The following is a 55922-nucleotide window of genomic DNA, read 5'->3' on the forward strand; positions in this document are numbered from 1 at the left end:
GGGCATCGATCTGGCTCAGCCCCTTGGGGCCGTTGGTGATGTTCAGCGGCCGGTCCATGTTGAGCAGGAAGATGCGGATGATCTCGCCGAAGCCCAGCGTGATGATGGCCAGGTAGTCGCCGCGCAGCTTGAGCGTGGGCGCACCCAGGATCATGCCGACGATGCCAGCGACCCCGGCCGCGGCGATCATCACCAGCCAGATGTTGACGTGCACACCGTCGGGGAATGTGGCGCGGATGGCGGCGAAGGTGTCCGCCAGGTGCGGCGAGGCGAGCAGGCCATAGAGATAGGCGCCCACCGCATAGAAGGCGATGTAGCCCAGATCCAGCAGGCCGGCATAGCCCACCACGATATTCAAGCCCAGCGCAAGCAGCACGTACAGCAGCGCCAGATCAATGATGCGGACCCAGGAGTTGCTGCCTGTGGCCTGCAGCAACAGGGGCAGCACCATCAGGGCGACGGCGGCCAGAAGGAAGACAATGAGTTTCCCGGTTTTGGTGTTCATCATGTCGGTTCTCCTCATCGCTCAGGCGCGGTCCGCCACGCGTTCGCCGAGCAGGCCCGAGGGGCGCAGCGTCAGCACCAGGGCGAGCACGATGAAGGCAAAGATGTCCACGTACTGGCTGCCCAGCACACCGCCGGTGAGCTGGCCAAGGTAGCCGGCGCCAAGGGACTCGATCAAGCCGAGCGCAACGCCTCCGACGACCGCGCCGGCGAGGTTGCCGATGCCGCCCATGACCGCCGCCACGAAGGCCTTGAGCCCGGGCATGAAACCCATGGCGTGTTGCACCGTGCCGTAGTTGGACGCCCACATCACGCCCGCGATGGCCGCGAGCATGGCGCCGATGATGAAGGTGGCCGAGATGACCACGTCGGGCTTGATGCCCATGAGCGCGGCCACGCGCGGGTTCTCCGCCGTGGCGCGCATGGCGCGGCCCAGGTTGGTGCGGTTGACCAGCCACATGAGGAAGCTCAGCGTGATGGCCGTGGTGGCCAGGATCACCACCTGCGTCACCGAGATGACGGCGCCTCCGACGGCAATCGGCTCGCGCGACAGCATGGAGGGGTAGGACTTGGGATTGGGCTCCCAGATGATCATGGCGAAGGTCTGCAGCAGCAGCGACATGCCGATGGCGGTGATCAGGGGGGCGAGCCGGTTCGAGTTGCGCAGGGGCCGGTAGGCCAGCTTCTCGATGGCGAAGTTCAGTACCGCACACACCAGCATGGCGATCATGGTGGCCATAAAAAGCACCAGCCAGGTCGGCAGGCCGGTGGACGCCTCCATCATCCAGCCGATGACGGTCCAGCTGGTCAGGGCACCTACCATCAGCACGTCACCGTGCGCAAAGTTGATCAGACCAATAATGCCGTACACCATGGTGTACCCAAGGGCCACCAGCGCGTACATGCTGCCCAGCACCAGACCATTGATGATCTGCTGAAGCAAAACTTCCATGAAGATTCTCCGTGTGTATGACAGGCCGGGGAACGCTTGTGGCGCTGGCCCACCTCAACCTAGCAAAAAACCCGCCAGACCTGACCTTGAAACAGGACAGACTGCGGGTTGGTGGACGGATTGTAATGAGGCACTTTTGGGGCCAGCATGCGTGTAAGCCCTTAGCGGGCGCGGGTTAACCCTTGTTTGGATGCATCTCCCCAGATCGCATCAGCGCGATTGGTGATGCATTAGTTATTTTGATTGTTGAGTTTTTTGAGCTCGCGCAGCTTATCGGCGATGCGCAACTCCAGCCCACGCTCCACCGGCCGGTAGAAGCCGGGGTCGGGCATGCCATCGGGCAGGTACCGCTCGCCCGCGGCGAAGCCGTCCGCTTCATCGTGGGCATAGCGGTAGCCCTTGCCGTAGTCCAGTTCCTTCATGAGTTGGGTCGGCGCGTTGCGCAGATGCATGGGCACCGGGCGGGTCCCGTCTTTCTTCACGAATGCCTTCGCTGCGTTGAAAGCCTTGTAGACCGCGTTGCTCTTGGGCGCCACCGCCAGATAGACCACGCATTCGGCCAGGGCCAGTTCGCCTTCGGGGCTGCCGAGGCGCTCGTAAACCTCGGCGGCGTCCAGCGCCAGGCGCAGGGCGCGCGGGTCGGCCAGGCCAATGTCCTCGCTGGCCATGCGGATCAGCCGGCGCGCCATGTAGCGCGGATCTGCACCGCCGTCGAGCATGCGCACGAACCAGTACAACGAGGCATCCGGATCGGAGCCGCGCACGCTTTTGTGCAGGGCGCTGATGGTGTCGTAGAACTGCTCGCCCCCCTTGTCATAGCGGCGCATGCGCTCACCCAGCACCTTGAGCAGCCAGGCATCGGTGACTTCGGGGAGCTGTTCACGGCTGGCCGCCACGGCCAGGGTTTCCAGCGTGTTGAGCAGGCGCCGCGCGTCGCCATCGGCATAGGCAATCAGGCGATCGATGGCGGCTGCCTCAATCGCCGGGACGGCGTCAATGGCCTGCGCCTTGGTCACGATCTGGCGCAGATCGTCCTGCGACAGCGGCTGCAACACGTAGACTGCTGCACGCGAAAGCAGGGCCGAGTTGACCTCGAATGAGGGATTTTCGGTGGTGGCTCCGATGAAGGTGAACAGGCCGCTCTCCACATGGGGCAGGAAAGCGTCCTGCTGGCTCTTGTTGAAGCGGTGCACCTCGTCGACGAACAGGATGGTGCGTTGGGCGGTGAGGCCATCGCGCGCAGCCTGAGCGCGCTCGACTGCGTCCCGGATGTCCTTCACGCCGCCCAGCACCGCGCTGATGGTCAGGAACTGCGCGTCGAAGGCATCGGCCATGAGGCGCGCGATCGTGGTCTTGCCCACACCCGGCGGACCCCAGAGGATGCAGCTGTGGGGCTGGCCGGACTCAAACGCCAGACGCAGCGCCATGCCCTCGCCCAGCATGTGCTGCTGGCCGATCACCTCGGCCAGGGTGCGCGGGCGCAACCGCTCGGCCAGGGGGACGTGTGAACTCGCGGCAGGCACGGCGGTGTTCAGTCCAGCGCAGGCGACAGCGCCGTTCAGGGCCGGATGACCGAGGCGCCGGCCGGCGGCTGGAACGTGAAGTCCGCCGGCTTCAGAGGTGCGTTGGCCTGCCAATCGCGGAAGGTGAGCACGGAGCGCTGGCCCAGGCTGTCCTCGATGTCCAGCACGGCGAGTTGCCCTTGGCGAAAACCCACGCGCACCATCTGGAGCTGGCCATCGCGGTCCTTGGGGCGCGCCTCCAGCCATTCCATGCCGTCTCGAGCGGCTCCGGACTTGAGTTCGAACGCTTCCGAGAGCCCCTTGAGATCGGTGCCCGCCGCGATCAGCGCCGCAGGCGTGCTGCCCAGGGCGTCCTTCTGCGAGCGTGATGTCACTTGGTTCAGGTCCACGTCATGCAGCCACAGGGTCTGGCCGTCGGCCACGATGGTCTGTTCGAACGGTTTGGCGTACTCGAAACGGAAACGGCCTGGGCGAAGAAACTCAAAGCGACCGCTGGACGTCTTGCTGCGCGCCATGGTTTCGTTCGCGCGCTTGGGCGAAGTCACCACCTGCGTGAACGTGGCCTTGCCGCTATCGACCTCGCGCAGGAATCGCTCCAGGTCTTGCAGGCCATCGGCCCGGGCGGTAAGCGCGGCCAGGGCGAGTGCGCAGGAGGTTAGGACTTGTCTGATGATCATGGAAGGTCTGATCCGGTCGCGCCCGGTTGGTTGCAGCACTGTGCCACTCATTCCCCGCGCGAGGGCACCAGGATGTCGCGCTGGCCGCTGGAGGTGAGCGCGCTCACCAGGCCGGCGTTTTCCATGTCTTCCAGCAGACGCGCGGCGCGGTTGTAGCCGATCTTGAGCTTGCGCTGCACATAGGAGATGCTGGCCTTGCGGTCCTTGAGCACGATCTCGACCGCCTGGTCATAAAGTGCGTCCTTCTCGCCGTTGCCGCCCTCGCCGCCGCCCTCGCCAAAGAGGTCGCCACCCTCGCCATCGCCCGTGCCACCTTCGAGCACGCCATCGATGTAGTTCGGCTCGCCCCCCTGCTCTTTCAGGTAGGCCACCACGCGGTGCACTTCGTCGTCGCTCACGAACGCGCCGTGCACGCGAACCGGAAAACCCGTGCCCGAGGGCATGTACAGCATGTCGCCCATGCCGAGCAGGCTCTCGGCGCCCATCTGGTCGAGGATGGTGCGGCTGTCGATCTTGCTGCTGACCTGGAAGGACAGGCGCGTCGGGATATTGGCCTTGATCAGGCCGGTGATTACGTCCACGCTGGGGCGTTGCGTGGCAAGAATGAGGTGAATGCCCGCGGCGCGTGCCTTCTGGGCCAGACGCGCGATGAGTTCCTCGATCTTCTTGCCCACCACCATCATCAGGTCGGCCAGTTCGTCGATCACCACCACGATGTAGGGCAAGCGCTCCAGCGGCTCGGGCTGCTCGGGCGTAAGGCTGAATGGGTTGCCAATGATCTCGCCGCGCGCGGCGGCCTCGTCGATCTTGGTGTTGAAGCCGGCGAGGTTGCGCACGCCCATCTTGCTCATGAGCTTGTAGCGCTTCTCCATCTCCGCGACGCACCAGTTCAAGCCGTTGGCCGCGTGCTTCATGTCGGTAACCACCGGCGCGAGCAGATGGGGGATGCCCTCGTACACGCTCATCTCGAGCATCTTCGGGTCGATCAGCAGCAGGCGCACGTCGCGCGCATCGGCCTTGTACAGCAGCGACAGGATCATCGCGTTGATGCCCACCGACTTGCCCGAACCCGTCGTGCCGGCCACGAGGCAGTGCGGCATCTTCGCCAGATCGGCCACCACGGGTTGACCGCCGATGTCCTTGCCCAGGCCCATGGTCAGCATGGACTTCGCGTCGTTGTAGACCTGCGAGCCGAGAATCTCGCTCAGCTTGATGGTCTGGCGCTTGGCGTTGGGCAGCTCCAGCGCCATCAGATTCTTGCCCGGGATGGTCTCGATCACGCGGATCGACACCAGCGACAGCGAGCGCGCCAGATCGCGCCCGAGGTTGACAATCTGCGACCCCTTCACTCCAGTGGCGGGCTCGATTTCGTAGCGCGTGATGACCGGGCCAGGTGCCGCCGCCACCACACGCACCTCGACACCGAAGTCCTTGAGCTTCTTCTCGATCAACCGGCTGGTCATCTCCAGCGTCTGGCTGTCCACACCCGCCTGGTGCGACGGCGCACTGTCGAGCAGGTCCACCTGAGGCAATTTGCTGTCGGGCAACTCGGTGAACAGCGGCTTCTGGCGCTCCTTGGCCACGCGCTCGCTCTTGGGAACATCCACCAGCGTGGGTTCGATCACCACGGGTGTGGGATGGTGCTCCTCGATTTCCACCCGCTCGACCTTCACCACCTCTTCGCGTTCGCGCGCAGCCTTCTCGCCAATGCGCTGGTCCTCCACCGCTTCGCGCTTCTCGCGCCGGGCCTCAAACCAGCCATCAAGCGTATGCCCGACTTCCTCGGCCCAGTGCCCCCAGGAAAAGCGGAATACCGTCGGCAGACACACGAGCAACAACGCCAGCATGGCCAGCGCCGAACCCGTGAACCCCAACCACCACGTGGCAAGGGGGCCCAGCGCATGTCCGAGCACGCCACCCGCATGACCCGGCAGCAGCGATTCGAGGCGGTACAGGCGGCTCCATTCCAGTACCGCGCTGGCCACCACCAGGGTCGCGAGTGCCAGCCAGAACAGGCTGCGGCGGGCCCAGGGGCGGCGCCAGAAGCGGGCTGCGGTGACCTGCTCGGGCGGTGCGCCGCGAATCCAGCGCGCGAGCGCCGACAGCCAAGCCCGCAAGCCCACCAGAAAAAGCCACCACACCGAGAAACCGAGCAGGTAATAGCTCCAGTCCGCCAGCAGGGCGCCGAGGTGCCCGCCCCAGTTGCCCGGCTCGGCCAACGAGCCGGTGGTGCTCCAGGCTGGGTCGGCCAGCGAATGGCTCAATAGCGCGAGCAGCCAGAAAGCCAGGGCGGCGGCGCCCAGCACCAATCCGATCTCCTGGGCAAACCGGGACACACCCGCCGGACTCGCGCTGTTGCGCTCGGCGTTGAGGGTGTTGAGAGAGTAAGTCATAGGCCTCGCTGAATTCCAGCGGCTAGCTTACCCCATGAGCCCGCCCTTTCGGGCGATGCCGGCCGCCTTGGCCAGCGCGCTCAACCGAGCGAATTGAGGCGTTCCTTGATGACGGTGCTGCCGTCTTCCGTCACCTCGATGAAGCCCCGGTCCTCAAGGTCTTTCATGACACGGCTGACCATCTCGCGCGACGCGCCGATCATCTTGGCCACGTCCTGCCGGGAGACCCTTTCCTTGATGGTGAGCACCCCGTCCTTGTCGGGGTGGGCAAACTCGAGGAGCGCGCGCGCCACCCGGCCGTACACATCCATCAGGGCCAGCGACTCGATCTTTCGGTCGGCGTGGCGCAGGCGCTGTACCAGGCCCTTCATGACCGCGTACGCCATCGACGTGTTCTCGGGCAGGCAACGCGCGAATTCGGTGCGCCCCAGGATCAGCACATCGGTCTGCACCTCCGCGCGCACCGTGGCCGAATGCGGCTGGTTGTCGATCAGGCTCATCTCGCCCACATAGTCGCCGGGATTCATCGTGGCCAGGATCACCTCGCGGCCCCGCGTGTCCGTTGTCACCACGCGCGCGCGCCCGGTCAGCACGATGGCCAGGCAATTGGATTTCTTGCCCTGCTCGACGATGCACTCCCCGCGCTTGAAACGCCGCTTGATCACCGAGTCGGCCACCGATTCGGCCTGCGCCTGGGTGAGCGTGGAAAACAACGGCACCCGGCGGATCAGATCGAGATTGGACAGGAGGGACATGCGTGTATTCCTTTGTTGGGACGGCGCGGACCGCGCTCTTTCATACAATGATTCGCACTCATTGGGCGCTCTGTCGCACTGGATTCGAGCCCGGGCGCCCCCAAATAACCACCTACTCTAAACCACTTGGCCTCAAATTCGATGAGGCGATGAACATGAAACACGCGAAAGTCCTCATCCTGGGTTCAGGCCCTGCCGGCTACACGGCCGCCGTCTACGCGGCGCGCGCCAACCTCAACCCCGTGCTCATCACCGGCATCGCCCAAGGTGGCCAGCTCATGACCACGACCGATGTGGACAACTGGCCCGCCGACGCAGAAGGCGTGCAGGGCCCCGACCTGATGCAACGCTTCCTCGCGCACGCCGAGCGCTTCAACACCGAAGTGATCTTCGACCACATCAACACGGTCGACTTCAGCCAACGCCCGTTTGTGCTCAAGGGCGACAGCGGCGAGTACAGCTGTGACGCCCTCATCATCGCCACCGGAGCGTCGGCCAAGTACCTGGGCCTGCCATCGGAAGAGCTCTTCATGGGCAAGGGCGTGTCAGGCTGCGCCACCTGCGACGGTTTCTTCTACCGCGGGCAGGAAGTCAGCGTGGTCGGCGGTGGCAACACCGCTGTGGAGGAAGCCCTGTACCTGTCCAACATTGCCAGCAAGGTCACGCTGGTGCATCGGCGCGACACCTTCAAGGCCGAGGCCATCCTGGTCGACAAGCTGATGGACAAGGTGGCTGCCGGCAAGATCGAACTCAAGCTGCACAGCACCCTGGAAGAGGTGCTGGGCGACCAGACCGGCGTGACCGGCGTGCGGCTGAAGAGCGTGAAAACCGGTGCCACCGAAGACCTGGCGGTCAAGGGCTGCTTCATTGCGATCGGCCACCAGCCCAATACCGACATCTTCAAAGGCCAACTGGACATGAAGGATGGCTACATCACCACCCGCTCGGGTCTGCAGGGCATGGCCACCATGACCAGCGTGCCCGGGGTGTTTGCCGCTGGCGACGTGCAGGACCACGTCTACCGCCAGGCCATCACCAGCGCCGGCACCGGCTGCATGGCTGCCCTGGATGCCCAGCGATTCCTGGAGCAGAACGCGGCCTGAGCCCTTCGGAACGGCCCGTGCTCGCCGGCGGGTTGCTCTTTGGCTATAATTGCGGGCTTTGCTGAGATTTACCGGCTTGCCCGGGCACGAAGCAGATCCACGGGTTACCGCCACCCTTTCCTGGCGAGGTGAGGCTGATGCGCCCAGCACGGAGACCACTCCGGTTCGCGGCCAGCAGCTGTTTGAAATGATCGGAGTGTCCTCATGGCACGCGTCTGCGACGTTACGGGCAAGAAGCCCATGGTCGGGAACAACGTTTCCCACGCCAACAACAAAACCAAGCGCCGGTTCCTGCCGAACCTGCAATACCGCCGCTTCTGGGTCGAGAGCGAGAACCGCTGGGTGCGCCTGCGCGTTTCCGGCGCTGCCCTGCGCCTGATCGACAAAAACGGCATTGACGCTGTGCTCGCCGACCTGCGCGCACGCGGTCAGGCTTAAGGAGAACCGAACATGGCAACCAAAGGCACACGCGAGAAGATCAAGCTGGAGTCCACCGCTGGAACCGGCCACTTCTACACCACCACCAAGAACAAGAAGACCACGCCGGACAAGATGCTGATCAAGAAATTTGATCCCAAGGCCCGCAAGCACGTGGACTACAAGGAAATCAAGCTCAAGTAATCGAGCCCTTTCCCCGACAAAAAAAGCCCGCTGTGAAAACAGCGGGCTTTTTTCATTCAGCCGCGCCGCAGGCGCGGCGCGGGCCAGGCATTGTTCAGGCGTGGGCCGAGCGCAGCTTGATGGAGAATTCCTGCAACGCGGCAATGCCACTTTCTTCGGCGCGGCGGCACCACGCCTGCAAGTCCGCGGCAAGCTGCTCGCGGGTGGCGTTGGTGCTGGACCAAAGTGCGCGCAGCTCTTCGCGCATGGTGACCATCTTGTCGAGCACCGGATGCTCGGCGCGCACCTGGGCCAGTTGCGGTTTGACGCTGGCAGGCACCTTGTCGTCGTCGCGGTGCAGCCAGCGGCGCGCGGCCTGGAGCACGGTGGCATCGCCACGGCGTTCGCGCAGCGTCTGGATCTCGCGCTTGCATGCGGCGCGCATTTCACGCGCATACCCTGCCATCACCTCGTAGCGGTTCGCAATGATGGCTTCCAGCGTCTTTTCGTCGGCCACGGGTCGCACGACGCCGTAGGCCATCTTGGGCGGCACCTTCTTCACGGAAGCCAGCCCGACGGACTTCAACAGGGTGATGTACATCCAGCCGATGTCGAATTCGTAGGGCTTGACCGACAGCTTGGCCGAGGTCGGGTAGGTGTGGTGGTTGTTGTGCAGCTCTTCGCCACCGATCAGGATGCCCCAGGGCGAAACGTTGGTGCTGGCATCAGCGGCCTCGAAGTTGCGGTAGCCCCACCAGTGGCCGATGCCGTTGATGATGCCGGCGGCGGTAAGGGGAATCCAGATCATCTGGATCGCCCAGACCGTCAGACCCAGCGCGCCGAACAGCGCCACATCGATGATGAGCATCAGGCTCACGCCCAGGCGCGAGCGGCCGGTGTATAGGTGCTTTTCAATCCAGTCGTTCGGGGTGTTGTGGCCATAGCGCTCCAGGGTTTCCTGGTTCTTCGCCTCGGCGCGGTACAGCTCGCTGCCCTCATAGAACACCTTCTTGATACCGAACACCACCGGGCTGTGCGGATCACCTTCATGTTCACACTTGGCGTGGTGCTTGCGGTGGATGGCGGTCCACTCCTTGGTGACCATGCCGGTGGTCAGCCAGAGCCAGAAGCGGAAGAAATGCGACGCGATGGGGTGCAGGTCCAGCGAACGGTGCGCCTGGTGGCGGTGCAGGAAGATGGTGACGCTGGCGATCGTGACATGGGCCAGCAGCAGGGCAACCAGAATGGCCTGCCACCAGGTGGCGCCCGTCAGGCCCTGGTCCAGGAACTGGATCAGGCCGTCCCATACTTGGGAAAAGGTTCCGGAATCGGAAGAAATCATGGATGTCCTATAAGACCGCCCGAGGGTCGCAGGAATGTGTCAAGGCCAGACCCATGGGCGGTGTGGGCCAGCGAAGTCGGGATTTTAAGGGAGGGGGGGGCAAATCACCAACCCATGGCCCACACCGGATGAAAACTTACTGGCTCAGATCAAGAGAATTGACGGATTTTCAAGGCCTTTTCCGCCAGACGGCAGCAAAAAAGCCGTCCGTTGCATGCCGATGAGGCCAAAGCCGCAGCCAGCGGCCTTGTTCGCCCGAACACAGCGCGGCGGCCTCCCCCACCTGCATGGCGGCCAGCAGGTCCGCAACCGCCAGGGGTTCGAAATCGGAATGGGCCTGCTCAAACGCCTGCGCGACGGCTTCGTTTTCCTGGGGCAACAGGCTGCAGGTGGCATACACCAGCCGCCCGCCCGGCTTGAGCAGGCGCGCCGCGCTGTGCAGGATCGCCTTCTGCAGTTCGGCCTGGGCGGCAACCGTGGCGGGCGTCTGGCGCCATTTCAGGTCAGGGCTGCGGCGCAGCGTGCCCAGGCCTGAGCAGGGCGCATCCACCAGAACGCGGTCGATCTTCCCGGCCAGGCGCTTGATGCGGTCGTCGCGCTCGTGGGCAATGGCGACCGGATGCACGTTGGACAGGCCGCTGCGCGCCAGCCGCGGCTTGAGCGCATCCAGCCGGTGGCCCGAGGTGTCGAAGGCATAGAGCCGGCCGCTGTTGCGCATGGCCGCACCGATGGCCAGCGTTTTGCCGCCCGCGCCGGCGCAGAAATCCACCACCATCTCGCCCCGTTTGACGTCCACCAGCAGGGCCAGCAGCTGGGATCCCTCGTCCTGGACTTCCACCTCGCCCTGAACAAAAGCAGGCACCTTGGCCAGCGAGGGTTTGCCCTGCAGGCGGATCCCCATTGGCGAATAGGGCGTGGGTGCCCCAACCAATCCCGCCGACTTCAAAGATGTGAGCGCCCCCTCTCGTTTCGACTTCAGCGGGTTCACACGCAGGTCCAGCGGCGCGGGTTGGTTCAGGCTGGCCACCAGCGCATCGAACTCGCCACCCACCTGTTCACGCAGCGCCTCGGCCAGCCAGTCGGGCAGGTTGTGACGGTGCGGCGCCATCAATTCGGCGTCGGTCACGGCATCACAGTGGTCGAGCCAGGTCTTCTCCGGCTCGCTCAATGCACTCTTGATGAAGTCGCGGTCGCCGGGAAAGGCCAGGATGGCCAGTCGGCGCCATTTGGAGCCGCTGCCCGAACGCGCGAGCCACTCCAGTTTCAGGCGCTCGCGCAAGATGGCGTACACGGTGTCGGACAAGGTGGCGCGTTCACGAGGGCCCAGTGACCGATTTTCGCGAAAGTGGCGGGCGACAACCGCGTCGGCAGGTTGCTCGAACCTGAACACCTGTTCGATCAGGCGGGCGCTTTCGTCCAGAAGGGCTTTGGGATGCATGGCCGGTATTGTCCCATCGGGCATGGCGCGTCCCCGATAATGCGCGGTTATGTCCGAGATCTCCGAACAGGTGCGCCGCCGGCGCACCTTCGCCATCATTTCCCACCCCGACGCGGGCAAGACCACCCTCACCGAGAAACTGTTGCTGTTCTCGGGCGCGATCAACATCGCGGGCAGCGTGAAGGCACGCAAGGCCGCGCGCCATGCCACCAGCGACTGGATGGAGATCGAGAAGCAGCGGGGCATTTCTGTCGCCTCGTCGGTCATGCAGATGGAATACCGCGACTGCGTGATCAATCTGCTGGACACGCCCGGTCACCAGGACTTCAGCGAAGACACCTACCGCGTGCTCACCGCCGTGGACGCGGCATTGATGGTGATCGACGCCGGCAATGGCGTGGAACCCCAGACCCGGCGCCTGCTGCAGGTCTGCCGCGCGCGCAACACGCCCATCCTCACCTTCGTGAACAAGATGGACCGCGAGGTGCAGGCCCCGCTGGACCTGATGGACGAAATCGAGCGCGAGCTCGGCATGACAGTGGTGCCCTTCACCTGGCCGGTGGGCATGGGCAAGACCTTCCGCGGCGTGTTCGACCGGCGCACCGACCAGATGCGCGTGTTTGCCGCCGGCGAAGACCGCCGCGGTGGCGACGAGGACGTGCTGGCCGGGCTGGACAACCCCGAGAGCATGAAGCGCTTCGGCGCCGAGTTCCAGCAGGCCAGGGACGAGCTGGAGCTGGTCGAAGGTGCTTCGCCCGCATTCGACGAAGCACTGTTCCTCGCCGGCAAACAGACGCCGATGCTGTTCGGTTCGGCGGTGAACAACTTCGGCGTGCGCGAGGTGCTCGACACACTGGTGGACCTGGCACCGCCGCCCGGCGAGCGGCCCGCGCTGCAACGCGTCGTCAAACCAGAGGAACCCAAATTCAGCGGCGTGGTGTTCAAGATCCAGGCCAACATGGACCCGGCGCACCGCGACCGGATCGCCTTCGTGCGCATGGCCAGCGGCCATTTCGAGCGCGGCATGAAGCTCAGGGTGGTGCGCTCGGGCAAGGACCTCAGGCCCAACACGGTGGTCAGCTTCCTATCGCAGCGCCGCGAGCTGCTCGACGAAGCCTTTGCCGGCGACATCATCGGCATTCCAAACCACGGTGTGCTGCAACTCGGCGACACGCTGACCGAGGGCGAGAACCTTCAGTTCACCGGCCTGCCCTTCTTCGCCCCCGAGATCATCCGCAGCGTGGAAGTGGCCGACCCGCTGCGCAGCAAGCAGTTGCGCGCCGGCCTGACCCAGCTCGGTGAGGAGGGCGCGATCCAGGTGTTCCGCCCGGTGGCGGGCTCGGTGCTGCTGCTTGGCGCCGTCGGCCAGTTGCAGTTCGAGGTGGTCGCGCATCGGCTGGAGCACGAGTACGGCGTGAAGGCACGCATCATGAACAGCCCCTACCAGGTGGCGCGCTGGGTGACCTGCGCGCCCGAAGACGGCGGCGAGATCGAACTCAAGAAATTCATCGACGCCAACAGCCACCGCGTGGCGCTCGACGCGGTGGACGCGCCCACGCTGCTGGTGGACCATGCGGCCACACTGCGCGCGGTCGAGGCCAACTGGCCGAAGATCAAGTTCCACGCGATGCGCGAGCACGCGGGCCTGGTTTTTCACAAGTCGATGTAGTCCGCGCGCAACTTGCGGACCCCTCAACCTTTCTGCAGCAGCGCCTCGATCGCCCGCGGGTAAATCAGGTGCTCCTGCGTCAGCACCCGCGCGGCCAGCGTCTCGGCGGTGTCGCCCGGCATCACCGGCACCACCGCCTGGTCCAGGATCTCGCCGTGATCGAGCTCACTGGTCACACGGTGCACCGTCGCACCGGCAAAGCGGCAGCCCATGTCGATCGCGCGCTGGTGTGTCTTCAGTCCGGTGAAGGCGGGCAGCAGGCTGGGATGGATGTTGACCAGGCGGCCTTCGTAGTGCCGCACGAAACCTGGGGTGAGGATGCGCATGAAGCCGGCCAGCACCACCAGCCCGGGTTCGTGCCGATCGATCCCGGACATCAGGGCGGCATCAAAATCTTCGCGGCTGGCGTAGGCGGTATGGTCCAGCGCGGCGGTGGCGATGCCTTGCGCTTTCGCCCACACCAGCCCCTGGGCGGCGGCCTTGTTGCTGATCACGGCCGCCACGCGCGCGCCAAAGCGCGTCTGCCAGCGCTGCGTCCGGGCGGTCTCCACGATGGCAGCCATGTTGGATCCGCTGCCGGAGATCAGAATCACGATGTTTTTGTTCACGCCAGACATGGCCGGGAAGTGTAATGACCTCAGACCTGCAGACCTCCTCAGCCGGCCGCCCGCGCGGCCATGATTTTCAACAGCGCCCGCTCTCACCGGCCGAGGCACGCGTGCTCGGCACCCTGATGGAAAAGGCGCGCACCGTGCCCGACAGCTACCCGCTGACGCTCAACGCGCTGGTGACGGGCTGCAACCAGAAGTCCAGCCGCGAGCCGGTGATGAACCTGGCCGATGCCGCTGTGCTGGAGGCGCTCGACACGCTGCGCAGCCTGCACATGGTGCTTGAGGGCAGCGGCAGCCGCGTCACGCGCTACGAACACAACTTCCCCCGCGCGGCGGGCGTGCCCGACCAGTCGGCCGTGCTGCTGGGCATGCTGATGCTGCGCGGCCCGCAGACCGCCGGTGAACTGCGCCTGAACACCGAGCGCTGGTACAAGTTCCTCGACATCGCCTCGGTCGATGGCTTTCTGGAAGAACTGCAGGAGCGCAGCGCAGACAAGGGCGGCCCGCTGGTGGTGAAGCTGCCGCGCGCACCGGGCGCGCGCGAACAGCGCTGGGCCCACCTGCTGTGCGGTCCCGTGGATGTGGCTGCCCTGACGACGAACCCGTCCACCCAGGGCAGTGCTGCCACCGAAGACGAACTGATTGCCCTCACCCGGCGCCTGGCCACGCTGGAAAACACCGTGGCCGCCCTGCAGGACCAGCTGCAGAATCTGAACGAGCAGCTCGGCTTGTCGCAGCCCGGACAGCCATAAAACGAACGGTCGTGCGAAACTGGCCGGCGTTGTTCAATTTGCCGGCACCTCCGCGGTGCCGGCCACCAGGAGACATCCCATGGATTTGGCATTCACGCCCGAGGAACAGGCGTTTCGCGAGGAGATCCGCGGTTGGGTCAAGGCCAACCTGCCCGCCGAGATTTCCCACAAGGTCCACAACGCCCTGCGCCTCACACGCGACGACATGCAGCGCTGGGCCAAGATTCTGGGCAAGAAGGGCTGGCTCGGCTGGGGCTGGCCCAAGGAATTCGGCGGCCCGGGCTGGAACGCCGTGCAGAAGCACCTGTTCGAGGAAGAGTGTGCCCTGGCGGGAGCGCCCCGCGTGGTGCCGTTCGGCCCCGTGATGGTCGCGCCCGTGATCATGGCGTTCGGCAACAAGGCGCAACAGGAACGCTTTCTGCCCGGCATCGCCAGCGGCGAGGTCTGGTGGAGCCAGGGCTACAGCGAACCCGGTTCGGGCTCGGATCTCGCATCGGTGAAATGCCGCGCCGAGCGCAAGGGCGACAAGTACATCGTCAACGGCCAGAAAACCTGGACCACGCTGGGCCAGTATGGCGAGTGGATCTTCTGCCTCGTGCGCACCAGCAACGAAGGCAAGCCGCAGACCGGCATCTCCTTCCTGCTGATCGACATGAAGTCGCCCGGCGTCTCGGTGCGCCCCATCAAGCTGCTGGACGGCGAGTGCGAGGTCAACGAAGTCTGGTTCGACAACGTCGAAGTGCCAGCCGAGAACCTGATCGGCGAAGAGAACAAGGGCTGGACCTACGCGAAGCACCTGCTCAGCCACGAGCGCACCAACATCGCCGACGTGAACCGCGCCAAGCGCGAGCTCGAACGCCTCAAGCGCATCGCCAAGGCCGAAGGCGTCTGGGACGACCTTCGCTTTCGCGACCAGATCGCGCTGCTCGAAGTCGATGTGGTCGCGCTGGAAATGCTGGTGCTGCGCGTGCTCTCGGCCGAGAAGTCGGGCAAGAACTCGCTCGACATCGCCGGCCTGCTCAAGATCAAGGGCAGCGAGATCCAGCAGCGCTACAGCGAACTCATGATGCTCGCGGCCGGCCCCTACAGCCTGCCCTTCATCGAGGAAGCCATGGAGGCCGGCTGGCAGGGCGATTTCCCCGGCGGTGTCAACGCCAACGCGCCACTGGCATCCACCTACTTCAACCTGCGCAAGACCACCATCTACGGTGGCTCGAACGAGGTTCAACGCAACATCGTCGCGCAGACGGTTCTGGGCTGAGGAGACACACATGGATTTCGATTTTTCCGACGACCAGGCCGCCCTGCGCGACGCCGTTCAGAAGTGGGTGGAGAAGGCCTACACCTTCGAGCGGCGCAATGCCATCGTGGCCGCGGGCGGCTTTGACCGGGCCGCGTATGGCGAACTCGCCGAGCTCGGCCTGGCCGGCCTGTACGTGAGCGAGGGCGACGGCGGTCTGGGCATGGGGCCGGTCGAAGGCATGGTGGTGATGGAGGAGCTGGGCCGCGGCATCGTGCTCGAACCGCTCGCCCAGACCCTGATCGCCTCGGGCCTGCTCGGCGGCTACGCACCCGCGAATCTCAAGGCCAGCTGGCTGCCACGCGTGGCCTCGGGCGAGGCGCTGGTGGTGCTCGCACAGCAGGAACGCAAGGCGCGCTACCGGCTCGACATCTGCGCCACCACCGCCACCCAGGCGGGCAAGGGCTGGACGCTGTCGGGCACCAAGAACCTCGTCCCGGTGGCCGACCAGGCCGACGCCTTCATCGTGCCCGCCATGGCCGGCGGCCAGCTTGCCCTGTTCCTGGTGGAGCGCACCGCCACGGGCGTGGCCACACGCGGCCACCGCACGCAGGATGGTGGCCGCGCCGGTGACCTGACGCTGAAGGACGCACCCGCACAGCTCATCACCACCGACGGCCAGACCGCGCTGGAACACGGCGTGGACATCGGCATCGCGGCCACCTGCGCCGAAGCCGTGGGCGTGATGGACAAGACGCTGGCCATCACCGTCGAATACATGAACACGCGCAAGCAGTTCGGCGTGACCATCGCCAGCTTCCAGGCGCTGCGCCACCGGGTGGCCGACATGAAGATGCAGCTGGAGCTGGCCCGCTCCATGAGCTACTACGCCAGCCTCAAGCTCAACGCGCCCACGGCGGAACGCCGCGCCGCCATGGCGCGCGCCAAGGTGCAGCTGGGCACGGCCATGCGCTTCGTGGGCCAGCAGGCGGTGCAGTTGCACGGTGGCATCGGCGTGACCGACGAGTACATCGTGAGCCACTACTTCAAGAAGCTGACCCAGCTGGAGATGAGCCACGGCGACACCCTGCACCACCTCGGGGAGGTGTCCAGCCGGATGCAGGACACGGCCGGCGTGTTCGCCTGATCCCCCAGAACGGCCCGCACCACGCGGGCCGTTCTGTTTCTGCCGCCGACAACAACACCCGGAGACCACCATGACCACCCGCCGCCACGTTCTGGCCCTCGCCGCCAGCAGCCTCTTGCTCGCCGCGTGTGCCAGCGCCCCGCCAGCCACCGGGCAGCCACCCGTCGTCTTCGTCCACGGCAACGGTGATTCGGCCTCGATCTGGCAGACCACGGTGTGGCGCTTCGAGGCAAACGGCTGGCCACGTGAACGCCTGCACGCCATCGACCTGCCCTACCCGCTGGCGCGCGACGACGACGGCAAGCCCCAACCCGGACGCACCTCGACCACCGAGCACATGGCCTTCCTCAAGGCCGAGGTGGACAAGGTGCTGCAGCGCACCGGCGCAAAGCAGGTGGTGCTGGTAGGCAACTCCCGTGGCGGCAACGCGATCCGCAACTACATCCAGAACGGGGGTGGTGACAAGACCGTGAGCCACGCGATACTGGGCGGCACGCCCAACCACGGCGTCTGGGCCGCCAAGGGCTTTCGCGAAGGCAACGAGTTCTCGGGCACAGGGCCGTTCCTGACCGCACTCAACGCACCCAAGAACGCCGCGGGCGACGAGGTCGCCGGGCCGGTGCAATGGATGACCATCCGCTCGGACAACAACGACAAGTTCGCCCAGCCCGACGGCCTGTGGATCGGCGCCAAGGGCACACCGACCAACGTCACCTTTGAAGGGCCCGCGCTCAAGGGCGCGCACAACGTGGTGCTGCCGCGGGTCGATCACCGCGAAACCTCGTTCTCGCCGGCCGCCTTCGATGCCACCTGGCGCTTCATCACAGGGCGCTCGCCGGTGACGGTGAACGTCCCGGCCCTCGCGCCGGTGGTGCTCAACGGCAAGCTCACCGGCCTGGGTCTGAATCCGTCCGATCCGGCCTCGGGCAACTACGCCAACAACCTGCCCCTGCCCGGCGCGCAGCTCGCGGTGTACGCCACCGACCCGGCCACCGGCGAACGCAAGGGCGCGCCAGTGCACAGCAAGACCGTCGGCGCCGACGGCCTCTGGGGACCCTTCACGGCACAGGCCGGCGTCCCCTACGAGTTCGTCATCAGCGCACCCGGCTACGCCACCACCCACATCTACCGCAGCCCGTTTCCGCGTTCCAGCGAACTGATCCACCTGCGCGCCGAACGCATCGCCGCAGCCGACAAGGAGGCCAAGTCCATCGTGACCTTCACGCGACCACGTGGCTACTTTGACGCGCAGCGAGACAGGATGAGCTTCGACGGCAAGGCACTGCCTGGCGTGCCGCCTGCCGGTGCCGGCCTGTCCAGCGCCAGGATCAAATTGATGGAAAACGGCGTGCGCGCCATCACGGCAGAGTTCAACGGCGAGAAGATCGCGGGCCGCACCTGGCCTGCGGCGGACAACCGGGTGGTCGTCCTTGAACTGACCTATTGACGGCTCTCCCGGACTCAGGCGTGCAGGCGCGAGGTCTTGGGCAGGTGCGACATCAGGAACTCCATCTGGTCGGCCAGGATGCGCCGGTTGCGCAGGATGAAGTCCTCCCACAGGCTGGGCACGTAGGGCGCGTACAGCAGCCCCATGTGCGCCTGCTCCGGCGTGCGGTTGCCCTTGCGGTGATTGCACGACTTGCAGGCCGTCACCACGTTCATCCACGTGTCGCGCCCGTTCTGCCCCAGGGGCACGATGTGCTCGCGCGTCAGCACCTCTTCATGGAAATGCTCGCCGCAGTAGGCGCACACATTGCGATCGCGCGCGAACAGCTTGCTGTTGGTCAGCGTGGGGCGCAGGTCGAACGGGTTGATGCGCGGCACCCCCTGGGTGCCGATGATGGAATTGACGTTGATGATCGACTGGCGCCCGGTGATCGCGTTGTGCCCGCCATGGAACACCGCCACCTCGGCCCCCATCTCCCAGCGCACCTCGTCCGCGGCGTAATGCAGCACGGCTTCTTCGAGGCTGATCCACGACTGTGGCAGCCCCTGGGCGGAGAGCTTCAAGACCTTCAAGACGGGCTCCTTCAAGTGAACACGCAACTGGAAGGGACGGCCCTGCGAAGCCGTCCAGCGGCCGCCGGCCTGGCCTGCGGGCGCATATCATCGTGTGCCAATATAGCAAGACTTTAAGACGGCCGACTTATGAAGGCCAAAGCACAATAACCTACGGCTATCGAAGGTCATGTGTTTTGCTCGCGCAACACATCAAACACCACCCGCTGCGCCCGCGATGTCGCAAGGCTGCAAGACTGGTTGCGGTGCCTAGCTACGGTGACTGACTACAGCCAATAGCAGTCCATCGCGATGATGGGACAAGGGACTGTCTTGGATTGATCTGCAACGGTCCAACTTGGCCTGGAAGCAAAATGGCCAGCAGTCAACGGCGGGACCGCCCAAGCAGCAATTGCACCGCGACAAACCCGGCGCCCACAGCTGCCCCCAAACCAGGAAAAATGACAAGGTTGTCTGCGATCAGTGGCGCCTGGTTGAACATCAAAGAGACCGCACTCGTGCACACGCCGAGCATCGAACCGATGTAGATTGGCGTTGCCTTTCGAAGCAGCCAGCGCAACTTGGGCGTGGCTGCCAACGCTAGCAAGCCTCCTGCGAGCAGCAGCATCACCATCAGGCGCACACCAAACAGCCAAGCGATCAGCAACCCAATCGCGACTAGCGCGAAGCGAAGCGGAAGGTGTGCGGACTCTTCCTCAGAGGATGCTTGCCGATTGCGCAAGTCGTCTGCGAAGCGCTGGTTTTGCCCTTCGCTGCGCCCCATGGACTCGGCTAAGTTTTTCGGCGGTGCGATTGGTGTGCCCGAATACCCGTCACGCATTCCACGTTGATTGTCTTCGAATGTCATGTTGATTCCTTTCGCATGGCAACGCCGCCGAACTGTTCGCGACCGGGTCGACGGACAGTAGCCCGCGCTCTTGCTGCCTACTTGAGCCCTGTCGAACAGGACCACCCAAGCCTCAAAAAAGTCCGCACCGGCACATTACCAGTTCAGACGACGCCAGGCCATCAACAATTCGGATCAGTAGACGTCACCAGAAACGGGAAGCCTCATTTTTTGGGCTAGTACTGCGGGGAATGCTTTCACGCAATCCAGGCCGAAAGCTGTCCTCGTAGCCGAGGCAGCGACTGGCACGAAGTAGACTTCGATCCACGTCACTTGGCGCTGAAGACCGCCAGTCAAAAAAACAAGCTTTGATGACTCGGCCCCGCGCCGTGCCCAATAAGGCACCGGGACCGCCCTTCCAACCCCTCGCACGGCATGAAAATCTTTCGCGGTTTGCGCACCCAGCCCGACAGCCCGGGGGGCTGCGCACTGACCATTGGCAACTTCGACGGTGTGCACCGTGGCCACCAGGCCATGCTGGCGCTGCTCATCAACGAAGCGCGGCACCGCGGCGTGCCCAGCTGCGTCATGACCTTCGAGCCGCACCCGCGCGACTATTTTGCGGCGCTGCACCACAAGCCCGAACTGGCGCCCGCGCGCATTGCCACGCTGCGCGACAAGCTGCAGGAGCTGGAACGCTGCGGCGTCGACGAGTGCCTGGTGCTGCCCTTCAATGCCCGCCTGGCCAGCCAGTCCCCCGGGTCCTTCATCGAGGACACGCTGGTGCGCGCGCTGGGGGTGAAGTACGTGCTCGTGGGCGACGATTTCCGCTTTGGCGCCAAACGCGCGGGCGACTACGCCATGCTTGACGCCGCGAGCGGCCGCCTCGGTTTCGACGTGGCGCGCATGCAGAGCTACGAGGTGCACGGGCTGCGCGTGTCCAGTTCGGCGGTGCGCGAGGCCCTGGGCGAGGGACGCATGGACGACGTGGCCGCGCTGCTCGGTCGGCCCTACAGCATCAGCGGCCATGTGGTGCACGGCCGCAAGCTGGGCCGCCAGCTGGCCGAGACCGCACCGGGACGCGGCGACGGCTTTCGCACCCTCAACCTGCGTTTCTCGCACTGGAAACCCGCCGCCAGCGGCATCTTCGCGGTGCACGTGCACGGGCTGGGTCCGCACGCGGACTCTCCCCCGCTGCCAGGTGTGGCCAACCTCGGCGTGCGCCCTTCGCTGGATCCGGACGACGTCAACGGCGGGCGTGTGCTGCTGGAGACCCATTGCCTCGAATGGCCTGCGGCGCTGGCCGCCAGCCTGCCCGGGGGGGAGGCCTACGGTAAAATCGTGCGCGTGGAACTGCTGCACAAACTGCACGACGAGCTGAAATACGACGGCCTCGACGCCCTGACCCAGGGCATCGCCCGGGACAGCGACGACGCACGCGCGTTCTTTGCGTCGCTGCACACGCAAACCCACCGGCAGACCACCCGCGACCGAATTTAGACGATCCGTCTGCCCGGTCGCCGCCCTTCGACAGGCTCAGGGCGAACGGTGTCGCCCCCAGTTCCCGCACTCCCCCGCACGGGCTGAGCTTGTCGAAGCCACCACGGAATCTCCCCTGTCATGTCCGACGCTCCCACCGACTACCGCAGCACCCTCAACCTGCCCGACACGCCCTTCCCCATGCGCGGCGACCTGCCCAAGCGCGAGCCGGGCTGGGTCAAGGCGTGGCAGGACGAAGGGCTGTACCGGCGCCTGCGCGTGGCCCGTGCCGGCGCGCCGCTGTTCGTGCTGCACGATGGCCCGCCCTATGCCAATGGCAAGCTGCACATCGGCCATGCGCTCAACAAGATCCTCAAGGACATGATCGTCAAGAGCCGCCAGCTGGCCGGCTTCGACGCCCAGTACATCCCCGGCTGGGACTGCCACGGCCTGCCGATCGAGAACGCGATCGAGAAGCTGCACGGCCGCAACCTCGGCCGCGACGACATGCAGGCCAGGAGCCGCGCCTACGCCACCGCACAGATCGATCAGCAGCGCGAGGACTTCCGCCGCCTGGGCGTGCTGGGCGACTGGGAACGCCCCTACCGCACCATGGACCCGGCGAACGAGGCTGGCGAGATCCGCGCCTTCAAGCGCGTGATCGAGCGCGGATTTGTCTACCGCGGCCTCAAGCCGGTCTACTGGTGTTTCGACTGTGGCTCCTCGCTGGCGGAGTTCGAGATCGAGTACGCCGACAAGAAAAGCGACACGCTGGACGTGGCGTTCGAGGCGGACGACCCGGCGAAGCTTGCGGCCGCTTTCGGCCTGCCCGCCTTGCCCACGGGCAAGTCCGCGTTCGCTGTGATCTGGACCACCACCGCCTGGACCATCCCCGCCAACCAGGCGCTCAACGCGCACCCGGATTTCACCTACGCCCTGGTCGATACGCCCAAGGGCTGCCTGGTGCTGGCGGAAACCCTGGTCGAGAAGTGCCTGGAGCGCTTCGGCCTGAGCGGCACGGTGCTGGCCACGGCATCGGGCAAGGCGCTGGGCGGCATGAACTTCCGCCACCCCCTGTTCGACGTGGACGCGGGTTACCGCCGCCTCTCGCCGATGTACCTGGCCGACTACGTGAGCGACGCCGACGGCACCGGCATCGTGCACTCGTCTCCCGCCTACGGTGTGGACGACTTCAACTCCTGCACCGCGCACGGCATGAAGGTCGAGGACATCCTCAATCCCGTGCAGGGCAACGGCACCTATGCGCCCGACTTCCCGCTGTTCGGCGGCCTGCACATCTGGAAGGCCGTGCCGGTCATCCTGGAGGCCCTGAAGAACGCCGACCGCCTGCTGGCCACGCAGACCATCACGCACAGCTACCCGCACTGCTGGCGCCACAAGACGCCCGTGATCTACCGCGCCGCCGCGCAGTGGTTCGTGCGCATGGACGAGGGCGAGGGCGTGTTCACAAAAGACAAGGCGCCCAGGACGCTGCGCCAGACCGCGCTGGACGCCATCGAACAGACCCGCTTCTTCCCGGCCAATGGCAAGGCACGCCTGCACGACATGATCGCCAACCGGCCCGACTGGTGCATCTCGCGCCAGCGCAGCTGGGGCGTGCCCATCCCCTTCTTCCTGCATAAGGACTCGGGTGAGCTGCACCCGCGCACCATGGAGATCCTGGACCAGGCGGCCGACATCGTCGAACGCGGTGGCATCGAAGCCTGGAGCCGCGTCACGGCCGAGGAGATCCTCGGCGCGGACGACGCGAAGCACTACACCAAGAGCACCGACATCCTTGAGGTGTGGTTCGACTCGGGTTCGACCTTCCAGCACGTGCTGCGCGGCAGCCATGCCCAGGCCTACGACCGCCTGCCTTACCACGAGGCAGGGCCCGAAGCCGACCTCTACCTCGAAGGACACGACCAGCACCGCGGCTGGTTCCACAGCTCGCTGCTGCTGGGCTGCGCGCTGTACGACCGCGCGCCCTACCGCGGCATCCTGACGCACGGCTTCAACGTCGATGGCCAGGGCCGCAAGATGAGCAAGTCGCTGGGCAACGTGATCGAGATCGAGACCTTCGCCAAAGACCCGGGTGCCGAGATCGCGCGCCTGTGGGTTGCATCCACCGACTACTCGGGCGACCCGCCCATGGACAAGAAGGTCATCGCCCGCGTGACCGACGCCTACCGCCGCATCCGCAACACGCTGCGCTTCCTGCTGGCCAACGTGAGCGATTTCGACCCGGCGGCCGACGCCGTGCCCTTCGACCAGTTGCTCGAGATCGACCGCTACGCGCTGGCCCGCGCGGCGCAGTTCCAGGCGGAGATCCGTGCGCACTACGAGGTGTACGAGTTCCACCCGGTGGTGGCCAAGCTGCAGGTGTACTGCTCGGAGGACCTGGGCGCGTTTTACCTCGACGTGCTCAAGGACCGGCTCTACACCACCGCGCCCAAAAGCCTGGCGCGGCGCAGCGCGCAGACCGCCCTGCACCAGATCACCCACGCCATGCTGCGCTGGATGGCGCCCTTCCTGAGTTTTACGGCCGAGGAAGCCTGGCCGGTGCTGGCCGGGGCGCAGAGCCGGGGCTCGATCTTCTTCGAAACCTTTGCCGAACTGCCCGAGGCGGACGAGGCGCTGCTGGCGAAATGGTCGCGCGTGTGCGAGGTGCGCGAACTCGTCAACAAGGAGATCGAGACCGTGCGCGCCGCCGGCGGGGTCGGGTCCTCGCTGCAGGCCACTGTGCGCGTCACCGCACCGGCCGAAGACCACGCGCTGCTGGCCACGCTGGGCGACGACCTGAGGTTCGTGCTGATCGTGTCGGCCGTGGAGCTGCTGCGCGGCGACGCGCTCGCCGTGCAGGTGACCCCGGCCACTGCCGCCAAGTGCGAGCGCTGCTGGCACTACCGCGACGACGTGGGTGCCGATGCCGCGCACCCCACGCTGTGCGGGCGCTGCACCAGCAACCTGTTCGGCGCGGGCGAAGCCCGTTCGGTGGCCTGATGGCGCGCGTGGGCAGCGCTGGCATCTGGCCCTGGCTGGGCCTGGCCGCCGTCCTGATCGTGGCCGACCAGGTCAGCAAGCAGATCATCCTGGCCCACTACCAGCTCGGCGACAGCACGTACGTCGCCAGCTTCTTCAACATCGTGCGCGCGCACAACACCGGCGCGGCCTTTTCCTTCCTGGCGAACGCGGGCGGCTGGCAGCGCTGGTTCTTCACCGCCGTGGGCCTGGGCGCGGCGGTTTTCATTGTCTGGATGCTGCGCTCGCACCCGGGTCAGAAGCTGTTTGCGTTCGCGCTCGCCTGCATCCTGGGTGGTGCGCTGGGCAATGTGATCGACCGGCTGTTGCATGGCTACGTGGTGGACTTCCTCGACTTTCACTGGCCCGCGCTGGCCGGCCTGTTCCCGGGCGGGCACTTCCCTGCGTTCAATCTGGCCGACACCGCCATTTCCGTGGGTGCGGTCGCCCTGATCCTGGACGAACTCCTTCGCCTGCGCAGCAAGCGCTGAGCCAGCGCCCGCGCCACCCGGCGGCGCGGCGTATAGTTTTGAGGTTCATGAAACACCTCCTGGATCTTCTGGCCGCCATTGCCCTGCTGGTGTGGGGCACCCACCTCGTTCGCACCGGCGTGTTGCGGGTCTTCGGCAGCAACCTGCGCCAGATCCTCGCCACCAGCATGGGCAACCGCTTCACCGCGGCGCTCTCGGGCCTGGGTGTCACGGCCCTGGTGCAATCGAGCACCGCCACCGCGCTCATCACCGCGTCCTTCGTCGGCCGTGGCCTGATCGCGCTGCCCGCCGCCCTGGCCGTGATGCTGGGCGCGGACATCGGCACCAGCCTGATGGCGGTGGTGTTCTCCTTTGACCTGTCGTGGCTCTCACCCCTGTTCATCTTTCTGGGTGTGGCCCTGTTCATCTCGCGCCAGGGCACGCCGGTCGGGGACTTCGGGCGCGTGCTGATCGGGCTGGGCCTGATACTGCTGGCGCTGCAACTGATCTCCGGCGCCACCAGCGTGCTCACGCGCAATCCGGCGGTGCAGCTCATGCTGCAATCGCTCTCCAGCGACCGCCTGCTGGAAATCCTGGTGGGCGCCGCGCTCGCGGTGCTGGCCTATTCCAGCCTCGCCGTGGTGCTGCTGGCCGCGGCCCTGGCGCTGCAGGTCGTGGGCCTGGACGTGGCCCTGGGCATCGTGCTGGGCGCCAACCTGGGCAGCGGCCTGCTGGCCGTGATCACCACCGCCCGCTCCGAGCTCAGCACGCGCCAGGTGCCTCTGGGCAACCTGCTGTTCAAGGTCCTGGGCGTGGCCATCGCCATCGGGCTCATCCCGCTGTGGCGCAGGTTCATGGAACCCCTGGTGCAGGACCCGGCCACGCTCACGGTGCTGTTCCACCTGAGTTTCAACCTCATGGTGGGCCTGATCTTCATCGGCCTCACCCGCCCTGTGGCGGGCCTGGTGAACCGGCTGCTGCCGCTCAAGGAAGGCAAGGGGCCACTGGACCGGCCCAACCACCTCGACCCCTCGGCCCTGGCCACGCCGTCGCTGGCCATTTCCTGCGCGGCGCGCGAGGCCATGCACCAGGCGGATGTGGTCGAAACCATGCTGCGCGGCGTGGTCACCGTGATCCGCACCAACGACCTCAAGCTCGCGCAGGACCTGCGCAAGCTCGACGACACGGTCGACAGCCTCTACTCGGCGATCAAGTACTACCTCACCAAGATTTCGCGCCAGCAGCTCAGCGAAGCCGAGGGCCGGCGCTGGACCGACATCATCAGCTTCACCATCAACATGGAGCAAATCGGTGACACGGTCGAGCGCGTGCTGCTTGACGTGGAGGACAAGAAAATCCGCAAGGGCCGCAACTTCTCGGAAGCCGGCATGGCCGAGATCGTCGAGCTGCACACCCGCCTGATCAACAACCTGCGTCTGGGCATGAGCGTGTTCCTCAACGGCAACGTGCGCGACGCGCAGCGCCTGGTCGAGGAAAAGGTGCGCTTTCGGGACATGGAGCGCGAGTACGCCGCCACCCACCTCGACCGGCTCTCGGACATGAGCCCGCAGAGCATGGACACCAGTGCGCTGCACCTGGACCTGATCAGCGACCTCAAGCGAATCAACTCGCACATCTGCTCGATCGCCTACCCGATCCTGGACAACGCGGGCGTGCTCGCGCCCAGCCGGCTGCGCGAGCCCCCGCCCAACGCCAGCCGCTTCTGAGCCACGCGCCGGCGCGATGCCCGGCCCGCTGCAGGCGCGCAACCGCTGTGCTACGCTGGCCCTCCGTTTTCGCGACCCGCTTCAGGAGACACCCCATGCCCGGACTGCTGCCCCACGTCGACCCCGATGGCCTGCTCGAGTTTTCGGTGGTCTACACCGACCGCGCGCTCAATCACATGTCCCGGCGCTTCCAGGGCGTGATGACCGACATCTCGGCCATGCTCAAGCGCGTCTACGGTGCGCATTCGGCGGTGCTGGTGCCCGGCAGTGGCACCTTCGGCATGGAATCGGTGGCGCGGCAGTTCGCCCACGGCCAGCACGTGATGGTGATCCGCAACGGCTGGTTCAGCTACCGCTGGACGCAAATCTTCGAGATGGGCGCCATCCCCGCCAGCCACACCGTGATGAAAGCGCGGCGCGCCGGCGACGGCGCGCAGTCGGCCTGGGTGCCCGCGCCGATCGACGAGGTGGTGGCCAGCATTGCGCGCGAGAAGCCCGCGCTGGTGTTCGCGCCCCACGTGGAAACCGCCGCCGGCATGATCCTGCCGGACGACTACCTCAGGGCCGTGGCCGACGCCGTGCATGCCGCCGGCGGCCTGTTCGTGCTCGACTGCATCGCCTCGGGTGCCATGTGGGTGGACATGCAGGCCACCGGCGTGGACATCCTGATCTCGGCGCCGCAAAAGGGCTGGAGCAGCTCGCCCTGCTGCGCCATGGTCATGCTCAGCGAGCGCGCCCGCGCCGCCATCGACGCCACGCAGAGCACCACCTTCGCCATGGACCTCAAGAAGTGGCTGCAGATCATGGAGACCTACGAAGGCGGCGGCCATGCCTACCACTCGACCCTGCCGACCGACGCCCTCACGCGCCTGCGCGACACCATGAAGGAAACCGAAGCCTACGGCTACGAGCGCGTGCGCAAGGAACAGATCGATCTCGGCACGCGGGTGCGGGCCTTGCTGGAGCGCCACGGTTTCCCCAGCGTGGCCGCACAAGGCTTCCAGGCGCCCGGCGTGGTGGTGAGCTACACGAGCGACCCGGACATCCAGTCGAGCAAGAAGTTTCTGGCCCAGGGCCTGCAGACCGCCGCCGGCGTGCCCCTGCAGTGCGACGAAGGCGCGGACTTCAAGACCTTCCGCATCGGCCTGTTCGGCCTGGACAAATGGCACGACGTGCCGGGCACGCTGAAGCACCTGGAGCGCGCACTGGCCGAAGTCGCGCCCAGGGCGGCGCAGCCCGCCTGACCGTCCTGGTCAGGGCAGGAGGACCGTGCAACCCGTGGTGGCGCGGGCCTCCAGACTCTCGTGCGCCTTGCGCACATCTGTGAGTGCAAAGCGCTGGTCGATGCGGATCTTCACTTGGCCACTCTCCACCACCGCGAACAGATCGTCGGCCATGGCCTGCGTGCGCTCGCGGTTGGAGATGTGGGTGAACAGCGTCTGCCGCGTCACGTAGAGCGAACCCTTGGGGGCGAGGATGCCGGGTGCGAACGGCGCCACCGGGCCGGATGCATTGCCGAAGCTGGCCATGAGACCGAAGGGACGCAGGCAGTCCAGCGATTTCTCGAACGTGTCCTTGCCCACCGAGTCATACACCACCTTGACACCCTGGCCGTTGGTGATGTCCTTGACGCGCGCGGCGAAGTCCTCGGTGCGGTAGTTGATGGCGAATTCGGCGCCGTGTTCGCGTGCCAGCGCGCATTTCTCGTCCGATCCCGCCGTGCCGATCAGGCGCAGGCCCAGCGCCTTCGCCCACTGGCAGGCGATCAGGCCCACGCCGCCGGCAGCGGCGTGGAACAGCACGAAGTCACCCGCCTCCAACCCTTCCACCGGCTTGCAGCGCTTGAGCAGGTACTGCGCGGTCAGCCCCTTGAGCATCATGGCCGCGCCGGTCTCGAAGTCGATCGCCTCGGGCAGCCTGCACACGTTCATGGCGGGCATCACGCGCACATCGCAGTAGCTGCCCGGCGGGTTGGCGGCATAGGCCGCACGGTCGCCGGCCCGCAGGTGCGTCACACCCTCGCCCACCGCCTCCACCACCCCCGCGCCCTCCATGCCCAGCGACAGCGGCATGGGAAACGGGTACAGGCCGGTGCGCTGGTAGACGTCGATGAAGTTCAGGCCCACCGCGTGATGCCGGATGCGGACCTGCCCCGGCCCGGGCTCACCCACCTGCACGGTATCGATCACAAGTTGTTCCGGGCCGCCGGTGGCGTGGATGCGCACGGCGCGGCTGGTCTGTTCGCTCATCTCGGGTCTCCTCGGTATGAAAAGCGGCCATGCTGCCACGAAATGCGCACCGCGCCCGCATCGCGCCGCATCATCCCCATGAACCTCCGGGCTTGGCCGCGGCGCTACAGTGCGGGCCATGCCTCCGATTGCCAGCACACGCCTCACGCCCACCACCCTGCTCCTGCTGGTCATTCCACCGCTGCTGTGGGCTGGCAATGCGGTCGTGGGCCGCGCCATGCAGGGCGTGGTGCCCCCCATCACGCTGAACTTCCTGCGCTGGGCACTGGCCTTCGCGCTGCTGCTGCCGCTGGCCGGCTGGGTGCTGCGCCCGGGCAGCCCGTTGTGGCCGCACTGGCGGCGCTTCGCCTTGCTGGGCCTGCTGGGCGTGGGTTGCTACAACGCGCTTCAGTACCTGGCGCTCAAGACCTCCACGCCGGTGAACGTGACGCTCGTGGCCGCGAGCATGCCGGTGTGGATGCTGTTGCTGGGCCGCGTGCTGCATGGCGTGCGCATCTCGCGGCGCGCCGCACTCGGCGCGGCGCTCTCGCTCACAGGCGTGGCGGTGGTGCTTACGCGCGGGCAACTGGACGACCTGCTCTCGGTGCGGCTTGTGCCGGGCGACGGCTGGATCCTCCTGGCCTCACTGCTCTGGGCCTGGTACAGCTGGCTGCTGGCGCGTCCACACCCGGGCAGCGAGCCCGCCACCATCAAGGCCGACTGGGCCGCGTTCCTGCTCGCGCAGATGGTCATGGGCCTGGGCTGGTCGGGCCTGTTCGCCGCGGGTGAATGGCTGGCGCTGCCGGCCCTGCCCGAGGGACAAAGCCACATCCAGTGGGGCTGGCCGCTGGCCGCCGCGCTGGTGTACGTGGCCGTCGGGCCTTCGCTCGTGGCCTATCGCTGCTGGGGTGCCGCCGTGGCGCGCGTGGGTCCGCCCATTGCCGCGATCTTCAACAACCTCACCCCGCTTTTCGCCGCCGTGCTGTCAGCCACGCTGCTGCGCGAGCCTCCACGCGCGTACCACGCGGTCAGCTTCGTGTTGATCGTGGGCGGCATCCTGGTGTCTTCGCGGCGCTGAGGTTCTCGCGCCGCTGCCGCCTAGAACGTGCCCGGGTAGGCCCCGCCGTCGGCCAGCACGTTCTGGCCGGTGATGTAGCCGGCCTGCACGCTGCAGAGAAAGGCGCACACGGCACCGAACTCCTGTGGCGTTCCGAACCGCCTGGCGGGAATGGCCTTGCGCCGCACTTCCGCGATCGCATCGACAGATTGCCCCGTCTTGTTCGCCGCACCCTCCATCGTCACGCGCAACCGATCGGTGTCGAACGCGCCTGGCAGCAGGTTGTTGACGGTGACGCCCTGCGCCGCGATCGGGCTGCGCGCCACGCCGGCCACAAAGCCGGTCAGGCCGCTGCGCGCGCCGTTGGACAGGCCGAGGATGTCGATCGGCGCCTTCACCGCGCCCGAGGTGATGTTGACGATGCGGCCGAAACCGCGCTGCGCCATGCCATCCACCGTCGCCTTGATGAGTTCGATCGGGGTGAGCATGTTGGCGTCCAGCGCCTTGATCCAGGCATCGCGGTCCCAGGCACGGAAGTCGCCTGGCGGTGGGCCGCCGGCGTTGTTGACCACGATGTCGAACGCCGTGCCCGGACCGCCCGCGACCGACAACGCCGCAGCGCGCCCTTCGGGCGTGGTGATATCGGCCGGCACGCCCAGCACCGACACGCCGGGCGAGGCCGCACGCAGTTCGGCCGCGGCAGCCTCCAGGTCGCGCGCGCCGCGCGCCACCAGCACCACGTTCACCCCCTCGGCCGCGAGTGCCTGCGCGCAGCCCAGCCCGAGGCCCTTGCTCGCGCCGCACACCAGCGCCCATTTGCCCTTGATACCCAGATCCATGTGTTTCTCCAGAAGACTATTTGCGCGGCGACGCGCCACCAAAGCGCGTCACCAGGAACACCCCACCCAGCACGAGCACCGTGCCCGCGACGATCCAGCGGTTGAATGGTTCATCGAGGATGAGCACGCCCATGAGGATGGTGGACATCGGGCCGATCATGCCGGTTTGCGCGGCCAGGCCGGCACCGATGCGCTCGATCGCCATCATCACCATCACCACCGGCGCGAAGGTACACAGCGTGGCGTTGAGCAGCGAAAGCCAGATCACCTCGGGCGCAACCACCGCCGCGCTCATGGGCCGCAGCAGCACGAACTGCAGCAGGCACAGCAGGCAGGCCACGCTGGTGGCCAGGCCCACCAGGCGCATCGAACCCAGGCGCTTGACCAGCTCGCCGCTGTACACGAGATAGACCGCGTAACTGACCGCGCTGCCGAACACCAGCGCCGTGCCCAGCGCCGCGTCCGGCCCCTGCTGGCCGACCTCGTGCCCGAACACCAGCAACACGCCGGCATAGCTCACCGCCATGGCCAGCGCCTGCAGGACCGTGATGCGGCGCCGGTAGATCACCCAGCCAAGCACCAGCACCAGCGTGGGATTGAGGTACAGCACCAGCCGCTCCAGGCTGGCACTGACGAATTGCAGACCCCAGAAGTCGAGAAAGCTCGCCAGGTAATAGCCGGTAAAGCCCAGGCCCAGCACGCCCAGCCAGTCGCGTTGCGTCAGGGGCGCCGGCTTCTCGCCACCGGGGCGGTGGCTGGCCCACCAGGCGAGCGCCAGAAACAGTGGCAGGGCGAACAGCATGCGGTACATGATGAGCGTGACCGCATCCACACCGTACCGGTAGGCGAGCTTGACGATGATGGCCTTGCCGCTGAAGGCAATGGATCCCGCGCTGGCCAGCAGCAGACCGGAGGCGAGGTGGGACGTGGGGTGGGATGCGGACACGGCGGACATCGTGGCGATTATCCGGGCGGTTCCAAGGGCCCGGGGTGGCGCGGGCTTCACGATTCGCGATGGCAGGCAGCGTCAACGAGGAGCGCGTCTTCTGGGCTGCAGCACCACCACGAGCAGGAGGCCGATGGCCACCATCAGCAACACGGCCGACACCGGCCGCTCGAGAAACACGAACCAGTCACCCCGCGAGAGCTGCAGGGCGCGGCGCAATTGTTCCTCGATGCCGGGCGCCAGCACGTAGCCCAGCAGCAAGGCCACGCCCTCGCAACCCAGGCGCTGCAGCACGAACCCCAGCAGCCCCAGGCCCATGACCAGCCACACACCCCAGCCGTGTGGCCCCAGGGCGAGCGCGCCCAGGCCGGCGGCCACCAGCAGGGCGGTCAGCAGCGCGCGGCGCGGCACCTGCAGCACGCGCAGCAGTGTGGGTGTCCACCAGCGTGCCAGCGGCAGATTCAGCAGGAGCAGGAACAGATTTCCCACCCACATGGACAGCAACAGACCCCAGAAAACGGCCGGCTGCAGCGCCATCACCGACGGCCCGGGTTCGATGGCGTGCAAGCCCAGCGCACCCAGCAACAGCGCCATCACCGTGTTGGGCGGCACACCCAGCGCGAGCATCGGCAGGTAGGCGGTCTGGGCACCGGCGTTGTTCGCGGCTTCCGGCGCGGCCACGCCGCGCAGGTTGCCCTGCCCCAGCGTGGGCACGCGCTGGCGCGAGACCGCCGCTTCCATGCGGTACGCGGCCAGCGAGGCCAGCAGCGCACCACCGCCCGGCACCACCCCCAGCACCGAGCCCAGGCCGGTGCCGCGAAGCACGGCAGGCAAGGCGTCGCGCAGTTCGTCGCGCGTGGGCCGCGTGCCCAGGCCACCGAGCGCGCCCTTGTTTCCCGCGCCAAAGGCCGCGCCTTCAGCCGGTGGACTGGGCCTCGCATGGGTGGACAGCCCAGCCAGCTCAGCCGCCACCGGCGCCACCACGAAAAAGCCCAGCGCCAGCGCGATGAAGCCCACGCCATCGGTCAACCCCTGGCGATGGCCCATCCAGGGCTCCAGCCCCGTCGGCACAAAGCGCACGGACCCGGTCTGCGCGTCCCAGCCCACCAGCCCCAGCAGCAGGCCCAGCACCGTCATCGCCAGCGCCTTGAGAAAGGATCCCGAGGCGAGCACCGTGGCCCCCACCAGCCCCACCACCAGCACCAGGAAGCGCTCCGACGCACCGAACTGCAAGCCCGCCGAAACCACCCACGGCGCGAGCAGGATCACGGCACCAATCGCCAGGCAACCGGCGACGAATGAACTCAGCGTGGCCGTGACCAGCGCCGCCCCGGCACGCCCCTGCAGCGCCAGCGGGTGCCCGTCGTGGCTGGTCATCACCGACGAGGCCTCGCCGGGCTGATCGAGCACGATGGCCGGCAGCGAGCCACCGTACTGGGCCCCGTAGTACACGCCGGCAAGCACCAGCAGCGCGGGCAGCGCTGGCAGGCCCAGCGTCGAGGGCAGCAGCAGTGCGATCGCGGCGACAGGCCCAAGCCCGGGCAGCACACCGAAGACGCTGCCCACCACCACGCCAAGCGCGATCAGGCCCAGGGCCTGCCAGCCCCAGACGGCGCCCATCCCCGTTGCCAGCGCGTCCCACCAGGCCATGTCCATGTGTGTCGGCCCCCGACCGTGCTCAGTGCCCAGGCGGCCAGGCGGGCCACAAGGGTACAGACAAACCCAGGGGTCCGATCCAGATGGCGCAGGCCAGCGCAGCCAGCCCAAGTGACCACCCCCACTCGCGTCCACGGCCCTCGGGCCGCACCGGGCCGGCGCGCATCACGGCCAGCACCAACCCCGCCACGCCCGCCACCAGGCCCGGCACCGGCCAGTCCGACAGCCAGGTACCCACCCAGGGCCACTGCGCGGGCCCGCAGCAAAAAGCCAGCCACAAAAGGCCTGCGAGCACGCGCGCCATCGGGCCGACCCCCCAGCGCGCCACCCGCCCCTGACCCAGTGCCTCGAAAGTCAGTGCCTTGAACAGGATGAGCGCGCCCAGCAGCGCGAGCAACAGGCCCAGCATCAGTGGCACGTATCCGGGGCCCATGTCGCGCGCCGCGCCAACAGGGTGCCCCGATGCCACCCAGACAGCAGCGATGCCCATCCCGAGGAACACCAGCCCGGCGAGGAAGTCCTGCAGGTTCTTGATCATGGAATGGCGCGGCCTCGCTGTCGGCTCACTGCACGGGCGGCGTGCACGCCAGCACCTCGTCCATGGTGGTCAGGCCCTCGGCCACGCGCGCCGCGCCACCGAGGCGCAGCGGGCGCATGCCGTCCTGCACGGCCTGCCGGCGCAGGGCATCGAGCACGGGTTCGCGGCTGACCTTGTCCTTGAAAGCCTCGGTCACCGTGAGCAGTTCGTACAGACCCATGCGACCGCGAAACCCGGTCATGCGGCAATCGACGCAACCCACCGGTTGGTACGGCCGGTAGCTGCCGCTGACCTGCCAGGGCCTGACCAGCTCGGTCAGGGTCGCGCGCGACGTGGCGGCTTCGTCCTTGCCCTGCGGCTTGCGGCACGCCGGACACAGCGTGCGCACCAGGCGCTGCGCGAGCACACCGAGCACGGTGGCGTTGATCAGGTAAGGCGGGATGCCCAGTTCCATCAGTCGCATGATGGCCGAGGGCGCGTCGTTGGTGTGCAGCGTGGTGAACACCAGGTGCCCGGTGAGCGCGGCCTGCACCGCCATCTCGGCGGTGGCCAGGTCGCGGATCTCGCCGACCATGATGATGTCCGGGTCCTGGCGCATCAGCGAGCGCAGGCCCTGCGCGAAATCGAGGTCCAGGTGCGGCTGCACCTGGGTCTGGTTGAAGGCCGGCTCGATCATCTCGATCGGGTCTTCCACCGTGCTCACGTTCACCTCTTCCGTGGCCAGGCGCTTGAGCGTGGCGTACAGCGTGGTGGTCTTGCCCGAACCGGTGGGGCCGGTCACCAGCACGATGCCGTGCGGTTGCTTCGTGAGGCCTTCCCAGCGCTGCGCGTCGTGCGCGGCAAAGCCGAGCGCGCTGAGGTCCTTCACCGTCGACTCGGGGTCGAAGATGCGCATGACCAGCTTTTCGCCAAAGGCCGTCGGCAGCGTGGACAGGCGCATCTCCACCTCGTCGCCTCGTGCTCCCCCCACGCCCGGGCGCAGTGTCTTGATGCGCCCGTCCTGCGGGCGGCGGCGTTCGACCACGTCCATGCGGCCGAGCAGCTTGATGCGCGCGGTCATCGCGTTCATCACGCCAATGGGCATCTGGTAGACCGGGTGCAGCACACCGTCGATGCGGAAGCGGATCACGCCCTGTTCGCGCCGCGGCTCCAGGTGGATGTCGCTGGCGCGCTGGTCGAAGGCGTACTGCCAGAGCCAATCCACCACCTGCACCACGCCCTGGTCGTTGGCGTCGAGTTGCTTGTTGGCCTTGCCCAGTTCGACCAGTTGCTCGAAGCTGCCGAAGCCGCCCTGCCCGCCGCTCTTGCTGGCCGCGCGCACCGACTTGGCCAGTGCAAAGAATTCGCCGGTGAAGCTGCTGATGGCCTGCGGGCTGGCCAGCACCAGGCGCACGGTGCGCCGCGTCTGGCGCTCCACCTCGGGCACCCAGTCGCGGATGAAGGGCTCGGCCGTGGCCACCACCACCTCGGTCGGGCTCACCAGAACCGGCAACACCTTGTGGCGCTCGGCGTAGGCCGCGCTCATCACGTCGGCCACCTTGCCCACGTCGACCTTGAGCGGGTCGATGCGCATGTATTCCAGACCGCTGCGCCGGGCCAGCCACTGCGTGAGCGCCTCGACATCGAGCAGGTGCTGGTCGGACGCGCGCGACATGCCCACCACCGAAAGGCGCTGCAGCGGGTGCTGCGAGCTGTGCGCGGACGCGCAACGCGCGGTGGTGCGCTCGGCCTCTTCGGGCGAGATCACGCCATCCGCGCGCAACCAGCCCACCAGCGTGCGCCAGTCCAGTGGTCCTTCCATGTGCCTGGCTTCGGGTTTCTGCGGGGTCGATGTCTTCATGCGGCGATCAGGATACCGCCTTGAACAGGCGCAACCACTTCTCGGCGGGTAAACCCCAGCGCGCCTGCACCGTTTCGGCGCGCGCCAGCAGGGCCATGCGCGTCGGTCGCCCGGCCGTGCGTTGGGCCAGCACCACGGTGTTGCCTTCGCGCGTCGGCTTGAAAGCCCAGACCGCGTCGGTGCCGAACGCGGCGCAGATGCCCTGCAGGGAGCGTTCGTAACTGGCGTCACGGCCAAACAGATTGACGGTCAGGCACCCGTCGTCGGTGAGGGCGTTGCGGCAGTCGGCATAAAAGTCGGGGCTGTCGAGCACTGGCGCGGCGGCCTCGTGGTCGTAGAGGTCGACCTGCAGTGCGTCGTAGACGCCCACGTGCGCGGCGCGCCGGATTTCCTCGCCCGCATCGGCCAGCAGCACGCGCAGGCGTGGTCCGTCCGGTGGCAGCTTGAACCACTGCCTGCACACCGCGAGCACCTGTGGGTTGATCTCGATCGCCGTGGTGTCCATGCGCAGCTTCTTGAAGCAGAACTTGGTGAGCGCGGCCGAGCCCAGGCCCAGTTGCAGCGCGCGGCGCTTGCCGACCGAATCGGCATCGACGAACAGCAGCCAGGCCATCATGCGCTGGACGTAGTCGAGCTCGATGTCGAACGGCGCATCCAGCAGCATCGAACCCTGGATCCATTCGGTGCCCAGGTGCAGGAAGCGCACCTCGCCGTCCTCGGAGATGGTCACCTCGGGCAGGGTCTGCGCCGCGCGGCGTTGCCGTGCGGCGGCGTTGGCACCGGCCTTCATGCGACGAAACCTTCCTCACAATTCGCGCGTCTGGCGCACAATCCGCCGACCATGGAGGGCAGGGTATCGAGGAAGGTATCCGTGAACCCGGATGGTTGGGGCGAGTGCTGCATCTCATTTTGTGAACTTGAGGAGGAACGATTATGAACACGGAAGTCATCTGGAACTTTCTCGTCACTCAGGGCGCCGACTTCGGGCTCAAGGTGCTGGGCGCCATCGCGGCGTGGATCGTCGGGCGCTGGTTGATCGGCGTGGCGGTGGGCCTGATCGGGCGGGCGATGGAAAGAGGCCGCAAGCTCGACGAGACCTTGATCCGCTACCTCAAGTCGATCATTTCGGTGTTGCTGACGATCGTCCTGATCCTCGCGATCCTGGACATCTTCGGCGTGCGCACCACCTCCTTCGCGGCCCTGCTGGCTGGCGCAGGCCTGGCCATCGGCGTGGCCTGGAGCGGCATGCTGGCGAATTTCGCGGCCGGCATCTTTCTGCAGGTGTTGCGGCCCTACAAGGTGGGCGACTTCATCAGCGCCGGTGGCACGACGGGCACCGTGAAGGAGCTCGGCCTGTTCGCCACCACCATCCTCACGCCCGACAACGTGACGACGATCGTGGGGAACAACAAGGTGTTCTCCGACAACATCCAGAACTTCAGCCAGGAGCCGTTCCGCCGCGTGGACTGCCTGGCGAAGGTGGCCAACAGCGTGGACGTGAACGACGCGATGGCGCGGTTGCGCAAGGCGGTGGCCGCGATTCCCAACGTGGTCGCATCGCCCGCGCCGGATGTGGAGATCCTGCAGTTCACGCCCGAGGGCCCGTTGCTGTGCGTGCGCCCTTACACGCACACCGACCACTACTGGCAGGTCTACTTCGACACGCACAAGGCGGTGGTGAGCACGTTCGGTGCCGCGGGGTACCCGGTGCCCGAGACGCCTGTGCTGCATCGCACTGTTTCTGCCTGACTGCTTGGATTTTCTTCGGCTGCTTCCTGTCGTTCCGGCGTAGGGTGACCGACTCCGCTCATGTCCCCCGAACCGGCTGCGCCGGTTCTCCTCCTTGACTTCGCTGCGTCGATCACCCTACGCCGGAACGACAGGATTGGCGCGCGAACAGCTTGAGTGCCCGCATCTCCTTGGCTCGCTGCGCCGGGGCACTCTGCAGAGCGAAGTCAAGGAGGAGGCGGCACCAGCCGCCGGGGGACATGAGCGGCGCAGAGCGCCCAGGTGCAGTGAGCCCGCGAGGTCCACCGAGCGAAGCCCGCGCTAAGCCACCACCCCATGCCGGCGCAACACCTCGGCCCAGGCCGCCAGCTTGCGGTCGAAACGCCAGCTCGCGTTCGCCGGACTCGTGGACGGCAGCTTGTAGACCGGCACGCCCAGCTTCTCGGTGTGCCGCGCGTGCCGAAAGCTCTCGCCCCCGTTGTGCGCAATCGCGCCCAGCTTCGGGCAATGCCAGCGCACCACTGAAAAATCGTTGAGCTCCGCGTTCCGGATGTCCACATCCAGGCTGCCTTCGCGCTCGCAGGCTCCGTAAACGTCCCACACGCCCAGCCCATGGGCCAGCAGTGCCTCCACGCGCTCGGCGTAGCCCATGGCCGGCAGCGGAATCGCCCACAGGGCGCCGAGGATCTTCCAGAAATGGTTCTGCGGATGGCCGTAGTACTGCTGCTCACGCAGCGAGGCCGCACCCGGAAAGCTGCCGAGCACCAGCACGCGCGTGTTCGCGTCCAGCACCGGCGCAAGCCCCTGCAGCCGGTTCATGCCGCCCCCTCCAACGCCGCCAGGCGAGGCAAGGCGGCCAGCGCATTGCTCGTGGTGACCGCTTCCAGTTCACCGGCCGGCATGCCGCGCAGTGCCGCCACCACCGCACCGATGCGCGGCAGCTCCACCGGGCTGTTGACACCTTGCGCCCGACCGACTGCGCGCTCGGCCGCCGTCACGTACAGCCATTGCGGCGGAATGTCGGGTGCGTCGGTCTCCAGCACCAGCGCGGACAGGGGCAGGTCGGCCGCGAGCCGGCGCAGCTGCCGCGCGGGCTCGAAGGTACAGGCCCCGCCAAACCCCAGCTTGAAGCCCATGTCCAGGAAGGCCTGCGCCTGCTGTGTGCTGCCATTGAATGCGTGCGCAATCCCTGCGCCGGTCGGCAGCTCGCGCAGGTGCTTGAGCAACTGGTCGGCACTGCGCCGCACGTGCACGATCACGGGCAGGCCATGCTGGCGCGCCAGACGCAGCTGCGCGCGATAGAAGAAAGCCTGGCGCTCGCGCATCGCGGGCGTGCACAGCGCGGGCACGAAGAAGTCCAGCCCGATCTCGCCCACGGCCACCAGGCGCGGGTCGTCGCGGAGCTCGGTCAACGCGGCGTCCAGCGCGGCCAGGTCGTCGTCCTGCGCGTTCGGCACGCACAGCGGGTGGATGCCCAGCGCATAGGCGTCGCCGGTGCGGTGCGCGAGAGCGCGCACTGTGTCGAAGTTGGACCGCTCGACCGCCGGGATCACGCACAGGCCCACACCCGCCGCGGCTGCGCGTTTGCGCAGCGTGGACGCGAGCGCGTGATCGGCACCGAACTCGGGCGCATCCAGATGGCAGTGAGTGTCGATCCACATGGCGGTATAACGGCACATTGTGCCGACAAGCGCAGGCCCGCCCCAGGCGGTCCCCACTCGAAGGATTTCACCATGTCATCGACGCCTTCTTCGCCTCTCAGCCGCCTTGCCTGGCTCGTCGCCCCCGCGCTGGCGCTGCTCAACGCCTGCGCCATGCCCGGCGCTCCCACCCCCGCGCCGCTGGTGGGCAGCGAATGGCAGCTCGAAGACCTGGGTGGGCGCGGCGTGCTCGACCGCGTGCAGGCCACGCTGGCCTTTCCCGAAGCCGGGCGCGTGGCGGGCAACGGTTCGTGCAACCGCTTCTTCGGTACCTACACGCTGATGCAGGACCGCATCTCGCTGGGCCCGATGGGCGGCACGCGCATGGCCTGTGACGAGGCCGTGAGCGATCAGGAAGCGCGGTACATGGCGGCGCTGCAGAAGGCCCAGCGGCTGGAGGTCCAGGGCACGACCATGCTCATGCACGTGCAGGGCCAGGACAAGCCGCTGCGCTTCACGCGAACAAATCCCTGAGCCCCCACGCTCTGCCGCTCTGCGGGTCGCTGCGCTCCGTGGGGGCTGGTCCGCCTTGGGAGTGCCCCGGCGGCGGATCGCCTCAGGTCAGCACACCCGCCGTCAGGCGCAGCACGCGGGCGCAGCGCGTGGCCAGTGCCTCGTCGTGCGTGACGACGACGAAGGCGGTGCCCTGGTCGCGCGCAAGTTCCAGCATCAGCTGGAACACGCCTTCGGCGGTGCCGCGGTCGAGGTTGCCGGTGGGTTCGTCGGCGAGCACGCAGGCCGGCTGCGTGACCAGCGCCCGAGCGATCGCCACGCGCTGGCGTTCACCGCCCGAGAGCTCGGCCGGCCGGTGGTGCAGGCGCTCGCCCAGGCCCACGCGCGCCAGCATCTTCGTGGCCTGCTCCGCGGCCTCGGCGCGTGGCAGGCGGCGGATCCACAGCGGCATGGCCACGTTGTCGCGCGCGCTGAACTCGGGCAGCAGGTGGTGGAACTGGTAGACAAAGCCGAGGTGCCGGTTGCGCAATTCGCCTTGCTGTGTGGCGCTCAGGCCCGACATCGCCTGCCCCATGAGCTGCACGCTGCCGCTGGTGGGCGCGTCCAGCCCACCGAGAAGGTGCAGCAGCGTGCTCTTGCCCGATCCTGAGGCGCCGACAATGGCCACCGTCTCGCCCGCGCTCACCGTCAGGTCCACCCCGGTGAGCACCGTGACATCAAGACGGCCTTCGTGGAAGCGTTTGGTGAGGCCTTCGGCCTGAAGTACGGTTGGTGTCATAGGGGTTTCGCCGCCGGGCCGCTCCAAGGCGAAACGCACCCTCCTGGGGGGCAGCGGCGAAGCGTGGGGGCCACGTCACTCATAGCGCAGGGCCTCGGCCGGGTTCACGCGGCTCGCGCGCCAGCTCGGGTAGATCGTGGCCAGGAAGGCCAGCACCAGCGAGATCACCGCCACCGGCACGATGTCGGTCTGCTGCGGGTCGCTGGGCATGCGGCTGATGAGGTAGATGTCTTGCGGAAGGAAGCTCGCACCCAGCAGCCGTTCGAGCGCGGGCACCAGGGTGTCGATGTTGAACGCCACGCCCAGCCCCAGCAGCAGGCCCGCGCCGGTGCCGATGATGCCCACCATCGCACCCTGCACCATGAAGACGCCCATGATGCTCTGCGGGCTCGCACCCAGGGTGCGCAGGATGGCGATGTCGGCGCGCTTGTCGGTCACCGTCATCACCAGCGTCGAGACGAGGTTGAACGCGGCCACCGCGACGATCAGCGTGAGGATGATGAACATCATGCGTTTCTCGAGCTGCACCGCCGCGAACCAGGTGCGGTTCTGGCGCGTCCAGTCGCGCACCAGCAGGCCGGGGTCAAGGTCGCTGGCGATCGACACCGCCACCTCGCGCGCCTGGTGCAGGTCCCGTATCTTCACGCGCACGCCGGTGGGGCCTTCCACGCGGAAGATGCGCGCGGCGTCGTCCGCATGCAGCAAGGCCAGCGCCGAGTCGTATTCGAAGTGGCCGGAGTTGAAGGTGCCCACCACCGTCATCTGGCGGATGCGCGGCACCACGCCGGCCGGTGTGACCTGGCCGCTGGGCGCGATCAGCGTGACGCTGTCGCCCGCGATCACGCCCAGGCTGCGCGCGAGCTCGCCACCGAGGATGACGCCGAACTCGCCAGGCACCAGGCGCGGCAGCAGGGTCTGGGACAGGTCTGCGGCGAGGTCGGTCACCTTGGGCTCCTGCGCCGGGTCGATGCCACGCACCAGGGCCCCCTTCATGTCCTCACCGCGCGCAATCAGCGCCTGCGCACCCACGAAAGGCGCGGCACCCACCACCTCGGGATGGCGCTCGATGCGCGCCAGCGTGTCCGCCAGGTTCGGGATCGCCTGCCCGTTCGGCTCGAACACCTCGATGTGCGAGAGCACGCCCAGCATGCGGTCGCGCACCTCCTTCTGGAAGCCGTTCATGACCGACAGCACGATGATGAGCGCGGCCACGCCCAGCGCGATGCCCAGCATGGACACGCCCGAGATGAAGGAGATGAAGCCGTTGCGCCGGGTGGCGCGCCCGGCGCGCGTGTAGCGCCAGCCGAGAAGGAGTTCGTAGGGGGTTTGCATGGGTTCGTGTCCGGTGGGCATTGTGGCATCCCCGACAATCGCGCCATGCCCGCTACCCACCCGGCCTCGGAGCCGTCCCCGCACCTGCTGGTTCCCTTCGCCAGCGCGAGCGACCCTGCCTGCCGTGCCGCCCTGCCCGGCCTGCAACTGCCCTGCCTCACCGCCTTGCTGGCCGAACTGGTGCCGGTCTACACCGATGCGGGCGACGACCACAGCCTGAGCCCGCCGCACGAACGCGCCCTGGCGCAGGCCATCGGGCTGCTGCGTGCCGATGGCTGCCCGTACGGTGATGGACTGATGCCCTGGGCCGCGCTGGAAGACGCACAACCCTCCACGCCGCAGGCCTGGTTCACACCCTGCCACTTCCAGGTCGGCATGGAGCAGGTGACGCTGCTGCCGGTCGAACAACTCGGTCTCACGGACGGGCATTCCCGGGCTCTGTTCGATGCCCTCGCCCCTTACTGCGCCGAGGACGGCATCACGCTCCGCTACGTGTCGCCCACGCGCTGGCACGCCCGCGGCGAGCCGCTGCGCGGCATCGCCTGCGCCAGCCTGGACCGTGTGAGCGGCCGTTCGGTGGAGGCCTGGATGGCCACCAGCACGGCAAACCCCGCGGGCAGCCAGTTGCTCAAGCGCCTGCAGAGCGAGGCGCAGATGCTGTTCTACACACACGCCGCACACGATGAGCGCGAGGCGGCCCGCCTGCATCCGGTCAACGGGTTCTGGGTCAGTGGCGCCGGCGCGCTGGAACGTGCCACCACGCCGCGCCCGGCCCCCGTTCAGCCCGATGACCTGCGCCGCGCCGTGCTGCAGGCCGACTGGTCCGCCTGGCAGCAGGCCTGGGCCGCGCTCGATGCGGGCGAGATCGCCCAGTGGCTGGCACGCGCGCGGCGTGGCGAGCCGGTCACCCTCACCCTGTGCGGCGAGCGCGTGGCGCGGCGCTGGACGAACACCGTCCCCCTGGGCGCGGGCGCGCGCATCGGCCGTCAGATCAAGAAGCTGCTGGGTTCCGCCCCGGCCTGGAAGACCCTGGAAACCCTATGAAGATCATCACCCGAGACGTTCCCCCGCGCGCCGCCTGGGCGCTCGAACAGGGCGGCCTGCACCCCCTGCTGGCGCGCCTGTTCGCCGCGCGCGGCATCACCAGCACCGACGAACTCGACGACGCGCTGGCACGCCTGCTGCCACCAAGCTCGATGCGCGGCGCACAGGACGCGGCGTGCGCGCTGGCCGACGCCATGGCCGCACGACAGAACATCTGCATCGTGGCCGACTACGACTGCGACGGCGCCACCGCCTGCGCGGTCGGCCTGCGCGGCCTGCGCCTGCTGGGCGCGCCACTGGGTTTCGACCGCGTGAACTACCTCGTGCCCGACCGCGTGACCGACGGCTACGGCCTCACGCCCGCGATCGCACAGCGGGTCAAGGCACAGGGCGCCGATGTGCTGGTGACGGTGGACAACGGCATCGCCAGCGTGGACGGTGTGCGCGCCGCGCGCGAACTGGGCCTGCAGGTCATCGTGACCGACCACCACCTGCCCGCGCAACGGGACGGTGAGGTCGTGCTGCCGCAGGACTGCATCATCGTCAACCCCAACCAGCCCGGCTGCCCGTTCGAGAGCAAGTCGATCGCCGGGGTCGGCGTGATGTTCTACGTGCTGCTGGCGCTGCGCGCGGAACTGCGCGAGCGGGGTGTCTTCACCGCGCAGGAGCAACCGCGCATCGATGCCCTGCTCCCTCTGGTGGCGCTGGGCACCGTGGCCGACGTGGTCAGGCTCGACGCCAACAACCGCCGGCTCGTGGCACAGGGCTTGAAGCGTGTGCGCGCAGGGGCGATGCCACCGGGCATGACGGCGCTCTTCAACGCCGCCGCCCGCAAGCCTGCGGCCGCCACCGGCTTCGACTTCGGCTTTGCGCTCGGCCCGCGGCTGAATGCAGCGGGCCGCCTGGCCGACATGACGCTGGGCATCGAATGCCTCACCACCGACGACGCGTTGCGCGCCGACGAACTCGCGCGCACGCTCGACGGCATCAACCGCGAGCGCAAGGCCATCGAGGGCGACATGCGCGAGCAGGCTTTGCAAATGGCCGAGGAGATGTTCGACGCGTCCGAGGAACCACCGCCCGCGCTGGTGGTGTTCGACCCCGACTTCCACGAAGGCGTGGTCGGCATCGTGGCTTCGCGCCTGAAGGACAAGCTGCACCGCCCGACCTTCGTCTTCGCGGCCAGCGGTGCCGCGGGCAAGGAGCACGAGCTCAAGGGCTCGGGCCGTTCGATTGCGGGCTTCCACCTGCGCGACGCGCTCGATCTGGTGGCCAAGCGCCACCCGGGCGTGCTGCTGCGTTTTGGCGGCCACGCCATGGCGTCGGGTTGCACCATCGACGAGGAGCACCTCGACACCTTCGAGGCAGCCCTGCAGCAGGTGGCCCACGAATGGCTGGACGCAGCCACGCTGCAGCGCCGCATGGAGGCCGACGGCCCGCTCGACCCGAAGTACCGCCGCCCGGATCTGGTGGACACGCTGCACAAGGAGGTGTGGGGCCAGGGCTTCGCGCCGCCGGTGTTCAGCGAGGAGGTGCAGGTGGTGTCGCAGCGGCTGGTGGGCGAGAAGCACCTGGCGCTGAAACTCAAGCACCAGGGCGAACCGGTGGATGGCATCTGGTTCGGCCACACGGAGCCCTTGCCCGCGCGCGTGACCATCGCGTTTCGCCTCGACGCGGACGAGTGGCAGGGACAGCGGCGGGTGCGGTTTCTGGTGGAGGCGGCGGAGGTCTGAGGGCTTGTTGCCACTTCGCTCACGCAACTCGCTCGCGGGCACAGGGGCGCGGGCACTCTGCTCCGCGACTGTCCCCCGGGCCGGCAGAGCCGTCCCTCCTCCTTGATGTCGCTGCGCAGAGCGCCCACACCCCTGCGCCCGTGACGCCTTGGGGCGGCCAGCGCCCCGCCCGCCCAGGAGGTCGTTGGTGGCCGGGGTGATCGCTGCAGCGAAGTCAAGGAGGAGAACCGGCGAAGCCGGTTCGGGGGACATGAGCGGAGGCGATCACCCCGGCCGCCAACGACCGGATCCACGCCAGAGACGTTCAGCTCATCAGCGCTTCACGCACCGCCGCAAGCTGACGCCGGGACACCGCCAGGCGTTCGTCCACCCCGTCGAGCCGCACCGTCCAGCCTTCGCCTTCGACCGGGTCGTTGTGCTTCTCCACCGCCCGCACAGCGCGGCGCGAGACCAGTGCGTTGCGGTGCACACGCACGAACAGGTGGGCATAGCGCTGCTCCAGGTCGCTGAGCGCGCCGTCGAAGATGTGCTCCTTGTCGGCCGTGCGCACCGTGATGTACTTCAGTTCGGCCTTCAGGTAGATCACGTCGGCCAGTGCCACGCGCTCGCTGCGCCCGCGCTCCTGGATGATCAGGCTCTCGGGCAGCCCGTTGTCCTGGGCGTTCTCGGCTGCGCTGCGCAGGCGCACCACCTTCTGCAGGGCCTGCTGCAGGCGCTCGCGCCGCACGGGCTTGGTGAGGTAGTCCACCGCCTCCAGTTCGAAGGCATGCACCGCATGTTCCGCATAGGCAGTAACGAAGACAATCGCGGGTGGGGCGGCCATCTCGCGCAAGGTCGAGGCCAGCGCCATGCCATCCACGCCGGGCATGTGAATGTCCAGCATCAACAGATCGCAACCGGTGCGCTGGATCTGCTCCATGGCCTGCACCGCGTTCGATGCCTCACCCACCACATCGGCCCGGGGCTCGGTGCACTCGCCCAGCAGGGTGCGCATGCGTGAACGCGCCAGCGCCTCATCGTCAACGATCAGTACCTTCAGTGTCATGTCACGCTCCGTTGCCAGACCCGGTTCGGCTCCATACCCCGCTTATACCGGTATTTCGAGCCTTACCTGAAACACGCCATTCACCAGTGCGCTCTGAAAGCGACCCTGCACATCATGCAACAAGGTCAGCCGCTGGCGCACATTGTCCAGCGCCAGCCCGTTGCCGCGCCGCCCGCTGCCTGCAGGCACGGTGTTGGTGACCTTGATCACCACCACGCCGCCCCGGCGCTGGGTGCTGATGCGAACCACCGCGCCCGTTGCGCTGGGCTCCACGCCGTGCTTGACCGCATTCTCCACCAGTGGCTGCAGGATCAGGGGCGGCAACTTGGCCTTGGACGCAGTCTCGTCCACGCTCCACTCCACACGCAGCCGTTCTCCAAAGCGCACCTGCTCAATGGCGAGGTAGTGCTCGGCCAGCTCCAGTTCCTGCCACAGGGGCACGGCCTCCTTGGCATCGGCCAGCGCGTGGCGGAACAGTTCGCTCAGGTCCTCCAGCAGGCTCTCGGCCTTGGCAGGCTCCTCGCGCACCAGTGCAATGGCACTGTTGAGCGTGTTGAACAGGAAGTGCGGGCGGATGCGCGCCTGCAGTTCGGCCAGTCGCGCGGTCGTGCCAGCCGGTCCGCGGGCCCGGGCGCGCCACATCAACGCGGCAACCAGCACGGCGGACACCAGCGCACCCGAGGCCGCGCTGGCCAGCCAGGGCGAAGGCTCGGCCAAGCCCATCCAGACCAGCAACGCGCACCCATAGAGCCCGCTGAGGGCGCCAAATCCGATGGCAGCGCTCCATTGCCCGGCCATGGGCAACAAACCCAGCTGGCGCTTGAGCCCGCACACCGTCAGCAGCCAGGCCAGCACGGCGGGCAACGCCGCGCCGGTGTAGATCGCCATCTGCGTGATCCAGGCCACGAAGCTGTGCGCACCAAACAGCGCCGCCACGACCACGATGGCTTGCACGAACAGCACCGCGCGCAGCACGGTGCCGACCTGGCAGGTATCGAACACCTGCACCCGCGCGCGCAGGTGCTCGGGCATCTCCGAGATCGGACGCGCCCCGGCCGCATGCGCCAGTTCCTGGAAGCTCGATAAAATTCTGGAATCTTTCATGGGAAGCGAATCCGTCCGCGGGTCGGACGCCGTGAGGGTCTGTACAGGGGCACGCTGCGCCACCAGGCGGCCCGGGCTCTCTGTCTTGCCGAACACCCATGCCGGGTGGGCATCCGCTTCCTCCCCTTCCCTTCAAGCCGCTGGCAACACCATGTCCACCAACCAACTCGACAAGAAATCCGAAGCCTGGTCCGCCCTATTCTCGGAGCCCATGAGCGAGTTGGTCAAGCGGTACACCGCCAGCGTCTTTTTCGACAAGCGCCTGTGGCAGGCAGACATCACTGGCAGTCTGGCCCATGCGGAGATGCTGGCGCACCAGGGCATCATCGGCGCCGCCGACCTCGAATCCATCCAGCGCGGCATGGCGCAGATCACTTCCGAAATCGAAAGCGGCGACTTCAAGTGGCAGCTCGACCTTGAAGACGTGCACCTCAACATCGAGGCGCGCCTGACGCAACTGGTGGGCGATGCCGGCAAACGCCTGCACACCGGCCGCAGCCGCAATGACCAGGTCGCCACCGATGTGCGCCTGTGGCTGCGCGGCGAGATCGACCTCATCGTGCCGCTGCTCAACGAGCTGCAGACCGCCCTGGTGGACGTGGCCGAGAAAAACGTCGACGTGATCCTGCCCGGCTTCACCCACCTGCAGGTGGCGCAGCCGGTGAGCTTCGCGCACCATCTGCTGGCCTACGTGGAGATGTTCTCGCGCGACGCCGAGCGCATGTCCGATGTGCGCCGCCGCACCAACCGCCTGCCGCTGGGCAGTGCCGCACTGGCGGGCACCACCTACCCGCTGGACCGCGAACGCGTGGCGCGCACGCTGGGCATGGTCGATGCACACGGTGAGCCACAGGTGTGCCAGAACAGCCTCGACGGCGTGAGCGACCGCGACTTCGCGATCGAATTCACCGCCGCGGCCTCTTTGTGCATGGTGCACCTGAGCCGCCTCAGCGAAGAACTCATTTTGTGGATGAGCCAGAACTTCGGCTTCGTGAAGATCGCCGACCGCTTCACCACAGGCAGTTCGATCATGCCGCAGAAGAAGAACCCCGACGTGCCCGAACTCGCGCGCGGCAAGACCGGCCGCGTGGTGGGCCACCTCATGGGTCTGATCACCCTCATGAAAGGCCAGCCGCTGGCCTACAACAAGGACAACCAGGAAGACAAGGAGCCACTGTTCGACACGGTGGACACCTTGAAGGACACGCTGCGCATCTTCTGCGAGATGGTGGGCGGCCAGTTGAATCCAGCCACCGGCGCCAAGGAAGGCGGCATCACCGTCAACGCGGTGGCCATGGAAGACGCCGCCCGCAAGGGCTACGCCACCGCCACCGACCTGGCCGACTACCTGGTGAAGAAAGGCCTGCCATTCCGCGACGCGCACGAGACCGTGGCACACGCGGTCAAGGCCGCCGTGTCACACAACTGTGACCTCTCGGAGCTGCCGCTGACGGTGCTGCAGGGCTTCAACGCATCGATCGAGAAGGACGTCTACGAGTGCCTGAGCCTGCGCGGCAGCCTGGAAGCGCGCAACACCCTGGGCGGCACCGCGCCGGCTCAGGTGCGCGCGCAGATCGCGCGGCACCGCCAGAGGTTGGCGGCCTGAGCGTTCAGCCTCAGGTGCAGGGATCGGGCTGCGGCAATTCGGTGCAACGCTGGTAGGCCTCGGGCTTGAGGCCACCGCCGACCACGCGGTACTGATCGAAACAGGCCGCGCTGGCGATGTAGCGGTGCCAGCGGGCCTCGCAGGCGCTGGTGCCGTGCGGCAGCGGGGCGTTGGCGGGCACCGCGTTCGCACGGTGCTCCGGCGGCACCTCGGTGCCATAGACCACGCGGCCGTACTCGTCCGTCCAGCGGAACACGTCGGCGGGCAGTGCGACCGAAGGCACGACCAGCGCCACAGCGAGAGCAAGAGCGGCGGACTTCATGGACGGTGAGACACCGGGCACACGCGCAGGGTTCCAGAACGGCCACGCCTCCCGTCAAAAATTTTCAAGGCAGCTCGGCCCGGTTTCACAAGCGGTTTCACGGGCGGACGGCTAACATGCGTGCCACGCCTGCGGCCCATGGCGCCGCGCCGGCCTCTCACAACAACCACCGGAGACCTCCAGCATGACCGTCATCACCAACGTGGAAGACCTGCGCGTGCTCGCACAGCGGCGTGTGCCGCGCATGTTCTACGACTACGCCGATTCCGGCTCGTGGACCGAAGGCACCTACCGCGCCAACAGCGAGGACTTCCAGAAGATCAAGCTGCGCCAGCGCGTGGCGGTGAACATGGAGAACCGCAGCACCCGCAGCACCATGATCGGTCAGGACGTGGCCATGCCGGTGGCGATCGCGCCCACCGGGCTGACCGGCATGCAGCACGCCGACGGCGAGATCCTGGCCGCGCGCGCCGCCAGAAACTTCGGCATTCCGTTCACGCTCTCGACCATGAGCATCTGCTCGATCGAGGACGTGGCGCAGCACGCGGGCGAGGGTTTCTGGTTCCAGTTGTATGTGATGAAAGACCGCGGCTTCATCGAACGCCTGATCGACCGCGCCAAAGCGGCGAATTGCGGCGCGCTGGTGCTTACGCTGGATCTGCAGATCCTCGGCCAGCGCCACAAGGACCTGAAGAACGGCTTGACCGCGCCACCGAAGATGACGCTGGCCAACATCCTCAACATCGCCAGCAAACCGCGCTGGGCCATGGGCATGCTGGGTACGCAGCGGCGCCAGTTCGGCAACATCGTGGGCCACGTGCAGGGCGTGACCGACATGGCCAACCTCGGCGCCTGGACGGCCCAGCAGTTCGACCCCGCGCTCAACTGGGGTGACGTGGAGTGGATCAAGCAGCGCTGGGGCGGCAAGCTGATCCTCAAGGGCATCCAGGACGTGGAGGACGCGAAGCTCAGCGTCGCCTCGGGTGCCGATGCGCTGATCGTGAGCAACCACGGTGGTCGACAGCTCGACGGCGCGCAGAGCAGCATCGAGGCCCTGCCGGCCATCGTGGACGCGGTGGGCGGCCAGATCGAGGTGCACATGGACGGCGGCATCCGCAGCGGCCAGGATGTGCTCAAGGCCCGCGCCCTGGGCGCGCGCGGCGTCTACATCGGCCGGCCCATGCTCTACGGCCTGGGCGCCATGGGCGAGGCCGGCGTGGCCAAGTGCCTGGAGATCATCCACAAGGAACTCGACCTGACCATGGCCTTCTGCGGCCACACCAACATTGAGACGGTCGACAAGCGCATTCTGCTGCCGGGCACGTTCCCGACCTGATCAGCGCAGTTCGTACTCGAACGTGCTGACCACCCGCAGCCGTTTCATGCGCGAGCTGCCGTCGTCGAAATCGTTGCCGTCGTCGCCGGTGATGCGGATCACGCCCTGGTTGGCGTTCTTCAGCGGGCCGAGTTCGGCGCCCGCTTCGGCGGCGAACTTGTCGGCCTGCTCGCGCGCATTGCGCGTGGCCTCGGCCAGCAGCGGCGCCTTGATGTCGTTGAAGCCGCGCAACTGGTAGCGCGGGCCACCGCGCCCCTCGTTGTCGCCACCGAGCTGGATGCCGTCCTGGATGAGCGGGTCGACCGCGCGCGCGGCGGCCTCGACCTCGGTCACACGGGCCGACTTCACCAGCACCTGACCCGTGCCGTTGAAGCGAAACGGCTGGTTGGCTTGCGCGTACTCGCGCGCGTACAAGTCCTGCACCTGCAAAGGCCGGGCCTCGACCTCGGCCTCGCTAAAACCCCGCGATTTCAGGAACGCCACCACCTTGTCGCGGTCGGCGGCCAGTGCCTTCTGCACGCCGCCGAAATCGTTGCCGGCGCGGCGAAAGCCCAGGGTCCAGATCGCAAAGTCGCTCTCCACGCTTTTTTCGGCGAGGCCTTTGACCGTGACGGACCGGTCCGACATGCGGAACCGCTCCAGGCCCTGGCCCACGGCGAACCCGGCCAGGGCCATGCCGGCCGCCACCAACAGGGCGGTGACGAAACGGGAAAGGCTGTTCATTCGATGTCCTCCGGTATGGCGAGCCGGCCCCTCGGCCAGCGGTACCCGGCATGGTAATCCCGCTATGCTTGCCGCCGTGACCGGACCCTCTTCCCCGCCCCTGAAACGCCGAATCGCGCACCTGGACATGGACGCGTTCTTCGCGTCGGTCGAGCTGCTGCGTTACCCGCAGCTGAAGGGCCTGCCGGTGGTGATCGGCGGTGGGAGGCGGCGCGAGGACGACCTGCTGGCACAGGTGCGGCAGGCCTTCCCAGAGCGCGAGTGGACCGAGGCCGACCTGGACCGCATTCCGGTCGAATTCTTCCCGCGGCTGGAGCACTACGTGGGCCGGGGCGTGGCCACCACCGCGACGTATGCGGCGCGCCAGTTCGGTGTGGGTTCGGCGATGGGGCTGATGAAGGCAGCGAAGCTGTGCCCGCAAGCCATCCTGCTGCCGGTGGATTTCGACGAGGTGCGCCGCATCTCGCGCCTGTTCAAGAGCACCATCCGCGAGATCGCGCCGGTGATGGAGGATCGCGGCGTGGATGAGGTCTACATCGACTTCACCGATGTGCCCGGTGGCCAGCGCGAGGGTGGCCGCGTGCTGGCGCGGCTGATCCAGAAAAGCATCTTCCAGGCCACGGGGCTGACCTGCTCCATCGGTGTCGCGCCCAACAAGCTCATCGCCAAGATGGCCAGTGAGTTCAACAAGCCCAACGGCATCAGCATCGTGCGCGCCGAGGACCTGCAGGCGCTGATCTGGCCACTGCCCTGCCGCAAGATCAACGGCGTGGGCCCCAAGGCCGATGCGAAGCTGCAGGGTCACGGCATCCACACCATCGGCGAACTGGCGCAGCGCGAGCGCGGCTGGCTCATTGAAAACTTCGGCAAGAGCTACGGCGCCTGGCTGCACGAGGTGTCCTGGGGCCGCGACGATCGCGCCGTGCAGACCGAAAGCGAACCGGTGAGCATGAGCCGCGAAACCACCTTCGACCGCGACCTGCACGCCGCGCGCGACCGCGCCGAACTCGGCGCCATCTTTACGCGCCTGTGCGAGCAGGTGGCCGACGACCTTCAACGCAAGGGCTACGCGGGCAAAACGATTGGCGTGAAGCTGCGCTACGACAACTTCCAGATCGTCACGCGCGATGTGACCATCGGCGACTTCACCAGCGATGCGGCCACCATCCGCCGCCAGGCCGGCCTGTGCCTCAAGCGTGTGGACCTGACGCGCCGCATCCGGCTGCTGGGCGTGCGGGTGGGCAAGCTCGTCAAACCCGTGACAGAGGGCGAGGTGCCCGCGGTCTACAGTGCCAAGCCGTCCACCCCCACACCACGAGAGACAAGCCGCAATGAACACACCGACCTGCTTTTCCCTGAGCTTGACGGATAACGTCGCCCACCTGGTGCTGAGCCGGCCCGCCGAGCTCAACACCATGCACCCGACCTTCTGGCGCGAGCTGGACGACGCGCTCACGCAGATCCACACACAGGGCACGGCGCGAGCGCTGGTGATCAGCAGCACCGGCAAACACTTCAGCGCGGGCATGGCGCTGGAGACATTTGCCGGTGCCATCAGCATGGACGACCAGAGCCCCGAAGGCCGCGCCGCGATCTTCGATCTGCTGACCGACATGCAGGCCACTTTCACGAAGATCGAGAACCTGCGCATTCCGGTGATTTGCGCCATCCAGGGCGGCTGCATCGGCGGTGCGGTGGACATGGTCACTGCCGCCTGCATCCGCTATGCGAGCGCCGACGCCTTTTTCTGCATCCAGGAAATCAACATCGGCATGGTGGCCGACGTGGGCACGCTGCAGCGCCTGCCCAAGCTGATCCCGTTCGCCGTGGTGAAAGAGATGGCCTACACCGGCCGGCGCCTGCCGGCGTCACGGGCCATGGCCTATGGCCTCGTCAACGAGGTGTTCGACACGCACGAGGCAACAGTGGCCGCCGCGCTGCAGTGCGCAAAAGAAATTGCCACCAAGCCGCCGGTGGCCATCTGGGGCACCAAGCAGGCCGTGACCTACGCACGCGACCACTCGGTGGAAGACAGCCTGCGCCAGATGGGCTGGCTGCAGGGCGCGGTGTGGAGCAACGCGCACGTGCGCGAGGCCATCACGGCGATGAAGGACAAGCGCGCGGGCGACTTCGCGCCGCTGAGCGCGCTGCAGTCGTTCAAGTCGCTGGGCTGAGCGGCGCGGATTTCCTGGGCACGCCGGAGGAGATCAGGACAGGCGGTAGGTCGCCAGATGCAGGCTGGTCTCGGTGCTGCTGATGCCGCGGATCAGACGGATGCGCTCGAGCACCTCGGACAGTTCGCTCAGGCTGGCCGCGCGCAACTCGGCCAGCAGATCCCACCGGCCATTGGTGTCGTGCAGTTCGGCCACCCCAGGCTCGCCGAGCAGGCTGGCAATGACGGCGCGGGTCTGGTTGCCTTCGACCGCCACGCTCATCCAGGCGCTGATGCCGGTGGGTTCGGCATCGGGACGCAGGCGCACCGTGTAGCCGACGATCACGCCGTTGTCTTCCAGCCGGGTGATGCGGTTGGTGACGGTACCGCGTGAGACGCCGAGCGCCTTGGCCAATGCCGCCACGTTGGTGCGAGCGTCCTTGCGCAGCAAGGCGATGAGCCGATGGTCGAGGGCATCCATGTGCGCATTATGTTGGCCAGGTCTGTCGTATTGATATTTTTCTGCCGAAATTTGTACAGGGTTGGCGATTTACATTGACACGGGGGCTTGAGAGACTGGGTTCCACTGCAAGGACAACACCCATGAACACCGCCACCACCCCCGCCCTGCCCACCCTGTTCCTGAGCGCCCAGGATGTGGCCACCCTGGTCCACCGCATCGGCCTGCCCACCGTGCTGGAACGCATGGCCGGCACCCTGCATGCCGACTACCTGCGCTGGCCGGCCTTCGACAAGTCCGCGCGCGTGGCCAGCCACTCGGCCGACGGCGTGATCGAACTCATGCCGATCGCCGACGACAGCACCTACGCCTTCAAGTACGTCAACGGCCACCCCAGGAATACCCGCAGCGGCCTGCCGACGGTGATGGCCTTCGGCGTCCTGGCCGACGTGGCCACCGGCGCGCCAGTGTTGCTGAGCGAGCTCACGCTCACCACCGCCTTGCGCACCGCCGCCATGTCGGTGCTGGCCGCACGCGCTCTGGCCCGCCCGGACAGCCGCCGCATGGCGCTGATCGGCAATGGCGCGCAGAGCGAGTTCCAGGCCCTGGCCTTCCACCACCTCATGGGCATCACCGAGATCCGCCTGTACGACACCGACGCGGCCGCCACCCGCAAGCTGATGGCCAACCTCGCGGGCCACACGGGTCTGCGCCTGATTCCCTGCGAGAGCATCGCGCAGGCGGTGCGCGGCGCCGACATCGTGACCACCGTGACCGCCGACAAGACCAACGCCACCATCCTCACGCCGGAGATGATCGAGCCCGGAGTGCACATCAACGGCGTGGGCGGCGACTGCCCTGGCAAGACCGAGCTGCACCCCGACGTGCTGCGCATGGCTTCGGTGTTCGTCGAGTACGAACCCCAGACCCGCATCGAGGGCGACCTGCAGCACCTGCCGGCGGACTTCGCGGTGACGGAACTCTGGCGCGTGCTCGCCGGCAACGCGGTTGGTCGAACGGACCGGCGGCAGGTGACGGTGTTCGACTCCGTGGGTTTCGCGCTGGAAGACTACTCGGCGCTGCGCTTCCTGCGCGAAGCCGCGAACGAACTCGGCCTGGGCCAGGCGCTGCCGCTGATTCCCGCGCTAGAGGACCCGAAAGACCTGTTCGGTCTGTTGCGCCGCCATCCCTTGCCGCTCGCACTGGCCGCGTAAGCTCACCACTTTCGCTACGATGGACTGTCCCATCGAATGGCCCTGCATGAAAACCTTCCACAACCCCCACCACGCGGCCCACGCCGGGCAACAGGAAATGTTTCGCGGCCGCATGGTGCCCTGCCATGAGGTGCCCGCGCGACTGGACTTCGTGCTCGCGGAACTGGCGCGCCGCCCGCTGGGCCCGCTCGGCCCACCGTCGGTGGAAGACTCCGCGCTGGATGCGGCCATCGCCCGCGTTCACAGCGCACGCTACCTCGCCTTCCTCGCCAGCGCCTGGGACGACTGGGTGGCGATGGACCCGGCGAATGCGCAGCGCGACGCACTGCCTTCGGTCTGGCCGCTGCCCAGCCGCCACGGATTCCGCAGCGACGTGCTGCCGGCCAATTTCGCGGCACGCCTGGGCTTGTTCTCGTTCGATTCCGGCTCGCCCCTGACGGCGGGCAGCTGGGCCGCCGCGCGCGGCGGCGCGGCCTGTGCGCTGGCTGCGGCGCAAGCTGTAGTCAACGGCGAGCGAAGCGCATTCGCGCTCACCCGCCCGCCTGGCCACCATGCCGGGCCGGACTTCCTGGGCGGCTACTGCTTCCTGAACAACGCCGCCATCGCCGCGCAGGCGCTGCGCGATGCGGGTCACGCCAAGGTGGCGGTTCTCGACGTGGACTACCACCACGGCAACGGCACGCAGACCATCTTCTACGAGCGCGCCGACGTGCTCACGGTCTCAATCCACGGCGACCCGACCACCGAATACCCGTTCTTCCTCGGGCATGCGGATGAGCGTGGTGCGGGCGAGGGCGACGGTTTCAACCTCAACCTGCCGCTGTCGCGCGGCACGGGCTTCGCCAGATGGCGCGCCACCCTGGACACCGCGCTGCAGGCCGTGCACAACTTCGGCGCCAGCGCCCTGGTCGTGCCCATGGGTCTGGACACCTTCGAGGGCGACCCGATCTCGGGCTTCACGCTCCAGAGCGCGGATTACGCCGTGGTCGGCGCGGCGCTGGCGGGAGCCGGCCTGCCCGCGGTGTTCACCTTCGAAGGGGGTTACGCGGTGGACGAGGTGGGCACCAACACGGTCAATCTGCTCGAAGGCTTCCAGCAGGCCACCTGAGGTCCGGGCGACAAAAAAGCCCTGGCGTGACGGCTGTCACGCCAGGGCTTTTTTGCGTGTCGGCCTGAATCCAGTGGGCGGTACAGCGCGTAACCAGGAGGCCAACCACACCCTTCTGCCCCTTCACGAGCCATCGCCCCATGAAACACCAGCCCCCAAAGTCCCCCCGCCACAGGGCCATGTGCCTGTTGCCCCTGGCCGCCACCGCAGCGCTGCTGTCGGCCGCGCCGGCGCGCGCCGAAACCGGCAAACTGCTGCTCACCGGCGGCGTGAGCAGCGTGGAAGGCGCTGCCGGCGGCGGCATCTCCCCTTGGGCCGTGATCGGCAGCCAGGCCACCGAAGGGGAAGTGGGCGCGTCGGCATTCGCGAGCCGCGCCGTGACCCGCGACTACGGCCTGAGCGCCTACGGTGTGGCCGTGGGCATCGACGACCGGTTCGAACTTTCGGCCGCGCGCCAGGACTTCAACACCGGCAACACCGGCACCTTGCTCGGCCTGCCCGGCCTGCATCTCAAGCAGAACGTGCTGGGTGCGAAGTGGCGCGTGGCCGGCGACGCCGTGCTCGACAGCGACAGCCTGATGCCGCAGATCGCCGTGGGCGTGCAGTTCAAGAACCTTCAGTCTTCCGGTCTGGATGGCACGCTCGATGCACTCGGCGCCAGACGACACGGCACCGACGTGTATGTCAGCGCCACCAAGCTCTTCCTGGCGCAGGGCGTTCTGGTCAACGCCA

Annotated in this window: 52 protein-coding genes (2 of these 52 only partly in view); 25 read left to right on the forward strand and 27 right to left on the reverse strand. The window is 67.2% G+C overall.

Features of this window, described 5'->3' with window-relative positions; all coding sequences use genetic code 11:
* The 6 genes from AB7P10_RS02320 to AB7P10_RS02345 all read right to left on the reverse strand — a co-directional run.
* On the reverse strand, window positions 1–508 hold the 5' end (the start) of the coding sequence (locus AB7P10_RS02320; RefSeq protein WP_428292233.1) for a branched-chain amino acid ABC transporter permease. Its footprint begins 590 nt before the window's first position; the window shows 508 of its 1098 coding nt (coding positions 1–508); it begins with the start codon at window positions 506–508; its stop codon lies off the left edge, out of view.
* Between the two features lie 18 nt (window positions 509–526).
* A complete protein-coding gene (locus AB7P10_RS02325; RefSeq protein WP_428292234.1) occupies window positions 527–1456 on the reverse strand; it encodes a branched-chain amino acid ABC transporter permease in 930 nt (309 codons plus the stop codon).
* A 230-nt stretch (window positions 1457–1686) separates the two neighbouring features.
* Window positions 1687–2979, reverse strand: a complete 1293-nt coding sequence (locus tag AB7P10_RS02330; RefSeq protein WP_428292235.1) for a replication-associated recombination protein A — start codon at window positions 2977–2979, stop codon at window positions 1687–1689.
* Between the two features lie 35 nt (window positions 2980–3014).
* Window positions 3015–3650 carry an outer membrane lipoprotein chaperone LolA gene (lolA, locus tag AB7P10_RS02335; RefSeq protein ID WP_428292514.1) on the reverse strand — a complete coding sequence of 212 codons (636 nt, stop codon included), beginning with the start codon at window positions 3648–3650 and terminating at the stop codon, window positions 3015–3017.
* Between the two features lie 53 nt (window positions 3651–3703).
* Window positions 3704–6049 (reverse strand): DNA translocase FtsK, encoded by a 2346-nt coding sequence (locus AB7P10_RS02340; protein WP_428292236.1) that lies wholly within the window; start codon window positions 6047–6049, stop codon window positions 3704–3706.
* A gap of 80 nt (window positions 6050–6129) precedes the next feature.
* Entirely contained in the window at window positions 6130–6804 is a 675-nt protein-coding gene (locus AB7P10_RS02345; RefSeq protein WP_428292237.1) for a Crp/Fnr family transcriptional regulator, read from the reverse strand.
* Window positions 6805–6959: 155 nt separating this feature from the next.
* On the opposite strand from AB7P10_RS02345, the gene trxB reads away from it, so the two are divergent.
* The 3 genes from trxB to rpmG all read left to right on the forward strand — a co-directional run bounded on the left by trxB (window position 6960) and on the right by rpmG (window position 8528).
* Entirely contained in the window at window positions 6960–7907 is a 948-nt protein-coding gene (gene trxB / locus AB7P10_RS02350) for a thioredoxin-disulfide reductase (protein WP_428292238.1), read from the forward strand.
* A 204-nt stretch (window positions 7908–8111) separates the two neighbouring features.
* Window positions 8112–8345, forward strand: coding sequence for a 50S ribosomal protein L28 (rpmB, locus tag AB7P10_RS02355; RefSeq protein WP_056269541.1), 234 nt, complete (start codon window positions 8112–8114; stop codon window positions 8343–8345).
* Window positions 8346–8357: 12 nt separating this feature from the next.
* Complete coding sequence (rpmG, locus tag AB7P10_RS02360; protein WP_066088635.1) at window positions 8358–8528, forward strand: 50S ribosomal protein L33; 171 nt, start codon at window positions 8358–8360, stop codon at window positions 8526–8528.
* Window positions 8529–8622: 94 nt separating this feature from the next.
* On the opposite strand, the gene AB7P10_RS02365 is transcribed toward rpmG, so the two are convergent.
* Window positions 8623–9849 (reverse strand): DesA family fatty acid desaturase, encoded by a 1227-nt coding sequence (locus tag AB7P10_RS02365; RefSeq protein ID WP_428292239.1) that lies wholly within the window; start codon window positions 9847–9849, stop codon window positions 8623–8625.
* A 169-nt stretch (window positions 9850–10018) separates the two neighbouring features.
* Complete coding sequence (locus AB7P10_RS02370) at window positions 10019–11287, reverse strand: RsmB/NOP family class I SAM-dependent RNA methyltransferase (protein WP_428292240.1); 1269 nt, start codon at window positions 11285–11287, stop codon at window positions 10019–10021.
* Window positions 11288–11336: 49 nt separating this feature from the next.
* Here AB7P10_RS02370 and AB7P10_RS02375 point away from each other — a divergent pair, with 49 nt between their 5' ends.
* Window positions 11337–12956, forward strand: coding sequence for a peptide chain release factor 3 (locus AB7P10_RS02375; protein WP_428292241.1), 1620 nt, complete (start codon window positions 11337–11339; stop codon window positions 12954–12956).
* Between the two features lie 23 nt (window positions 12957–12979).
* On the opposite strand, the gene purN is transcribed toward AB7P10_RS02375, so the two are convergent.
* Complete coding sequence (purN, locus tag AB7P10_RS02380) at window positions 12980–13564, reverse strand: phosphoribosylglycinamide formyltransferase (RefSeq protein ID WP_428292242.1); 585 nt, start codon at window positions 13562–13564, stop codon at window positions 12980–12982.
* Between the two features lie 23 nt (window positions 13565–13587).
* Between purN and AB7P10_RS02385 the strand changes: the two genes are divergently transcribed.
* The 4 genes from AB7P10_RS02385 (at window position 13588) to AB7P10_RS02400 (ending at window position 18153) form a co-directional block, all read left to right on the forward strand.
* Window positions 13588–14319 carry a YceH family protein gene (locus tag AB7P10_RS02385; protein ID WP_428292243.1) on the forward strand — a complete coding sequence of 244 codons (732 nt, stop codon included), beginning with the start codon at window positions 13588–13590 and terminating at the stop codon, window positions 14317–14319.
* A 79-nt stretch (window positions 14320–14398) separates the two neighbouring features.
* Complete coding sequence (locus AB7P10_RS02390; RefSeq protein ID WP_428292244.1) at window positions 14399–15580, forward strand: acyl-CoA dehydrogenase family protein; 1182 nt, start codon at window positions 14399–14401, stop codon at window positions 15578–15580.
* Window positions 15581–15590: 10 nt separating this feature from the next.
* On the forward strand, window positions 15591–16706 hold the full coding sequence (locus AB7P10_RS02395) for an acyl-CoA dehydrogenase family protein (protein WP_428292245.1): 1116 nt from the start codon (window positions 15591–15593) through the stop codon (window positions 16704–16706).
* A 70-nt stretch (window positions 16707–16776) separates the two neighbouring features.
* Window positions 16777–18153 carry an alpha/beta fold hydrolase gene (locus AB7P10_RS02400; RefSeq protein ID WP_428292246.1) on the forward strand — a complete coding sequence of 459 codons (1377 nt, stop codon included), beginning with the start codon at window positions 16777–16779 and terminating at the stop codon, window positions 18151–18153.
* Between the two features lie 14 nt (window positions 18154–18167).
* On the opposite strand, the gene AB7P10_RS02405 is transcribed toward AB7P10_RS02400, so the two are convergent.
* Together AB7P10_RS02405 and AB7P10_RS02410 are read right to left on the reverse strand one after the other, a co-directional pair.
* Window positions 18168–18725: an HNH endonuclease gene (locus tag AB7P10_RS02405; RefSeq protein ID WP_428292247.1), complete on the reverse strand. Its 558-nt coding sequence runs from the start codon at window positions 18723–18725 to the stop codon at window positions 18168–18170.
* Between the two features lie 364 nt (window positions 18726–19089).
* Window positions 19090–19572, reverse strand: coding sequence for a hypothetical protein (locus AB7P10_RS02410; RefSeq protein WP_428292248.1), 483 nt, complete (start codon window positions 19570–19572; stop codon window positions 19090–19092).
* 414 nt (window positions 19573–19986) lie between these two features.
* Here AB7P10_RS02410 and AB7P10_RS02415 point away from each other — a divergent pair, with 414 nt between their 5' ends.
* The 5 genes from AB7P10_RS02415 to AB7P10_RS02435 all read left to right on the forward strand — a co-directional run bounded on the left by AB7P10_RS02415 (window position 19987) and on the right by AB7P10_RS02435 (window position 27492).
* Window positions 19987–21051, forward strand: a complete 1065-nt coding sequence (locus AB7P10_RS02415; protein ID WP_428292249.1) for a bifunctional riboflavin kinase/FAD synthetase — start codon at window positions 19987–19989, stop codon at window positions 21049–21051.
* Between the two features lie 120 nt (window positions 21052–21171).
* Window positions 21172–24033 (forward strand): isoleucine--tRNA ligase, encoded by a 2862-nt coding sequence (ileS, locus tag AB7P10_RS02420; RefSeq protein WP_428292250.1) that lies wholly within the window; start codon window positions 21172–21174, stop codon window positions 24031–24033.
* Entirely contained in the window at window positions 24033–24542 is a 510-nt protein-coding gene (gene lspA, locus AB7P10_RS02425; RefSeq protein ID WP_428292251.1) for a signal peptidase II, read from the forward strand. Before ileS ends, lspA begins: the two co-directional genes overlap by 1 nt.
* Before the next feature lie 47 nt (window positions 24543–24589).
* Entirely contained in the window at window positions 24590–26248 is a 1659-nt protein-coding gene (locus tag AB7P10_RS02430; protein ID WP_428292252.1) for a Na/Pi cotransporter family protein, read from the forward strand.
* Window positions 26249–26343: 95 nt separating this feature from the next.
* Window positions 26344–27492 carry an aminotransferase class V-fold PLP-dependent enzyme gene (locus tag AB7P10_RS02435; RefSeq protein WP_428292253.1) on the forward strand — a complete coding sequence of 383 codons (1149 nt, stop codon included), beginning with the start codon at window positions 26344–26346 and terminating at the stop codon, window positions 27490–27492.
* A gap of 9 nt (window positions 27493–27501) precedes the next feature.
* On the opposite strand, the gene AB7P10_RS02440 is transcribed toward AB7P10_RS02435, so the two are convergent.
* Window positions 27502–28497 (reverse strand): quinone oxidoreductase family protein, encoded by a 996-nt coding sequence (locus tag AB7P10_RS02440; RefSeq protein WP_428292254.1) that lies wholly within the window; start codon window positions 28495–28497, stop codon window positions 27502–27504.
* A 118-nt stretch (window positions 28498–28615) separates the two neighbouring features.
* On the opposite strand from AB7P10_RS02440, the gene AB7P10_RS02445 reads away from it, so the two are divergent.
* On the forward strand, window positions 28616–29554 hold the full coding sequence (locus tag AB7P10_RS02445) for a DMT family transporter (RefSeq protein WP_428292255.1): 939 nt from the start codon (window positions 28616–28618) through the stop codon (window positions 29552–29554).
* Between the two features lie 20 nt (window positions 29555–29574).
* Here the strand turns inward: AB7P10_RS02445 and AB7P10_RS02450 are convergent, their stop codons facing one another.
* From AB7P10_RS02450 to AB7P10_RS02475, 6 genes are all read right to left on the reverse strand, one after another.
* The gene (locus tag AB7P10_RS02450) at window positions 29575–30372 is read right to left on the reverse strand and encodes an SDR family oxidoreductase (RefSeq protein ID WP_428292256.1); all 798 of its coding nucleotides are present in this window, start codon (window positions 30370–30372) and stop codon (window positions 29575–29577) included.
* A 16-nt stretch (window positions 30373–30388) separates the two neighbouring features.
* Window positions 30389–31327: a DMT family transporter gene (locus AB7P10_RS02455; protein WP_428292257.1), complete on the reverse strand. Its 939-nt coding sequence runs from the start codon at window positions 31325–31327 to the stop codon at window positions 30389–30391.
* 72 nt (window positions 31328–31399) lie between these two features.
* Window positions 31400–32968, reverse strand: coding sequence for a tripartite tricarboxylate transporter permease (locus AB7P10_RS02460; RefSeq protein WP_428292258.1), 1569 nt, complete (start codon window positions 32966–32968; stop codon window positions 31400–31402).
* A gap of 28 nt (window positions 32969–32996) precedes the next feature.
* Window positions 32997–33512, reverse strand: coding sequence for a hypothetical protein (locus AB7P10_RS02465; protein WP_428292259.1), 516 nt, complete (start codon window positions 33510–33512; stop codon window positions 32997–32999).
* 25 nt (window positions 33513–33537) lie between these two features.
* Window positions 33538–35352: a GspE/PulE family protein gene (locus AB7P10_RS02470; protein WP_428292260.1), complete on the reverse strand. Its 1815-nt coding sequence runs from the start codon at window positions 35350–35352 to the stop codon at window positions 33538–33540.
* A 7-nt stretch (window positions 35353–35359) separates the two neighbouring features.
* Window positions 35360–36142: a spermidine synthase gene (locus AB7P10_RS02475; protein ID WP_428292261.1), complete on the reverse strand. Its 783-nt coding sequence runs from the start codon at window positions 36140–36142 to the stop codon at window positions 35360–35362.
* A gap of 143 nt (window positions 36143–36285) precedes the next feature.
* Here AB7P10_RS02475 and AB7P10_RS02480 point away from each other — a divergent pair, with 143 nt between their 5' ends.
* The gene (locus tag AB7P10_RS02480; RefSeq protein ID WP_428292262.1) at window positions 36286–37101 is read left to right on the forward strand and encodes a mechanosensitive ion channel family protein; all 816 of its coding nucleotides are present in this window, start codon (window positions 36286–36288) and stop codon (window positions 37099–37101) included.
* 300 nt (window positions 37102–37401) lie between these two features.
* On the opposite strand, the gene AB7P10_RS02485 is transcribed toward AB7P10_RS02480, so the two are convergent.
* Together AB7P10_RS02485 and AB7P10_RS02490 are read right to left on the reverse strand one after the other, a co-directional pair.
* The gene (locus AB7P10_RS02485) at window positions 37402–37899 is read right to left on the reverse strand and encodes a DNA-deoxyinosine glycosylase (protein ID WP_428292263.1); all 498 of its coding nucleotides are present in this window, start codon (window positions 37897–37899) and stop codon (window positions 37402–37404) included.
* Window positions 37896–38741 (reverse strand): TatD family hydrolase, encoded by an 846-nt coding sequence (locus AB7P10_RS02490; protein WP_428292264.1) that lies wholly within the window; start codon window positions 38739–38741, stop codon window positions 37896–37898. The genes AB7P10_RS02485 and AB7P10_RS02490 overlap by 4 nt, the downstream gene beginning before the upstream one ends.
* Before the next feature lie 72 nt (window positions 38742–38813).
* Between AB7P10_RS02490 and AB7P10_RS02495 the strand changes: the two genes are divergently transcribed.
* Entirely contained in the window at window positions 38814–39254 is a 441-nt protein-coding gene (locus AB7P10_RS02495; protein ID WP_428292265.1) for an META domain-containing protein, read from the forward strand.
* 82 nt (window positions 39255–39336) lie between these two features.
* On the opposite strand, the gene lolD is transcribed toward AB7P10_RS02495, so the two are convergent.
* On the reverse strand, window positions 39337–40011 hold the full coding sequence (gene lolD / locus AB7P10_RS02500) for a lipoprotein-releasing ABC transporter ATP-binding protein LolD (protein WP_428292266.1): 675 nt from the start codon (window positions 40009–40011) through the stop codon (window positions 39337–39339).
* A gap of 75 nt (window positions 40012–40086) precedes the next feature.
* A complete protein-coding gene (locus AB7P10_RS02505) occupies window positions 40087–41343 on the reverse strand; it encodes a lipoprotein-releasing ABC transporter permease subunit (protein WP_428292267.1) in 1257 nt (418 codons plus the stop codon).
* Window positions 41344–41388: 45 nt separating this feature from the next.
* Between AB7P10_RS02505 and AB7P10_RS02510 the strand changes: the two genes are divergently transcribed.
* On the forward strand, window positions 41389–42387 hold the full coding sequence (locus AB7P10_RS02510) for a phosphoglycerate mutase (RefSeq protein WP_428292268.1): 999 nt from the start codon (window positions 41389–41391) through the stop codon (window positions 42385–42387).
* Window positions 42384–44120 carry a single-stranded-DNA-specific exonuclease RecJ gene (gene recJ, locus AB7P10_RS02515; RefSeq protein WP_428292269.1) on the forward strand — a complete coding sequence of 579 codons (1737 nt, stop codon included), beginning with the start codon at window positions 42384–42386 and terminating at the stop codon, window positions 44118–44120. The genes AB7P10_RS02510 and recJ overlap by 4 nt, the downstream gene beginning before the upstream one ends.
* Before the next feature lie 304 nt (window positions 44121–44424).
* On the opposite strand, the gene AB7P10_RS02520 is transcribed toward recJ, so the two are convergent.
* Together AB7P10_RS02520 and AB7P10_RS02525 are read right to left on the reverse strand one after the other, a co-directional pair.
* The gene (locus tag AB7P10_RS02520; protein ID WP_428292270.1) at window positions 44425–45165 is read right to left on the reverse strand and encodes a LytR/AlgR family response regulator transcription factor; all 741 of its coding nucleotides are present in this window, start codon (window positions 45163–45165) and stop codon (window positions 44425–44427) included.
* Between the two features lie 42 nt (window positions 45166–45207).
* Window positions 45208–46269, reverse strand: coding sequence for a sensor histidine kinase (locus AB7P10_RS02525; protein WP_428292271.1), 1062 nt, complete (start codon window positions 46267–46269; stop codon window positions 45208–45210).
* Between the two features lie 151 nt (window positions 46270–46420).
* Between AB7P10_RS02525 and argH the strand changes: the two genes are divergently transcribed.
* Window positions 46421–47875 (forward strand): argininosuccinate lyase, encoded by a 1455-nt coding sequence (gene argH / locus AB7P10_RS02530; protein ID WP_428292272.1) that lies wholly within the window; start codon window positions 46421–46423, stop codon window positions 47873–47875.
* Window positions 47876–47885: 10 nt separating this feature from the next.
* Here argH and AB7P10_RS02535 read toward each other — a convergent pair whose 3' ends face one another.
* A complete protein-coding gene (locus AB7P10_RS02535) occupies window positions 47886–48197 on the reverse strand; it encodes a DUF4124 domain-containing protein (RefSeq protein ID WP_428292273.1) in 312 nt (103 codons plus the stop codon).
* A 184-nt stretch (window positions 48198–48381) separates the two neighbouring features.
* Here AB7P10_RS02535 and AB7P10_RS02540 point away from each other — a divergent pair, with 184 nt between their 5' ends.
* A complete protein-coding gene (locus AB7P10_RS02540; protein WP_428292274.1) occupies window positions 48382–49533 on the forward strand; it encodes an alpha-hydroxy acid oxidase in 1152 nt (383 codons plus the stop codon).
* On the opposite strand, the gene AB7P10_RS02545 is transcribed toward AB7P10_RS02540, so the two are convergent.
* Window positions 49534–50256: an SIMPL domain-containing protein gene (locus AB7P10_RS02545; RefSeq protein ID WP_428292275.1), complete on the reverse strand. Its 723-nt coding sequence runs from the start codon at window positions 50254–50256 to the stop codon at window positions 49534–49536.
* 64 nt (window positions 50257–50320) lie between these two features.
* On the opposite strand from AB7P10_RS02545, the gene AB7P10_RS02550 reads away from it, so the two are divergent.
* Window positions 50321–51628 carry a Y-family DNA polymerase gene (locus AB7P10_RS02550; RefSeq protein WP_428292276.1) on the forward strand — a complete coding sequence of 436 codons (1308 nt, stop codon included), beginning with the start codon at window positions 50321–50323 and terminating at the stop codon, window positions 51626–51628.
* The gene (locus AB7P10_RS02555) at window positions 51588–52430 is read left to right on the forward strand and encodes an enoyl-CoA hydratase-related protein (RefSeq protein ID WP_428292277.1); all 843 of its coding nucleotides are present in this window, start codon (window positions 51588–51590) and stop codon (window positions 52428–52430) included. The genes AB7P10_RS02550 and AB7P10_RS02555 overlap by 41 nt, the downstream gene beginning before the upstream one ends.
* Before the next feature lie 33 nt (window positions 52431–52463).
* On the opposite strand, the gene AB7P10_RS02560 is transcribed toward AB7P10_RS02555, so the two are convergent.
* Window positions 52464–52889, reverse strand: a complete 426-nt coding sequence (locus AB7P10_RS02560; protein ID WP_428292278.1) for an Lrp/AsnC family transcriptional regulator — start codon at window positions 52887–52889, stop codon at window positions 52464–52466.
* Window positions 52890–53011: 122 nt separating this feature from the next.
* Here AB7P10_RS02560 and AB7P10_RS02565 point away from each other — a divergent pair, with 122 nt between their 5' ends.
* The 3 genes from AB7P10_RS02565 to AB7P10_RS02575 all read left to right on the forward strand — a co-directional run.
* Window positions 53012–54082: an ornithine cyclodeaminase gene (locus AB7P10_RS02565; protein ID WP_428292279.1), complete on the forward strand. Its 1071-nt coding sequence runs from the start codon at window positions 53012–53014 to the stop codon at window positions 54080–54082.
* Window positions 54083–54128: 46 nt separating this feature from the next.
* On the forward strand, window positions 54129–55190 hold the full coding sequence (locus AB7P10_RS02570; protein ID WP_428292280.1) for a histone deacetylase family protein: 1062 nt from the start codon (window positions 54129–54131) through the stop codon (window positions 55188–55190).
* A gap of 179 nt (window positions 55191–55369) precedes the next feature.
* A protein-coding gene (locus tag AB7P10_RS02575) for a DUF3034 family protein (RefSeq protein WP_428292281.1) crosses the window boundary here: on the forward strand, window positions 55370–55922 show its 5' portion. It continues 359 nt past the right edge of the window; 553 of the gene's 912 nt are visible here — the first part of the coding sequence; it begins with the start codon at window positions 55370–55372; its stop codon lies beyond the right edge, outside the window.

Source organism: Hydrogenophaga sp., from assembly GCF_050182545.1.
Lineage (GTDB): Bacteria > Pseudomonadota > Gammaproteobacteria > Burkholderiales > Burkholderiaceae_C > Hydrogenophaga.

Coding starts and splice junctions, on each gene's coding strand:
- AB7P10_RS02325 (WP_428292234.1), bottom strand. CDS start 1,456: ATGGAAGTTTTGCTTCAGCAGATCATCAATGGTCTGGTGCTGGGCAGC.
- AB7P10_RS02340 (WP_428292236.1), bottom strand. CDS start 6,049: ATGACTTACTCTCTCAACACCCTCAACGCCGAGCGCAACAGCGCGAGT.
- AB7P10_RS02345 (WP_428292237.1), bottom strand. CDS start 6,804: ATGTCCCTCCTGTCCAATCTCGATCTGATCCGCCGGGTGCCGTTGTTT.
- trxB (WP_428292238.1), top strand. CDS start 6,960: ATGAAACACGCGAAAGTCCTCATCCTGGGTTCAGGCCCTGCCGGCTAC.
- rpmB (WP_056269541.1), top strand. CDS start 8,112: ATGGCACGCGTCTGCGACGTTACGGGCAAGAAGCCCATGGTCGGGAAC.
- rpmG (WP_066088635.1), top strand. CDS start 8,358: ATGGCAACCAAAGGCACACGCGAGAAGATCAAGCTGGAGTCCACCGCT.
- AB7P10_RS02365 (WP_428292239.1), bottom strand. CDS start 9,849: ATGATTTCTTCCGATTCCGGAACCTTTTCCCAAGTATGGGACGGCCTG.
- AB7P10_RS02370 (WP_428292240.1), bottom strand. CDS start 11,287: ATGCATCCCAAAGCCCTTCTGGACGAAAGCGCCCGCCTGATCGAACAG.
- AB7P10_RS02375 (WP_428292241.1), top strand. CDS start 11,337: ATGTCCGAGATCTCCGAACAGGTGCGCCGCCGGCGCACCTTCGCCATC.
- AB7P10_RS02385 (WP_428292243.1), top strand. CDS start 13,588: ATGACCTCAGACCTGCAGACCTCCTCAGCCGGCCGCCCGCGCGGCCAT.
- AB7P10_RS02390 (WP_428292244.1), top strand. CDS start 14,399: ATGGATTTGGCATTCACGCCCGAGGAACAGGCGTTTCGCGAGGAGATC.
- AB7P10_RS02395 (WP_428292245.1), top strand. CDS start 15,591: ATGGATTTCGATTTTTCCGACGACCAGGCCGCCCTGCGCGACGCCGTT.
- AB7P10_RS02400 (WP_428292246.1), top strand. CDS start 16,777: ATGACCACCCGCCGCCACGTTCTGGCCCTCGCCGCCAGCAGCCTCTTG.
- AB7P10_RS02410 (WP_428292248.1), bottom strand. CDS start 19,572: ATGACATTCGAAGACAATCAACGTGGAATGCGTGACGGGTATTCGGGC.
- AB7P10_RS02415 (WP_428292249.1), top strand. CDS start 19,987: ATGAAAATCTTTCGCGGTTTGCGCACCCAGCCCGACAGCCCGGGGGGC.
- ileS (WP_428292250.1), top strand. CDS start 21,172: ATGTCCGACGCTCCCACCGACTACCGCAGCACCCTCAACCTGCCCGAC.
- lspA (WP_428292251.1), top strand. CDS start 24,033: ATGGCGCGCGTGGGCAGCGCTGGCATCTGGCCCTGGCTGGGCCTGGCC.
- AB7P10_RS02430 (WP_428292252.1), top strand. CDS start 24,590: ATGAAACACCTCCTGGATCTTCTGGCCGCCATTGCCCTGCTGGTGTGG.
- AB7P10_RS02435 (WP_428292253.1), top strand. CDS start 26,344: ATGCCCGGACTGCTGCCCCACGTCGACCCCGATGGCCTGCTCGAGTTT.
- AB7P10_RS02440 (WP_428292254.1), bottom strand. CDS start 28,497: ATGAGCGAACAGACCAGCCGCGCCGTGCGCATCCACGCCACCGGCGGC.
- AB7P10_RS02445 (WP_428292255.1), top strand. CDS start 28,616: ATGCCTCCGATTGCCAGCACACGCCTCACGCCCACCACCCTGCTCCTG.
- AB7P10_RS02450 (WP_428292256.1), bottom strand. CDS start 30,372: ATGGATCTGGGTATCAAGGGCAAATGGGCGCTGGTGTGCGGCGCGAGC.
- AB7P10_RS02455 (WP_428292257.1), bottom strand. CDS start 31,327: ATGTCCGCCGTGTCCGCATCCCACCCCACGTCCCACCTCGCCTCCGGT.
- AB7P10_RS02460 (WP_428292258.1), bottom strand. CDS start 32,968: ATGGCCTGGTGGGACGCGCTGGCAACGGGGATGGGCGCCGTCTGGGGC.
- AB7P10_RS02465 (WP_428292259.1), bottom strand. CDS start 33,512: ATGATCAAGAACCTGCAGGACTTCCTCGCCGGGCTGGTGTTCCTCGGG.
- AB7P10_RS02470 (WP_428292260.1), bottom strand. CDS start 35,352: ATGAAGACATCGACCCCGCAGAAACCCGAAGCCAGGCACATGGAAGGA.
- AB7P10_RS02475 (WP_428292261.1), bottom strand. CDS start 36,142: ATGAAGGCCGGTGCCAACGCCGCCGCACGGCAACGCCGCGCGGCGCAG.
- AB7P10_RS02480 (WP_428292262.1), top strand. CDS start 36,286: ATGAACACGGAAGTCATCTGGAACTTTCTCGTCACTCAGGGCGCCGAC.
- AB7P10_RS02485 (WP_428292263.1), bottom strand. CDS start 37,899: ATGAACCGGCTGCAGGGGCTTGCGCCGGTGCTGGACGCGAACACGCGC.
- AB7P10_RS02490 (WP_428292264.1), bottom strand. CDS start 38,741: ATGTGGATCGACACTCACTGCCATCTGGATGCGCCCGAGTTCGGTGCC.
- AB7P10_RS02495 (WP_428292265.1), top strand. CDS start 38,814: ATGTCATCGACGCCTTCTTCGCCTCTCAGCCGCCTTGCCTGGCTCGTC.
- lolD (WP_428292266.1), bottom strand. CDS start 40,011: ATGACACCAACCGTACTTCAGGCCGAAGGCCTCACCAAACGCTTCCAC.
- AB7P10_RS02505 (WP_428292267.1), bottom strand. CDS start 41,343: ATGCAAACCCCCTACGAACTCCTTCTCGGCTGGCGCTACACGCGCGCC.
- AB7P10_RS02510 (WP_428292268.1), top strand. CDS start 41,389: ATGCCCGCTACCCACCCGGCCTCGGAGCCGTCCCCGCACCTGCTGGTT.
- recJ (WP_428292269.1), top strand. CDS start 42,384: ATGAAGATCATCACCCGAGACGTTCCCCCGCGCGCCGCCTGGGCGCTC.
- AB7P10_RS02520 (WP_428292270.1), bottom strand. CDS start 45,165: ATGACACTGAAGGTACTGATCGTTGACGATGAGGCGCTGGCGCGTTCA.
- AB7P10_RS02525 (WP_428292271.1), bottom strand. CDS start 46,269: ATGAAAGATTCCAGAATTTTATCGAGCTTCCAGGAACTGGCGCATGCG.
- argH (WP_428292272.1), top strand. CDS start 46,421: ATGTCCACCAACCAACTCGACAAGAAATCCGAAGCCTGGTCCGCCCTA.
- AB7P10_RS02535 (WP_428292273.1), bottom strand. CDS start 48,197: ATGAAGTCCGCCGCTCTTGCTCTCGCTGTGGCGCTGGTCGTGCCTTCG.
- AB7P10_RS02540 (WP_428292274.1), top strand. CDS start 48,382: ATGACCGTCATCACCAACGTGGAAGACCTGCGCGTGCTCGCACAGCGG.
- AB7P10_RS02545 (WP_428292275.1), bottom strand. CDS start 50,256: ATGAACAGCCTTTCCCGTTTCGTCACCGCCCTGTTGGTGGCGGCCGGC.
- AB7P10_RS02550 (WP_428292276.1), top strand. CDS start 50,321: ATGCTTGCCGCCGTGACCGGACCCTCTTCCCCGCCCCTGAAACGCCGA.
- AB7P10_RS02555 (WP_428292277.1), top strand. CDS start 51,588: ATGAACACACCGACCTGCTTTTCCCTGAGCTTGACGGATAACGTCGCC.
- AB7P10_RS02560 (WP_428292278.1), bottom strand. CDS start 52,889: ATGGATGCCCTCGACCATCGGCTCATCGCCTTGCTGCGCAAGGACGCT.
- AB7P10_RS02565 (WP_428292279.1), top strand. CDS start 53,012: ATGAACACCGCCACCACCCCCGCCCTGCCCACCCTGTTCCTGAGCGCC.
- AB7P10_RS02570 (WP_428292280.1), top strand. CDS start 54,129: ATGAAAACCTTCCACAACCCCCACCACGCGGCCCACGCCGGGCAACAG.